The 57,671-nt window shown below is 59.0% G+C and carries 46 protein-coding genes (2 of these 46 running past the window's edge); 19 read left to right on the forward strand and 27 right to left on the reverse strand.

Annotated elements, in window-relative coordinates; translation table 11 throughout:
* The 3 genes from TBK1r_RS32590 to TBK1r_RS32600 form a co-directional block, all read left to right on the forward strand.
* Nucleotides 1-822, forward strand: partial view of a M56 family metallopeptidase gene (locus tag TBK1r_RS32590; RefSeq protein WP_419581610.1) — the 3' portion only. It extends 288 nt beyond the left edge of the window; only the last 822 of its 1,110 coding nucleotides appear in the window; its start codon lies off the left edge, out of view; its stop codon occupies nt 820-822.
* A gap of 255 nt (nt 823-1,077) precedes the next feature.
* Nucleotides 1,078-2,283, forward strand: coding sequence for an FMN-binding protein (locus tag TBK1r_RS32595; RefSeq protein WP_419580620.1), 1,206 nt, complete (start codon nt 1,078-1,080; stop codon nt 2,281-2,283).
* A 441-nt stretch (nt 2,284-2,724) separates the two neighbouring features.
* A complete protein-coding gene (locus TBK1r_RS32600; RefSeq protein ID WP_419580621.1) occupies nt 2,725-4,797 on the forward strand; it encodes a 4Fe-4S binding protein in 2,073 nt (690 codons plus the stop codon).
* Between the two features lie 229 nt (nt 4,798-5,026).
* Here TBK1r_RS32600 and TBK1r_RS32605 read toward each other — a convergent pair whose 3' ends face one another.
* Nucleotides 5,027-6,127 carry a lactonase family protein gene (locus tag TBK1r_RS32605; RefSeq protein ID WP_419580622.1) on the reverse strand — a complete coding sequence of 367 codons (1,101 nt, stop codon included), beginning with the start codon at nt 6,125-6,127 and terminating at the stop codon, nt 5,027-5,029.
* A 269-nt stretch (nt 6,128-6,396) separates the two neighbouring features.
* Between TBK1r_RS32605 and TBK1r_RS32610 the strand changes: the two genes are divergently transcribed.
* Both TBK1r_RS32610 and TBK1r_RS32615 read left to right on the forward strand, forming a co-directional pair.
* Nucleotides 6,397-10,119 carry a DUF11 domain-containing protein gene (locus tag TBK1r_RS32610; RefSeq protein WP_145219704.1) on the forward strand — a complete coding sequence of 1,241 codons (3,723 nt, stop codon included), beginning with the start codon at nt 6,397-6,399 and terminating at the stop codon, nt 10,117-10,119.
* 276 nt (nt 10,120-10,395) lie between these two features.
* Complete coding sequence (locus tag TBK1r_RS32615) at nt 10,396-11,265, forward strand: esterase/lipase family protein (RefSeq protein ID WP_419580623.1); 870 nt, start codon at nt 10,396-10,398, stop codon at nt 11,263-11,265.
* Nucleotides 11,266-11,446: 181 nt separating this feature from the next.
* Here the strand turns inward: TBK1r_RS32615 and TBK1r_RS32620 are convergent, their stop codons facing one another.
* From TBK1r_RS32620 to cysC, 3 genes are all read right to left on the reverse strand, one after another.
* Complete coding sequence (locus tag TBK1r_RS32620) at nt 11,447-13,720, reverse strand: polyribonucleotide nucleotidyltransferase (protein WP_145219708.1); 2,274 nt, start codon at nt 13,718-13,720, stop codon at nt 11,447-11,449.
* A 393-nt stretch (nt 13,721-14,113) separates the two neighbouring features.
* The gene (rpsO, locus tag TBK1r_RS32625; protein ID WP_095740847.1) at nt 14,114-14,383 is read right to left on the reverse strand and encodes a 30S ribosomal protein S15; all 270 of its coding nucleotides are present in this window, start codon (nt 14,381-14,383) and stop codon (nt 14,114-14,116) included.
* A gap of 177 nt (nt 14,384-14,560) precedes the next feature.
* Entirely contained in the window at nt 14,561-15,226 is a 666-nt protein-coding gene (cysC, locus tag TBK1r_RS32630; protein WP_145219710.1) for an adenylyl-sulfate kinase, read from the reverse strand.
* Nucleotides 15,227-15,372: 146 nt separating this feature from the next.
* Between cysC and TBK1r_RS32635 the strand changes: the two genes are divergently transcribed.
* Complete coding sequence (locus TBK1r_RS32635) at nt 15,373-15,912, forward strand: Uma2 family endonuclease (RefSeq protein ID WP_145219712.1); 540 nt, start codon at nt 15,373-15,375, stop codon at nt 15,910-15,912.
* A gap of 64 nt (nt 15,913-15,976) precedes the next feature.
* On the opposite strand, the gene TBK1r_RS32640 is transcribed toward TBK1r_RS32635, so the two are convergent.
* From TBK1r_RS32640 to TBK1r_RS32670, 7 genes are all read right to left on the reverse strand, one after another.
* Nucleotides 15,977-16,834 carry an ABC transporter permease gene (locus TBK1r_RS32640; protein WP_145219714.1) on the reverse strand — a complete coding sequence of 286 codons (858 nt, stop codon included), beginning with the start codon at nt 16,832-16,834 and terminating at the stop codon, nt 15,977-15,979.
* Nucleotides 16,835-16,839: 5 nt separating this feature from the next.
* Nucleotides 16,840-17,649 carry an ABC transporter permease gene (locus tag TBK1r_RS32645; RefSeq protein ID WP_145223239.1) on the reverse strand — a complete coding sequence of 270 codons (810 nt, stop codon included), beginning with the start codon at nt 17,647-17,649 and terminating at the stop codon, nt 16,840-16,842.
* Between the two features lie 217 nt (nt 17,650-17,866).
* Nucleotides 17,867-19,294 (reverse strand): sodium/glutamate symporter, encoded by a 1,428-nt coding sequence (locus TBK1r_RS32650; RefSeq protein WP_145219716.1) that lies wholly within the window; start codon nt 19,292-19,294, stop codon nt 17,867-17,869.
* Nucleotides 19,291-19,986 carry a FliO/MopB family protein gene (locus TBK1r_RS32655; RefSeq protein WP_419580624.1) on the reverse strand — a complete coding sequence of 232 codons (696 nt, stop codon included), beginning with the start codon at nt 19,984-19,986 and terminating at the stop codon, nt 19,291-19,293. The genes TBK1r_RS32650 and TBK1r_RS32655 overlap by 4 nt, the downstream gene beginning before the upstream one ends.
* Before the next feature lie 116 nt (nt 19,987-20,102).
* Nucleotides 20,103-20,780 carry a Rossmann-fold NAD(P)-binding domain-containing protein gene (locus TBK1r_RS32660; protein ID WP_145219720.1) on the reverse strand — a complete coding sequence of 226 codons (678 nt, stop codon included), beginning with the start codon at nt 20,778-20,780 and terminating at the stop codon, nt 20,103-20,105.
* The gene (locus TBK1r_RS32665) at nt 20,777-21,979 is read right to left on the reverse strand and encodes an NAD(P)/FAD-dependent oxidoreductase (RefSeq protein WP_145219722.1); all 1,203 of its coding nucleotides are present in this window, start codon (nt 21,977-21,979) and stop codon (nt 20,777-20,779) included. Before TBK1r_RS32665 ends, TBK1r_RS32660 begins: the two co-directional genes overlap by 4 nt.
* On the reverse strand, nt 21,976-22,680 hold the full coding sequence (locus tag TBK1r_RS32670) for a TIGR04282 family arsenosugar biosynthesis glycosyltransferase (protein ID WP_145219724.1): 705 nt from the start codon (nt 22,678-22,680) through the stop codon (nt 21,976-21,978). The genes TBK1r_RS32665 and TBK1r_RS32670 overlap by 4 nt, the downstream gene beginning before the upstream one ends.
* A gap of 424 nt (nt 22,681-23,104) precedes the next feature.
* Between TBK1r_RS32670 and TBK1r_RS32675 the strand changes: the two genes are divergently transcribed.
* Both TBK1r_RS32675 and TBK1r_RS32680 read left to right on the forward strand, forming a co-directional pair.
* Nucleotides 23,105-24,673 (forward strand): serine/threonine protein kinase, encoded by a 1,569-nt coding sequence (locus TBK1r_RS32675; protein WP_145219726.1) that lies wholly within the window; start codon nt 23,105-23,107, stop codon nt 24,671-24,673.
* Nucleotides 24,674-24,801: 128 nt separating this feature from the next.
* Nucleotides 24,802-26,040: a lysophospholipid acyltransferase family protein gene (locus tag TBK1r_RS32680; RefSeq protein ID WP_145219728.1), complete on the forward strand. Its 1,239-nt coding sequence runs from the start codon at nt 24,802-24,804 to the stop codon at nt 26,038-26,040.
* Between the two features lie 273 nt (nt 26,041-26,313).
* On the opposite strand, the gene TBK1r_RS32685 is transcribed toward TBK1r_RS32680, so the two are convergent.
* A complete protein-coding gene (locus tag TBK1r_RS32685) occupies nt 26,314-27,207 on the reverse strand; it encodes a cysteine peptidase family C39 domain-containing protein (protein ID WP_145219730.1) in 894 nt (297 codons plus the stop codon).
* Nucleotides 27,208-27,446: 239 nt separating this feature from the next.
* Between TBK1r_RS32685 and TBK1r_RS32690 the strand changes: the two genes are divergently transcribed.
* The 3 genes from TBK1r_RS32690 to TBK1r_RS32700 all read left to right on the forward strand — a co-directional run bounded on the left by TBK1r_RS32690 (nt 27,447) and on the right by TBK1r_RS32700 (nt 32,854).
* Complete coding sequence (locus TBK1r_RS32690) at nt 27,447-29,540, forward strand: hypothetical protein (protein ID WP_145219732.1); 2,094 nt, start codon at nt 27,447-27,449, stop codon at nt 29,538-29,540.
* 71 nt (nt 29,541-29,611) lie between these two features.
* The gene (locus TBK1r_RS32695; protein ID WP_145219734.1) at nt 29,612-31,558 is read left to right on the forward strand and encodes an ABC transporter ATP-binding protein; all 1,947 of its coding nucleotides are present in this window, start codon (nt 29,612-29,614) and stop codon (nt 31,556-31,558) included.
* A 231-nt stretch (nt 31,559-31,789) separates the two neighbouring features.
* A complete protein-coding gene (locus TBK1r_RS32700) occupies nt 31,790-32,854 on the forward strand; it encodes a fatty acid desaturase family protein (protein ID WP_419580625.1) in 1,065 nt (354 codons plus the stop codon).
* Here the strand turns inward: TBK1r_RS32700 and TBK1r_RS32705 are convergent.
* The 3 genes from TBK1r_RS32705 to TBK1r_RS32715 all read right to left on the reverse strand — a co-directional run bounded on the left by TBK1r_RS32705 (nt 32,808) and on the right by TBK1r_RS32715 (nt 35,891).
* Nucleotides 32,808-33,869: a prenyltransferase/squalene oxidase repeat-containing protein gene (locus TBK1r_RS32705; RefSeq protein WP_372898440.1), complete on the reverse strand. Its 1,062-nt coding sequence runs from the start codon at nt 33,867-33,869 to the stop codon at nt 32,808-32,810. The two genes, TBK1r_RS32700 and TBK1r_RS32705, sit on opposite strands and share 47 nt — an antisense overlap.
* Nucleotides 33,870-33,947: 78 nt before the next feature.
* Entirely contained in the window at nt 33,948-34,847 is a 900-nt protein-coding gene (locus TBK1r_RS32710) for an Fpg/Nei family DNA glycosylase (RefSeq protein WP_145219738.1), read from the reverse strand.
* A 156-nt stretch (nt 34,848-35,003) separates the two neighbouring features.
* On the reverse strand, nt 35,004-35,891 hold the full coding sequence (locus tag TBK1r_RS32715) for a DUF429 domain-containing protein (RefSeq protein ID WP_145219740.1): 888 nt from the start codon (nt 35,889-35,891) through the stop codon (nt 35,004-35,006).
* Between the two features lie 90 nt (nt 35,892-35,981).
* Between TBK1r_RS32715 and trpB the strand changes: the two genes are divergently transcribed.
* Genes trpB through TBK1r_RS32730 form a run of 3 tightly spaced genes read left to right on the forward strand, consistent with a single transcriptional unit; the run spans nt 35,982 to nt 38,255 of the window.
* Nucleotides 35,982-37,205: a tryptophan synthase subunit beta gene (gene trpB, locus TBK1r_RS32720; RefSeq protein ID WP_145219742.1), complete on the forward strand. Its 1,224-nt coding sequence runs from the start codon at nt 35,982-35,984 to the stop codon at nt 37,203-37,205.
* Nucleotides 37,206-37,227: 22 nt separating this feature from the next.
* Nucleotides 37,228-37,557, forward strand: a complete 330-nt coding sequence (locus tag TBK1r_RS32725) for a hypothetical protein (RefSeq protein WP_145219744.1) — start codon at nt 37,228-37,230, stop codon at nt 37,555-37,557.
* Nucleotides 37,554-38,255: a metal-dependent hydrolase gene (locus TBK1r_RS32730; RefSeq protein WP_145219746.1), complete on the forward strand. Its 702-nt coding sequence runs from the start codon at nt 37,554-37,556 to the stop codon at nt 38,253-38,255. Before TBK1r_RS32725 ends, TBK1r_RS32730 begins: the two co-directional genes overlap by 4 nt.
* Before the next feature lie 127 nt (nt 38,256-38,382).
* Here TBK1r_RS32730 and TBK1r_RS32735 read toward each other — a convergent pair whose 3' ends face one another.
* A complete protein-coding gene (locus TBK1r_RS32735) occupies nt 38,383-38,703 on the reverse strand; it encodes a Rieske (2Fe-2S) protein (protein WP_145219748.1) in 321 nt (106 codons plus the stop codon).
* Between the two features lie 118 nt (nt 38,704-38,821).
* Between TBK1r_RS32735 and TBK1r_RS32740 the strand changes: the two genes are divergently transcribed.
* The gene (locus TBK1r_RS32740) at nt 38,822-40,657 is read left to right on the forward strand and encodes a TIGR03960 family B12-binding radical SAM protein (RefSeq protein ID WP_145219750.1); all 1,836 of its coding nucleotides are present in this window, start codon (nt 38,822-38,824) and stop codon (nt 40,655-40,657) included.
* A gap of 273 nt (nt 40,658-40,930) precedes the next feature.
* On the opposite strand, the gene TBK1r_RS32745 is transcribed toward TBK1r_RS32740, so the two are convergent.
* On the reverse strand, nt 40,931-42,325 hold the full coding sequence (locus TBK1r_RS32745) for an IS4 family transposase (protein WP_145207138.1): 1,395 nt from the start codon (nt 42,323-42,325) through the stop codon (nt 40,931-40,933).
* Nucleotides 42,326-42,578: 253 nt separating this feature from the next.
* Nucleotides 42,579-43,499, reverse strand: coding sequence for a cation diffusion facilitator family transporter (locus TBK1r_RS32750; RefSeq protein WP_419580626.1), 921 nt, complete (start codon nt 43,497-43,499; stop codon nt 42,579-42,581).
* A 234-nt stretch (nt 43,500-43,733) separates the two neighbouring features.
* Here TBK1r_RS32750 and TBK1r_RS32755 point away from each other — a divergent pair, with 234 nt between their 5' ends.
* A complete protein-coding gene (locus tag TBK1r_RS32755) occupies nt 43,734-45,878 on the forward strand; it encodes a fused MFS/spermidine synthase (protein ID WP_145219755.1) in 2,145 nt (714 codons plus the stop codon).
* A gap of 33 nt (nt 45,879-45,911) precedes the next feature.
* On the opposite strand, the gene TBK1r_RS32760 is transcribed toward TBK1r_RS32755, so the two are convergent.
* The 3 genes from TBK1r_RS32760 to TBK1r_RS32770 form a co-directional block, all read right to left on the reverse strand.
* Nucleotides 45,912-46,295 carry a hypothetical protein gene (locus TBK1r_RS32760; RefSeq protein ID WP_145219757.1) on the reverse strand — a complete coding sequence of 128 codons (384 nt, stop codon included), beginning with the start codon at nt 46,293-46,295 and terminating at the stop codon, nt 45,912-45,914.
* A 13-nt stretch (nt 46,296-46,308) separates the two neighbouring features.
* Complete coding sequence (locus tag TBK1r_RS32765) at nt 46,309-46,815, reverse strand: lactoylglutathione lyase family protein (RefSeq protein ID WP_145219759.1); 507 nt, start codon at nt 46,813-46,815, stop codon at nt 46,309-46,311.
* Nucleotides 46,816-46,977: 162 nt separating this feature from the next.
* A complete protein-coding gene (locus TBK1r_RS32770; RefSeq protein WP_145219760.1) occupies nt 46,978-47,283 on the reverse strand; it encodes a hypothetical protein in 306 nt (101 codons plus the stop codon).
* Between the two features lie 1,151 nt (nt 47,284-48,434).
* Between TBK1r_RS32770 and TBK1r_RS32780 the strand changes: the two genes are divergently transcribed.
* The gene (locus tag TBK1r_RS32780) at nt 48,435-48,692 is read left to right on the forward strand and encodes a hypothetical protein (RefSeq protein WP_419580627.1); all 258 of its coding nucleotides are present in this window, start codon (nt 48,435-48,437) and stop codon (nt 48,690-48,692) included.
* A 1,775-nt stretch (nt 48,693-50,467) separates the two neighbouring features.
* On the opposite strand, the gene TBK1r_RS32785 is transcribed toward TBK1r_RS32780, so the two are convergent.
* Together TBK1r_RS32785 and TBK1r_RS32790 are read right to left on the reverse strand one after the other, a co-directional pair.
* Nucleotides 50,468-50,716, reverse strand: coding sequence for a hypothetical protein (locus TBK1r_RS32785; protein WP_145219764.1), 249 nt, complete (start codon nt 50,714-50,716; stop codon nt 50,468-50,470).
* A gap of 74 nt (nt 50,717-50,790) precedes the next feature.
* A complete protein-coding gene (locus tag TBK1r_RS32790; RefSeq protein ID WP_145219766.1) occupies nt 50,791-51,417 on the reverse strand; it encodes an SGNH/GDSL hydrolase family protein in 627 nt (208 codons plus the stop codon).
* A gap of 1,409 nt (nt 51,418-52,826) precedes the next feature.
* Between TBK1r_RS32790 and TBK1r_RS32795 the strand changes: the two genes are divergently transcribed.
* Complete coding sequence (locus tag TBK1r_RS32795; protein ID WP_145219768.1) at nt 52,827-53,819, forward strand: site-specific integrase; 993 nt, start codon at nt 52,827-52,829, stop codon at nt 53,817-53,819.
* 15 nt (nt 53,820-53,834) lie between these two features.
* Nucleotides 53,835-54,992 carry an IS91 family transposase gene (locus TBK1r_RS32800; RefSeq protein WP_145207619.1) on the forward strand — a complete coding sequence of 386 codons (1,158 nt, stop codon included), beginning with the start codon at nt 53,835-53,837 and terminating at the stop codon, nt 54,990-54,992.
* 940 nt (nt 54,993-55,932) lie between these two features.
* Here TBK1r_RS32800 and TBK1r_RS32805 read toward each other — a convergent pair.
* The 4 genes from TBK1r_RS32805 to TBK1r_RS32820 form a co-directional block, all read right to left on the reverse strand.
* Nucleotides 55,933-56,337, reverse strand: a complete 405-nt coding sequence (locus tag TBK1r_RS32805) for a hypothetical protein (RefSeq protein WP_145219770.1) — start codon at nt 56,335-56,337, stop codon at nt 55,933-55,935.
* A gap of 54 nt (nt 56,338-56,391) precedes the next feature.
* On the reverse strand, nt 56,392-56,985 hold the full coding sequence (locus TBK1r_RS32810; protein ID WP_145219772.1) for a hypothetical protein: 594 nt from the start codon (nt 56,983-56,985) through the stop codon (nt 56,392-56,394).
* Between the two features lie 156 nt (nt 56,986-57,141).
* The gene (locus TBK1r_RS32815; RefSeq protein ID WP_145219774.1) at nt 57,142-57,468 is read right to left on the reverse strand and encodes a hypothetical protein; all 327 of its coding nucleotides are present in this window, start codon (nt 57,466-57,468) and stop codon (nt 57,142-57,144) included.
* A 167-nt stretch (nt 57,469-57,635) separates the two neighbouring features.
* On the reverse strand, nt 57,636-57,671 hold the 3' end of the coding sequence (locus TBK1r_RS32820; RefSeq protein ID WP_145219776.1) for a hypothetical protein. It continues 288 nt past the right edge of the window; 36 of the gene's 324 nt are visible here — the last part of the coding sequence; its start codon lies beyond the right edge, outside the window; its stop codon occupies nt 57,636-57,638.

The following is a 57,671-nucleotide window of genomic DNA, read 5'->3' on the forward strand; positions in this document are numbered from 1 at the left end:
GGGCAGATTCGAGCGCTTCTGGCGCACGAACAATCGCATGTTCGGCGCCTCGATCCCTGCTGGAATCTGCTCTTGGAGGTCGCCAGGGGAGTATTCAGTTTTCAACCGCTTAATCACTGGGCGGCCCGCGAAATTCGAGTCCAAGCTGAGTTTGCCGCAGACCGGTCAGCCAGGAGCGTCCAAGATGCCCTCGATCTTGCACGCTGTTTGCAAAACTTCGCGCAGCAACGTGGAAAATCTGAATGGATGTTGGCGATTGGTATGGCCGGTCCGCGATCGAATTTCGCACACCGAGTGGTTCGGCTGCTTGACGCAGATGGCGCGAGCGCGCCCGATCGGCGAATTGGTTGGGCGATTCGGATCGCTGGTGCATGCTTTGCACTCGGACTCGTCCTAACAGGGCCAGGGCTCCATGCCGACAGTACCTCCACAGCTCAGCAGTCAGCGAAGGTCGCAACAAAGGTTTCGAAGCATACCAACGATGGTTTCCCCGCCGACGCAGTAGGATTTGTTGGCGTCGTTGAGGGCGTGCTGCTTGAGAAGATTGACCGCGACAATTTATTGTTCGAGGTTCGCAGCGTTGAGGAGCTGGCGCGTGACAAGAATATGGCGATCATCCCATCGTCGATCGTCGGACAGCAGATCCGCGTTCGACTGATTCCGTCCCAGCGAGTTCGCCGCTTCAGACGTCATGTCGGCGACACGCCCAACGGCGGCTCAATGCGAATGACCATTCAGCACACCGACCAGAGCAAGTTTGATTTGCACTTCGTGACGTCGCCCAAGCGGTACAAATCGCGACTCCCCGAAAACTTGAAATGATCATCGCGGATTGAACTCCAGTCCAGTACCGATCCCTTTCACTTAACTTTTCACCGCAGTAGTCAAGAACCGCCGATGAAGACCCAGCTTGTCGAGGCCCAGAACAATCGCTCACGACAAACGGACCCGCGGATTGCGAGGTGTTTCCCTGTGGAAGCAGCAAAGTATTTTCACGCTTCCGCGATAGGCTCAATAGTGTTCTTGGCCTTTGCGCTATGCGTTGGAACTGCGTTCTGCCAGGATTCCATCGAGTTGATGGACGGTACCAAACTGACCGGCCAGATCATCCAGATTCGCAAGGCCGACAAAGAAGTTGATTTCAATGCATCCGTCAATGGCCAGCCGACGGAAAGCACCTACAGATACGAACAGATCCATGCCGCAACTTATCGCGGCAAGCGGTTTGTGATCACGGCGAAGGATTCGTCGGGAAGTTCGCCGGAAAAAAAATCGACGACGGACGGTCGAAACACCCGCACCAAGGCCGAGGTCAACGAGTTGATACAAACGGTCGGAAAAACGCCGCCCGCCTGGTACGAATCGACACCTCTTTCCCATCCCAAAACATTGGATTTGGACTGGCCGCTCAAGGCGAGTGGAAGATGGAACGAGTCAAAGAATGTCGGCCAATACATTTGGGGACGCGTCAATCCAAATCCTTCGCGTTGGCGATCCGGACTCAAACTCGTGCATGAATGCACGAAACTCCATCAAGGTAATCGGACGTTGCTGGAGCGGGACATGGAAATGCTTGGCAAGCTCTATTTCACGCTGCTTCAGGACTACGAGCGGGCCGCATATTGGCTGGAAAGAAGTCAGGCTGGCCTGAACACCGAAGCCGGAATCTATCTGGCAAGTTGTTACTGGCGACTCGGAAACCGTGACATGGCACTCAGCTTGATGCGAGGCAAATCGTTGCACATTGATGCCATCAAGCTGCTCGGAGATATGGGCGAGCTCGATGGCGCCTTGATTGTGGCGCGCGTCTACGAAAAGACGAGCCTCGCAAACGAGGCGTGGCTGAACACCGGAGATGCGCTGCGGGGAGCCGGACGGTTCGATGATGCAATCAGGTCCTATCAAAAGGTGATCACGCGGAACAAGGCACGCAATGAAGAGTACCGAAAGCGATATGTCGGTCGCGCTCGCGATGCCATTACCGCGATCAACCTGTTCGATAAAGCCGATGTCTCCAAGGTGGCTGACGGAACGTACATCGATTCCAGCACAGGTTACAACGGCGTGATCCAAGTCCGAGTCGTGGTGAACGATTCCAAGATCGAGGACGTCAAGGTTGTGAAGCATCGTGAGAAACAATTTTATGCGGCGCTGACCGACACCCCCCAGCAGATCATTGATTCTCAAGGTGTTCAAGAGATCGATGGGACCAGCGGAGCAACGATCACGTCGCAGGCGATTATCAGCGCGGCTGCGAAAGCCTTGGCACAGGGAGCTCGATAGATGGCGTTTCGACGAAAAAGAACTCTCGCGCGGCGCTTGCGGGGCTAATTGATGCGACCGATCCAACAACGCGGGCTGGCACTGGCAAGTCTACTTTTCTCACTGGCGTTGGCTGCTTTGACTAATCAGCCCATCGACCAAAAGGTATTCGGTCAGTTGCCGGGATCTGCTTGGGTCGTCGCAGGTTTCTTTGCCGCGGTCGCTGCACTTCTCTTATTCACCAGTTTTGATCGTCGATCACAGAAGGCATGGTTGCGGTTGGATTGGTTTATGCCCGCACTGCGACGAAGAAAAACTGGTGAAGCGGTCTCGCACTCGCTATTTGGACGGATTGTCCGGAAGTTGATTCCGGCCGGCTTTCAATCCAATTACTCGACGAAGAAGCGCGGACCCATCAGACGTTTATTGCGACGCTTTGGGCTGTCTTGGCTCGCGTCGCCAGTGCGACGCATCGTTCAAGCAATCTGTTTGTTTACGTTCCTCGCTCTGTTCTTCTACACCTGTTGGCCCTATGACGCGCGGCCCGCTTCGCAAGGGAGCACATCGGATCGCTGGGTGCTCGTCAACATGGATGAGCCTTCCGGCGAGTTCCGGTTTGAACGATCGTCCGACACCGCAACTCGATCCGTCGCATTCGAAATTGCGATTGGGCAAACGGTCTACTTAACGGACAAAATCAGTCTGGATTCTGGAGTCCAATTGGACCAAATTCCGATTGGGTCTTTCCAAGTCTCATCAAATCAATCCGGTCAGATTGCAGGAACATTTGTCAATGCGCTCGATCCAGTCCTGCAGGATTCCATTATTCATTCGGAATCCGGCGGCGGCAGCATCACGATCTTCCAGCGTGATCCAACAGCGCGGCCTTCACACTACGCGGACAACCTGGCCCGCAAGGAACGGATCCCTGCCGAGACGTTTCTGATCATTGATCCGCTAGTCAGCCTTTCCACGGCGATCGCCTCACGCAGTTGGGTTTGGTCGCTCGCCTGTGCGGCAATCATCCTGTTCGTTTGCGTGCTGATTCCGCGAGGATTCTGCGGTTACCTTTGCCCCCTGGGAACAACGATCGATCTCTTTGACTGGGCGATTGGGCGTCGAACGAAACGGTTTCGAGTACCCGACGATGGTTGGTGGGTTCATATCAAATACTACTTACTCGCTGGCACGCTGGTCGCCGCGGGCTGTGGCGTGTTGGTTTCGGGTTTCATCTCTGCAGTCCCGGTGATCACGCGAGGCATGTTGTTTCTCTTCGCCCCGCTGCAAACGGGAACGCTGCGTGGCTGGCACCTGATCCCATCGTTCCATCTCGGGCACGTCTTATCGATCGCTCTTTTTCTATGCGTTCTCGGGCTTGGGTTCCTGCGGCCAAGATTCTGGTGCAAATATGTCTGTCCGAGTGGCGCCGTTTTTTCGCTCGGCAATCTCTTTCGCGTCACCGAACGCAAAGTGGAATCGTCGTGTATCAATTGCAACAAGTGTGTAGAGATTTGCCCGTTTGATGCAATCAAGCCTGACTTTACGACGCGGACAACCGATTGCACGATGTGCCAGTCGTGCGGTGGCGTTTGCCCGACGCACGCAATCAAGTTCGTTGAACGCTGGAACGTTGTCGAACTGAAAGTCGAAGACGAGCCTCCGACACAGGAAACTTCGTTAGGTCGACGGGGATTCTTGTCGCTGGCAGCTGGAAGTACCGCGGCTGCGGTCGGCGGTTTGACCGTGGCTGCGGCAACTAAGTCGTGGGGGGCGGACCTGTCGAACCCGAACGCCATTCGTCCGGTGCGTCCTCCCGGAAGCGTTCCGGAAAAGGAATTCCTGGAGATGTGCATTCGCTGCGGAGAGTGCTTCAAGGCCTGTCCCAACGACGTGTTGCAGCCTGAGGGATTCCAACAGGGGCTAGAGGGATTATGGTCACCCATCGTTGTGGCCGATTGGGCGGGCTGTGAGTCCAGTTGCAACGCGTGTGGTCAGGTCTGTCCGACCGGCGCCATCCGCGCACTGCCGATCGAAGAAAAACGCGTGGCTCGAATGGGGCTTGCGATCGTCAACGAAGCAACATGCCTACCCGCGGCGGGGCGTGAAGAATGCGACTTGTGTGTGCAGGAGTGCAACGCCGCCGGTTATCACGCAATCGAATACACACAAGTCGGGGTCGAATTGAACGAAGCGGGCCAGCCAATCGAAGGCACTGGACTCGCGGCACCGCTCGTAATGGCGGACAAATGTGTCGGATGCGGCCTCTGCCAAACAAGATGCCATGCCATCAACGTCAAGGAAAAGAAATTGATCGCGGAATCCGCCATCATTGTCGCGGCGGGCCAAGACCGCGAAGACCGATTGCTTACCGGATCTTACCTTGAGTTGCGACAGGAAGAGCAAGCCGCCGCCTCTGACAATGCTTCGACGAGCGATGGCGGATTTTTTATCCCCGAAACTCCACCGTCCCAACCTGAAACGACTCAGGAACCGGATGACGATCCCTTCGGCGTGAACGATGCCAGCCCGTTTTAGCATTCGCAACTTCCGTGAGTAAACAACGCGGCAAACTTGGAAACGACCATGACGCGGGAAGCAAACCTTGCATTTCAGACGGTGCAGACGCACTGCATGCCACCGCGAGCGGGCGGCCCAATCAATCCGAACCGCGCAAGCCCCTTCGCCGATCTTCCCGCCCCATCGTTTTGCCCCCATCGTTTTGCCCCATCGTTTTGCCACGCCGTTACGAACGACATCACGCCCCCTAGAACAGCACACATATCGAACTGGGGACATAGACCGCATCCCGGGTGAACTGCAACTCACCGGTGTCTTGGTTGATCTTGAAAATCGCGACCGTGTTGGAAGCTTGGCCGGCCGCCAGCAACCACTTGCCCGTCGGATCCAAGTTGAAATTCCGTGGCCACGCGCCGCGGATCGGTTCGACTTCGACCAGGCTCAGTTTGCCCGTCGATGAATCAACGGCATAAACCGTGATCGTGTCATTGCCGCGATTGGCCGCGTAGACAAACTTGCCATTGGGGTGAACGCGAATTTCAGAGGAACTGTTAAAGACCTCCTTCGCCTTGACTGCTTCGGGCAGCGTTTCAATCGTTTGGATGGGCGTCATCGTGCCGGCCTGGGCGTCGTAATCGAACACCGTGACCGAGAGCGCCAACTCGTTGAGCACATAGATCGTCTTTTCATTCGGATGGAACTTCATGTGCCGCGGTCCGCTGCCGGGAGGACAGATACCGTAACCGTGCGGCTGCAAGCTGGCGTTGTTCGTCTCCAGCTTGTAGATGACGACCTTGTCCAACCCCAGATCGGGAACAAAGGCGAAGCGATCGTCCGGAGAGGTTCCCGTCCAGTGGGCGTGCGCGGTGTCTTGACGGTTCGGGATCACGCCGGAGCCGACCGGGTGTTTTTGCAGATCGGTTCGTTTGACCAGGCTGCCCGAATCGTCCAGCGAAAAGCAAGCGGTCGAGCCCGCCCCGTACTGTGCCGACAAGACGACTTTGCCGTCCCGGCTGACCGATACATGGGCCGCGCCGCCGTCTCCGATCGGCACACTGCTGTCCTTGACCAGCGTGGCCTCACCGCCACCGCCTTCAATTCGATAGGCGACGATCGATGGCGTCCCGCCATCGCTGGCGGCGGCGTAAAGCATCTTGCCGCTGGGGTGTTTCACCAAGAATCCCGGGCTGCCGATTTCAGCCGCCAGTTCTACGTCGGTCAGCTTACCGCTGTCGGTATCGAATCGCCCATGATAAATCCCCTTGCTGAGTCCCTGTCGCGACGTCGAGGTCCCGAACCAAACATCGATGGTCTCGGCGACGGCTGGGCCAGAGAGAACGGTCGTCATGAGGAAACCTGTACAGAGCGTGAGCGATCGAATCGAGAGAGACCGAGGGCGAAGTTTCATGGGAGTGTGTTTGACGTGGGACAACGGGCAGGGGAAGACGCGAAGTGCGGTCGCGGTGTGAAACAGCAGCGGCGTGAAACCGCAGCGGCGTGAAACCGCAGCGGCCGCCAGACATTCCGCACAACCGTCAAATTCTACTCAATTGTTTCAGCGGCGATTCCGATACCGTGAATGACAAGCTCTCTTTACGCACTTCACGAGATGGACGCATGCTGCGCGGACACATCAAATCATTCGCTCTCTACTCGCTCGCCACGCTACTGGTTGCCAGTCCCGTCATGGCGGCGACTCCCGGTGACGCGTCCCGTCGAGCGGCCGCGCGAGCCACTTCCGCGCGGGAGTCGGCTCCGGAAACCACGTCGCCAAACGCGAACTCGCCGATTCGAAACGCGCTGGGTCTGCGTCCCATCGGCCAACAAGAACCGATCCGGCAAGTCGTCGGCAAGCAGCCGACGGCTCCGAAAGTCGACCCGAATCGCGGCCTGTCGCTGATTCCCAGCCTGTTCGGCGTCAACCAACGAACCGCCGCGAACAATACGAGCACTCAAGCGCGGCCTGCCCCCCGAACCTCGAATCATCAAGCGGTTCAGTCCAAGGGCATCCTGAGCGACATCTTTGGTACACGCCCCGGCGGCACCGACAACGCAGCGCGTCCGGTCGAAACTTCAGCCCCGACGGTCGATTGGCAAGGCATTCCCTACCATCAAGCGCGATCGAAATCGCCGGCCAAAGGCCCGACGCCGATTCGCGATCCGCGCCCGAATGAAACGCGATTCGGCGGCCCATCGAAACTGTCGACGCGTCCCTCGACGCCTTCACCGACCAATGCCACTCCGCGGATCAGCCCGGCGATTCCTCAGCCCCCGGCGTTGGCAGCTGCCCCGACAAGCCGTCGAACAGCTCCAGCCCAGACCGCATCCAGCCGAGTCCAACGCGACGACAACGCCGCGCTGTCGATCCTTTCGAGCAGCCGACGGTCCGGTCGCCGTGACGTGCCGACCCTCGATGCCTCCGAAATCGCCGCAGCCCAAAAAACGAGCGCTGCAAACAAGACCTTGGTGCCGAAAGTGGCCAAACGTGACGTCCCAACAGAGACCACGCCCAAACCCCAACCCAAACTGCAACCTGCAACGACGAAGCCCGCGCTGGCCAAGACCGAAACCAAACCGGTCACGCCGGCACCGGCGCCCGTCGAGCCCACGCGTCAGCCCATCGCGCCCCAAAAGACTCCGGCTGCCGACGTCGCGTTGAATCCGCAGCCCAAATCGCAACCGGCGCTCCAGCCAGCACCGCAGCCGACGCCCATTGCGACATTGCCTGAAGCGACATTGCCTGCATCCGCCAAGACCGAAACTGGCACGGGCATCACCCCCGCCGCACCGTCACAAGACAACGAGGCGAGGATCGCCGCGGCCCCGCAGCAATCTGCTCCCAAAACGGCGCCGACCGCCCCGGCGGAAGTCGCTGCCCCGGCGGATGTCGCTGCCGCAACGCAGCCCGAGCCCAGCGTTCCCACCCCATTTGCCGACGCGCCGATGCCGACGCAGCCCACACCGGTTGACATCGCGTCCACCCCGGCAACCGAAGCCGCCCCAGCGCTGACCGCGCCGGCTGCCAAACCCACAGCTGCCAAACCCGAGACGTCGACGTTGACGACGCCGGACCGGCCGACACCAGCGGCGGAACTGGCGGTGACGCCCCAACCACAGCCTGTGCCACTGTCGCCGACCCAATCGGCGCCGACCCAACCAGCAACGCCGCAACCGGCCGCGCCAACCCTGCCGGTTCCCGCCGCACCCCAGTTCGGGCCGACGGGATCCGTTGCCGGACATCGCATCGGGCCACCGGCCTCGTCGTTCCGCCCCCGTCCCCAACCGCAACCCCACGCGGCCTTGAACCCGGCACACCTGCCGTTCGGCCCCGCGGCCGCCCCGATCGGCTCGGGCGTGACCGCCAATGCCCAGACTGCAGCCGCACCGACGACGATCCCAACCGCACCGACGACGATCCCGACCGCGCCGATGACGGTTCAGCCGTATGCCCCGACGCAACCGATCTCACAAAACCCTTATATCTACGGGCACTATCCCTACCCGACGCCTCCGCAGCAGAACACTGCACCTTATGGCACGGCACAGCATAACGCGGCACCGCACGGCACAGCACAGCGTAGCGCTGCACCGATTGCCGCCCCGCAGCCCACCCCTGTCCCGCAGCGCACCGCGGTACCGCAGCTCGCGCAGCAACCGGCCATCTCCGTCGGGCCCGATCGGCACGACGCCCCAACGTTCGCACCGTCACAGACTCGTCCCGGCGGCAGCCACCTGGGCGCTCCCATGGCATCCATGCCTGCACCGTACGCCAAACCTGTCGCGGCACCGCCGCAGCCCGCGCCGCAGCAATCTGCGCCGCAGCAGCCCGCTCCGCCGGCCGCATCGGCCGTGGCGACCGATCAACCATTCCAAGCCCCGACGCAGCCCCGACCGACCGCCAGCGATGCCGCAGCGAACCAGCTTCTCGCCGGACAAACCGCTGTCGCCTCGGAACTGCCGGGACTGCGCGTGGTCACCCACGGCCCGTCCAGCGTGATCATCCGGCAAACGCATGAGTTTGAAATTCGTGTGGAGAACCGCGGTTCGATCGACGCCGAAGGATTGATGATCCGCGCCGTCGTCCCCGATTGGGCCGACATCAAGGGTCAAAGCACGACCCGCGGCGACATCGACAGCCAAGGCCTGGAAGCGGGCGACCGCTTGGTCTGGACCCTCGACACGCTGCCCGCCGGCAAGACCGAAAAACTGTTCCTGCGACTGCAAGCCCGGCAAAGCGGCACCCATCGATTGGATGTCGACTGGACCCTGACGCCCCAGTCCAGCGTCGCAAAAGTCCACGTCCGCGAGCCACTGCTGGACCTGTTGATCGAAGGCCCCGAGGAAGTTGTCTACGGCGAATCGCAAACCTACAAGGTCCGCGTACTCAACCCCGGCGACGGCCTGGCGCCCAACGTAGTGTTTACCTTGTCGCCCAATTCATCGACGCCACAAACACAGCGAATCGGTGACATCCCCAGCGGCAAAGAGGCCCAGTTCGAAGTCGAACTGACGGCCCAAGACCTCGGCGACTTGAAAATTCACGGCCTCGCTGCCGGAGACCTGGGACTGAAGGCACAAGCCGAAAAGACCATTCAGGTGTCGGCCGCCGAACTGGAAGCCGTCCTGGCCGGCCCCGAAGCGAAGTACCAAAACACCGAAGCGATCTACCACCTGCAGATCAGCAACAAGGGCAAGGCGACGTGCAAGAACGTCACCGCCAGTCTGGGGCTGCCGCCGGGAATCCACTATCAAGGCGGAATCGACGTCGCGCGAAAACAGGGCACCAAGCTGACCTGGGAAATCGACTCGCTGCCGCCGGGCGCGTCACGTGATTACGAATTCTCCTGCACGATGGTTTCGCCCGGAAAACAGACCTTCGATTTCACCGCCAACGGAAGCGCCGCAGGCAAAACGGCCGTCGCCCTGGACACCCAAGTCGAATCGATCGCCGACCTGGTGATGACCCTGCAAGACCCCGCCGCTCCGGCACCGGTCGGTTCAGAAGTCGTCTACGAAATCGTGATCAAAAATCGCGGCAGCCGCCAAGCCAACGGTGTCCGTGCGATCGCACAGTTCAGCAACGGCATCGAACCGCGTCGCATCGAAGGCCACTCGGGGCAAGTCCTGACCGGCCAAGTGCTGCTGGACCCGATCGAAACGATCCGCCCCGGCGAAGAGATTCGCATCCGTGTGATTGCCGAAGCCGAAAGCGAAGGACACCACCGTTTCCGAACCGAAATCCGCTCGGGCGAAACCGTCCTGGTGGCCGAGGAAGCGACGCAGTTCCTGAGCAAACGCGGCGAACGCGTCAGCCGACGAAGCTCCAGCAGCAGCCGCTAAGAGCAGAGGTGTTAGCGGAACGACGCGAGCGGCCTGTCGAGCACAGCCCGCACGCGTTAGCAAGGGGCGCGATCGAGCACGAGGCACCTTTTTCCAACGTCGGGCCAATTTCTCCGAAGCGATCTCCCCGGCACAGGCTCTTGCTCCCTAACACCCCAGCACGCCGCCTCTCAAACTTCCCCGACCTGTCGCATGCGAACTCTGCTCACCATCGCCCTGGCCACTTCGCTATGCTTTGAATTTCATCAGCATGTGGGCCATTCCGAGGACCCGATCATGGCGGAAACCTCCAATTTCAACGTGCCGCTGAAAACCACCCATTTCAGCCAAATCTGGACGGACCATTTGTGGCGTGATGGGTACCGCGTGCAACAAAACGCGCTGACGGGGCACTGGCGATTGATCGACGCCGACAACTACCGTCGTGCCTGGGGCAACAAGCAACAATGCGTCGATTCGCTCAATCAGAAATGCCCCAAGACCGCCCCGTCGACCGCTAAACACCACGTGATCCTGCTTCACGGATTGATGCGGACCTGTGGCAGCATGAAAGCGTTGGAAACACAACTCGCCGAAAACGAGCTCCCCCACACGATCCGATTCTCCTACGCCAGCACCCGCGGTTCGATCGGAGACCACGCCGCCGCACTGCGTGAATTGCTCGAAGACCTGCCCAGCGACGACACGTTCAGCTTTGTCGGTCACAGCATGGGAAACATTGTGGTGCGTCACCTGATCGGGGACCTGCAAGCCGATGGCGACCCGAATCAGATCCTGCCACGCTGCGAATCGATGGTCATGCTGGGGCCGCCCAACCAGGGCGCCATGATCGCCCAGCGACTGGCGCCGACCAAAGTGTTTGGCTGGGTAACCGGTCAAGGCGGCATGGAACTCGGAGCGAACTGGAAACAGCTGGCGCCCAAACTGGCCGTTCCGCCGTTCCCGTTTCACATCATCGCCGGCGATGTCACCACGCCGGTGGCCAATCCGCTCGTTGATGGCGAAGGCGACTTTGTGGTCGGGATCGAAGAAGCCAAACTCGACGGCGCCAAGAGCTTCACGACCGTCCCCGTGCTGCACAGCTTCCTGATGGACAACGCCGACGTGATGGAAAAGACGATCCAACTGCTCAAGCACGAAGCCTAGTCGTCCGTCTCAGCTCAATCTTCGGGTAGTGGACGAGGCGACGAGTCCTCTGCAGTCGGGCTATCGGCACGGACTCGTCGCCTCGTCCACTACCGCGAACCCGAAAGAGCCCCGGTTGTGACAACCGAGGCTCTTGTGGCGGGTTCATTGTTTACGTGCGTCCGTGGACGCGGTGCGGGTCTCAGTCGCGAGGCCGACGGCTGCCGCCGCCACCACCGCTTCCGCCACGCCGGCGTCCGCTGCCGCCACGACGTCGCGGGCGATCACCGTTGTCGCCATCACCACGGTCGCCGCGGTCACGATCGCCACCGCGGTCGTCGCCTTGCTCGGCAACCATCGCGGCGATCTCGTCCTCTTCGCCCAACTCTTCGAGCGCTTGACGACGACTCAGCTTGACGCGGTCGTGTTCGTCCACATCGATGACCAAGACCTTCATCGCGTCTCCGACGCGAACCACCTTGTCGATGCTGCTGATGTAGCCGCTGCTCAACTCGCTGATGTGACACAGTCCATCGCGTCCGGGCAGGATCTCGACGAACGCGCCAAAGTCTTTGATGCTGCTGACGATGCCGTCATAGATCTTGCCGATTTGGACCGTCGCGGTGCAGGCTTCGACCTGACGCATCGCTTCGGCGGCAGACTCTTTGTCGTTGCCGGCGACCAAAACCGTGCCGTCATCATCCACTTCGATCACGCACCCGGTCGTCTCTTGGATGCCACGAATGTTCTTACCGCCCGGACCGATCAAGGCACCGATCTTGTCCGACGCAATACGGGTACGCAACAGTCGTGGGGCCGTTGGAGCCGTTTCGCGGCGCGGACGCGGGATCGTCGTCAGCATCTTTCGCAAGATTTCGATGCGAGCTTCACGCGACTGTTTCAGTGTCGCGCGAATGATCTCTTCGCTAATCCCGGTGACCTTCAAGTCCAACTGGATCCCGGTGATGCCGTTTTGCGTGCCGGCGATCTTGAAGTCCATGTCGCCGAAGTGGTCTTCGCTGCCCAGGATGTCGGTCAGCAAGACGTACTCGTCTTCTGAATTACGCACCAGACCGACCGAGATTCCGGCGACCGGGTTGCTGATCGGGACACCCGAGGCCATCAGGGCCAAGGTGGCACCGCAAACCGACGCCATCGAGCTACTGCCGTTGGACTCGGTGATGTCACTGATCACGCGGACGGTGTAGGGGAATTCATCGGCGGCCGGAAGCACCGGCGCGACGCTGCGTTCGGCCAGGCAACCGTGCCCGATCTCACGACGGCCCGGTCCACGGATCGGTCGACATTCGCCGACAGAAAAGGAGGGGAAGTTGTAGTCGAGCATGAACTTCTTGCTGAACTCGTCGTGCAATCCGTCGACTCGCTGTTCGTCACGCGCCGTCCCCAGCGCCACCGTGATCAACGCTTGCGTTTCACCACGCTGGAACACGGCCGAGCCATGGACACGGGGCAGAACGTCGGTTTCGCAGTGGATCTGACGCAAGCTGGTGTTGTCGCGGCCGTCCGGTCGGGTTCCGGCGACAATCAGGTCACGAGCCACCTTGCCCTCCAGATCGTGCCAAACCGACTTGAATCGCTTGGTGCAAATCGCGCCTTCGGCGTTCGGATCGGGAATCATTTCGGCCATCGCTTTGTCACGCAGTGCACTGACGGCGGCGGCGCGTTCTTGCTTGCCCGAGGTTTGCATCGCGGCTTTGAATTCGTCGTAATAACGCGACGAAATTTGGTCCATCAAGCCGTCATCTTCCGGCGGCGTGTATTCGACCTTTTGCGGGTTGACCTTCTGGTACAGCTCGTCTTGAAGATCAATCACGTCGCGGATCGCGGCGTGGGCGAACTGAATCGCCTCCATCATTTCTTCTTCCGGCATCTCGTTGGCGAAACCTTCGATCATCGCCACCTGCTCGCGCGAGCCGCTGACGATCATGTCCAGTTCGCTTTCTTCCAGATCCGAATTGCTCGGGAAAGCGACCAGTTGTCCGTCGACCTTGCCGACGCGGACCGAAGCGATCGGCCCCAGGAAGGGCAACGGGCTGATGTGCAGCGCCGCACCGGCTCCATTCATCGCCAACACGTCGCCGTCGTTTTCCTGGTCACTGGCGACGACAAATGCCTGGACCTGAACCTCGTCCATGAAACCTTCCGGCCACAGCGGACGAATCGGTCGGTCCATCAATCGCGAACTCAAAATCTCTTTCGTCGACGGGCGGCCTTCACGCTTCAAAAACCCGCCGGGGAATTTCCCGGCCGCCGCGAATCGTTCGCGGTAATCACACATCAAGGGGAAAAAATCGATTCCCTGTCGCGGGGTACCGCTGGCCGCAGCGACCAGAACGACGGTCTCACCGTACTGAACCAACACTGCACCGGCGGCTTGCTTCGCCAATTGACCGGTTTCGAACGACAACACATGGCGTCCGATTTTCTTTTCGACGCGAACTTTATTCACAGTCACTTTACTTTCCTTCCTGCAACTACAACTACAACAAAATTACTCCGGTGACCGACCGGCCCGATTGCCCGCGGGTGCCCGAAGTCATGAACGATGATTGAACCGTTTTCGACCAACAGATCGAAATTAGAACACCCCCGATGCGAATTGACACTCGCCGGCACGGTCCGACGCCAGCGAGCACGATCAGGCGCGATAGAGAAAAGGTCCTGTCCTGGTGGGGAATAGGTCGCAATCACCCACGACAGCGGCAAGCACAGCGCTTGCCGGAACCCGCCCGGCGATTGGCATCGAGGCCTTCCGGGCGTGAAGAAGAAAGCGAGAAATCAATCTCAGGTCGCCGCGATGGCGACTCTTGGCCGAAGCCTTCGTCACGCCAGAGCGGCCGAACCCGGGCTACTTACGGATGCCCAGCTTTCCGATGATATCGAGGTACCTCTGCGGGTCTTCCCCGCGGACGTAATCAAGCAAGCGACGTCGACGGCTGACCAAACCGAGCAATCCGCGACGCGACGCGTAATCTTTGTTGTGCGTCCGCATGTGCTCGGTCAGACCGTTGATTCGCTCGGTCAAAATCGCGATCTGAACCTCGGGAGACCCAGAATCGCCGTCATTTGCACCGTGTTCTTTGATGACTTCAGCTTTTCGCTGCTTCGAAATCGTCATTTCGTACTTACTTTCAAACCAATTTATTGTTTCGTGTCTGATTTACGGTCCGGTAGTTTACCGACACCGCCCAATACCGCAACGGCAAATTTTGTGGGCATCAAGTTCAAGTTTCGAGTTTCAGGTTTCACAGCACACTTGAAACTTGAAACCTGAAACTCCCCCTTGAAATGCCCCCTAAAACACCCCTTTCCCGACCAACCACTCCCGCACTTGACCGGCCATCGCCTCGACACTCTCGCCTGCCCCCCCGTCCAGGCGAATCTCCGGTGACTCGGGGGATTCGTAGGGATCGCTGATTCCGGTGAAATGCTTGATCTCGCCCGCCCGAGCCTTCTTGTACAAACCTTTTGGATCCCGCGCCTCGCACACCTCCAACGGCGTGTCGACAAACACCTCCACGAAATCACTCGCCCGCCCCGCCTGGGCGACGATCTTTCGCACCCGGTCGCGGTCTCGACGATAAGGGCTGACGAACGCCGTCAAGGTGATCAACCCCGCCGAAGCCATCAGCGCCGCCACGTTGCCGATCCGCCGGATGTTTTCCTCTCGATCCACGGCGCCAAACCCCAAACCGAACCGCTCCGCAAATTCCGCCCCATGCTCGGGCTCCAACACCGCCGGCGGCGCACACAACCCGTGACGCACGTTGTCGCCATCGAGTAACGTCGTCGCCCGTCCCTCGGACACCAACATCGCGTCCAACGCGTTGGCAATCGTGCTCTTGCCACACCCGCTCAGCCCCGTGAACCAAATCACACAGCCCTGCTGCCCGAGCTGACGCTCACGCTGCTCGCGATCCACACTGTGCTGGTGCCAAACGATGTCTTTCGAAACGTCCATCTGTTTTTCCTTGTCGCTGTCTCTCGTACCGCACCGGTCAGCGTACTCGACGCCGCCCAACTCCTCCACCATCTCGCACGCTAACGAGCCCTGGATGGCGTCGCTACAATGGAGCTGCTTCAACACCTGCCCCCCAGGATTCACTGATGTCCGCCGCAGCAAAGTACCTTCCCTCGTACACCCTGGAAGATTACCAGCGATGGGAAGGGGACTGGGAACTCTGGAACGGGATTCCGATCTCGATGAGCCCCAGCCCGTTCGGAAAACACCAAATGGTGCTTGTCAATTTGGTCTCAGAATTACGACTCGCACTACGCTCGGTCAACTGCGATGCGACGGCGTTGTGTGAAATCGACTGGATCATCGCAGACGATACCGTCGTCCGCCCTGATGCATTAGTCGTCTGCGGCCCGCCCCCAAACGGCCATGTCAGAACGACGCCGGCGATCGTTGCAGAAATCCTTTCACCCGCCACGGCCGATCGTGACCGGACTCATAAAAAATCCCTCTATCAACAAGCCGGCGTGGGCATTTATTTGATCCTCGACCCTGAAGCAGAATCCGTCGAAGCCTTTCGACTCACGGCCAAAGAGTTTGAAAACCTGGACGCATCGATCGAATGGTCGTTTTCCCTTTGCGACTGTTGCAGCATCACACTGGATCCAACCACCTTCTTCAAACGCTAGAGACGAATAGGCCTGTCGATTGAAGCCCGCACGCGTGAGCAAGGGGCCACGCGTCGTCCCGCGCTCAGGAACTGGCGCTGCGGTAACTCAGCAAACTCTTGCGAAACATCCAGCGACTGGCCCACAGACTGAACACGGTCATCACCGCCGCCCAAACGATGTACCACCCCGAGCCCTCTTCGCGGGCGACCAACGGATCAGCCAAAATTCGGGCCGGAACGTTCACCACCAACAGGATCGGGATCACAAACGTGAATAGACCGAACAGGGGCTTGCCCAAGTAGCCGCGGTTGTAAATCTCCATCGGATAGCGGCTGAAATTGGTGATGTAAAACCAAAAATTATACAGCGACTGATTGCGCCCCAACCAAACACTCGTCGCACTCAACGCGATCATCACGCTGTACATGATGAAGATCCCACAGAGCAGAAACACGACGTACAGCAACACGGACAACAGCGACGGCACCATCGGATCGACCTCGCGATGGGCCAGATTCCAGAGCGAGACCGCGGCGATCACCCCGCCGGCAAAAAAGTTCGACAATTGACTCCAATCGACCCGCCGAAACGAAATCAGAAACTGTGTATCGATCGGCTTCAATAACGCAAAATCCAATCCGCCGGTTCGAATCATCTCGCTGAATTCCTGGGCATTGGGCATAAAAAACGCCTGCACCAACGAATTGATGAACCAGGTCGTCGCGATGAACAAAAAGAATCGATCGCGGTCCCACCCCGTGCCCTCTCCGATCGAACCGGTGTGTTCGAAGATGATCAAGTAGAAACCGACGTTCATCGCCGTCCAGCCCAGGCTGCTGACGCACTGCAAGAAAAAGTTCAAACGAAACGTCATGTCACGCACCAGACTGTTCCGCGCGAAGGTCGCAAACACGCGGCCATACCGGCGTAGCTCTTCCATCGAACTCAACCTCCAAAACCGCTGTAGCGTTTGACCCCACGCGCATAGGCGACGCGGCACAAGATGATGAAGAACACCAGCCACCCGGCCTCAATCCACATTTCCATAGCAAGCTCGTCCTCGGGAATCTTCTCCAGGAAGATCGCCGCCGGGAAATAGGCCAGGTACTTGAACGGCAACCAATTCACCACCGTCAACACGCTCTCAGGCAACATCGTCAACGGGAACATGTGACCGGACAGAAAGAAGCTGAACAACATGATCACGAACAGCAACGAACTGACTTCTAAGAACCAGAACCCGATCATCCCGATCGTCGCTTCCAGGAAAAAACCGATCAGAAACCCCATCACCAACGAACCGCAAAACGCCAAGAAAACCGGCAGGCTCGGCCAACCGCCGACGAAGTAATCTCGCGCCAGAAAAAACACCAACGCGAACGGGGCGACCGCGATCGCATAATAGGCCAACTTGTGAGCCACGCGGGTGATCAGCAGAAACGCGATCAAATCGATCGGCTGGATCAGAAATCGCTTCACTTCACCTTCGCGGATTTGCTGGGCAATGCCCGACGCCAATCCCGGCATACTGGAAAACGCGCGGGCGATCATCGTCAGCAAGTAATACGCCACCATGTCGCGGAAACCAAATCCTCCGATCTCCGCCGCCGAATCCCCCTCGGGATCCCCGATCGAATCAAACACGGCGTACCACAAAAAGATCTGAGTGATGATCGGCAGGAAACGCATCAGCGTGCCGAGCGCGAAATCGCCGCGATACACCAAACGTTCACCTAACGATGTCTTCAAGATCATCCACCAAACCGCGACCCGGTGCCCAAACGTGGGGGCCGGCAGCGGCGGAAAGTCGTCGGCGGTCACAGAAGCGGCAGACAAAACAAACTCCGAAGAACAAGGGAAACGATCGACATGTTCTAACCATCCGGCTCCCCTTCGCGAAGGACCGTTGGTCAGCCAAGGTCCTCCCCACCCGGTGGCCCAAGCTTCCAGCTTGCGACTCCTCCCCAATGCCTTAACGCTTCGCACGCCCCAAATGCCGCCCCACCAAAACGAGCACCAAGACGACCGCACCGACTCCCAACGCCGGCCAAGCGATGGACACGCGTTCCAACATCACCAGCGGTAACGCGATCGTCAAAATCCCGCCGCCGATGAACGGTGCCGACAGCGGTGCCGCGAGCGCATAGTCGCTCGCCGCGCCCGTTTTCAGTTCCGGATCGACGACACGCAGCAACACAAACCCCGTCGCCGTCGTGCCGGTCGACATGCCGTAGTTGATCAACGCGAGTGGAAACCAGTGCTCTCCAGGCAATACCCAGCGAGACAGGACCATCAAACAGATCGCCGTCCAAATTGCCCCACAAACAAACAAAATCGAAAACGGCCCGATCAATGCCGCCACGGCACTGAGCTTCAACGACGTGATCGCGGCGACCACCAACACCTCCATCGCCGTCGAACTGAGCCGCTCGATGGTCGCCGAATCGACGCGATGGGATTGCCCCAGAGCGCGCAGGACGCGGCGAACCAGCCAGCCGCCGAACATCGTGTAGATGAACAGGGGAAAATCCATCACGTTGCTCGCCGCCATCCGCTTGGACAACTCTGCGTCGGCGCCCTTGGCCCCCGAAGCCGCCCCGGCACCGAGCGCCACGTCGATTTGCCCGGCCAGCGCCAGCACGGCCGTCTGCATCAGCATTCCCACACCGACGGCCAAGGCGACCCAGACGATCTGCAACAGCAGCGGGTCGATCGCGTCCGATGACGTGGTCTGAAACCCGATCGGCTGCTTTTCTTGCGTTGCGCTCGGCGAGGAAGATTCCGCCGAATCACCGCGCAACCATCCCAGCCGCGCGGCCACGTTGATCCAGAAAATACCGCTGACGACGCCATACACCAGCCCGCACGTCGCCATCAGCAACCCCAGATCCAATCCGGCCTCCAAGCCAACTTGTGGGCTGCTGAACACCTGCCCCATCGCCGCCGCCGTGCCGTGACCTCCGGCGAAACCCGTTTCGATCAACATGCCAAACGAGTTGGGCACGTCATAGAGCGGCTGGATCAACAACCACGTCGCCCACAATCCGACCATCGTTTCGCCGAGCACGATGATCCAGACCATCAATCCCTGGCGGCCCACGCGTCGCGCGGTGGAATCATCGTGCGGTCGTGGGCTGCCGCCGGATTGCTGCAACATCATCGCCGCAAACACCACGGCGATCAGCGGTCCCGGCCAACTGGCCAACGTCGCATTGACCTCCGCCGTCTCCGCCGCGATGACGTCGCCACCCCATCGCCCCAGCAACGTGACCGTCGTTAACCCCACAAACCCGGCAACGACTGACCCTGGAATGAACAGCACCCGCAAGGCAGCGATCGATTGCCGCAAGACGACACCGACCAACAACAGAATCGCAACGGCCAGAATCGCCCAACTCATCCGGCGGCCAAATCGCGACGCGACGATTCCACGCCGCCCCGATCCATCCCACCGGGATAAGCGGTCCGTCGTCCAACGATCTCCGGTCGTCCCAAACACCGATTGGTCAATCGAGCGACCTCGTCCGGTTCCGTGATCTCCGAAAGAGTCTGGGGGTCACCGCTCGGGGTCTGCCCGATCACCAGAATGCGAGCCCCCACCTTCAGAAACGTCACACGTGTTTTGGCGTCGATCGCCGCACTGCCGAGATTTCGCAGCACATCCTCGGGCAACGCGCCGGCCAGTGTTCCAGACGAACCATAACGACGTGAAATCCAAACCAGCCCGCCGAAAACCGCCAGCACCACCAACAGCGAACTGACCGTCGTCACGACCGGCCCGGCCAACGTGCCTCCCGCCGCCTGCCCATCGTCCGCCGCGGCGTCTCCAGAAACCACCAAGGCGGGGAACGCATCGGCCGCATCACGATCGGCAGACGTCTGATCGCCCGATGTATGATCGCCCGATGTATGATCGCCAAACGCGACAGTCGACGCACGCTCAGGAACCGTCGCGACGGGGTTGCGATAGACCGAATGACCCTGCGGCCGCTCTTGTGCGTGGGCGATGGTTGTGCCCAACGACAGCACAAAGCAATGCGACAGCACCAACGCGGCGAAACAAACTGAAACGCGAAACAGGGGATTTACCATTGGATCCATTCGTCGGTTGAACTCAGCCGTAGGATGCGACGCGATCGAACGGTCCTGGACGCCGGTCCGGCTACCGCTTTATCTCGCCTAAATCGCCCGATAAATCAAGTGCAGTCTCATCCGCGTCGGGGCTGGTACAGGTCCAGATCCGCCCGTCCGCCCAGCGCGGCGTAGACGGCCACGATTTCTTTCAGCCCGCCCCAAAAGTCCACTTCGGCATCGCCCGTTTGCTGCCGGCCGACTGCAAACAGGTAATCCGCGGGCAGAGCAAACGACCGGCTGATCTCCTCGCTTTCGGCGCCGGTTGCCACGATAACGGCTTCAAAGTCGGCCGACGTCCCGTCATCGAGCGTCAGCTGAAAATCTGGTGGCACGTCGTCGTCGTCATCCCCCGTTTCTTCGGCCGCTTCGTCCTCCGCACCGGCAGACACCAGCCCCATCGCCGTCACACGGACGGGACAGCGGAGGCGACCGCGGAGCAAATCGGTTTCCGTCAACGGCAACCAGACCCGGTCGATCCATTCGCCGATCGACAACGGCAACGGCTGAGGGTCGGCATCGCCGGCCTGAGCTTCCAACGCCCCCCTGGCCAACGGTGAAACACATCGATCGGGCATCATCGGGATCGGCTCGTCACGCTTTCCGGCGACCGAATGGGCCACCGCCACCGCCTCAAACAGCGTCACGTCATAACCCAGAAAGCGACCATAGAGCGCCGCTTCGATGCCCAGCGGCCCGGCACCGATCACGGCGATCGATCCAGGCGGTTCCAATGTAGCGGTTACGTCAGTCATTTTGTCTCCATGAAAAAGGGGTCCGATTGCTGTTTGCCGACGGAAAACGGTTGCAGGTCGATCGTCGGCTGGTCACCGGCCATCGCGTCGGCCAGGCACGTGGCGGTCCCGGGCGAAAGATGAATGCCGCTGCGGAAATGTCCCGTCGCAACAAAGATCGAATCGCTGTCGGGCAATTTGCCACAGATCGGGAATCCGTCAAACGTCAACGGCCGCAGACCAGACCAGGCCCCCAGCTCTCGTGCTCGTTTTAGCTGCGGACAAACACGGTGAGCAAACTCGCGAAACTCCGCAAGCATCGCCGGCGTCGTCCCGCGTTGAAACCCCACCTCTTCTTCGCACGAACCGACCAGCACGGCTCCGTCGCGCCGGGGAACAAAATAGCGTTGCCCCAGATTGATCACACTCGACAGAACCGGCGTCTCGGTTTTCAGCAGCAACACCTGACCGCGGACCGGCACCAAACTGGTCGCCAGCTTCAACCGCTCGGCCATCAAACCGCTCCACGTGCCGCCACAAACCACCACCTGCCCGGCGTGCACCTGACGCCGCGGCTGACGCCGACCTTCCACCGAAATCGTCACGTCCGCCCCGACTTCGCTGAGATCAACCACACTCGACTGATCCAGGAACGTCACCCCCAATCGATCACAGGCGCCGATCAAGGCTTGCAAGAACAGCGGCGGACAAATCTGGTATTCATCGGGCACCCACCAGGCCCTGGCACGCGGCGTGTTTTCGGCCCAACTCGCCAGCGCCGGCTCGGCCGCACTCAACTCTTCGAGCGGCCTCTCCTGGCACTCGATCGACAACTCACGCCAGAACGAAACCATGCCCACCATCGATGCGGTCTCACCGGCCGTGTCCGACAGATACCATCCGCCGCAGCGCGCCAGTTGTGAATCCACACCGGACTCCGCCTTCAACCGTTCCACCAGCTCGGGAAACAGCCGGTGACTGAGCCCGCGCAGTCGATCCATCGGGTCGGTCGCACTGTCGAAATTGGCCGGCGGAAGAATGCCCGCCGCAGCCCACGACGTGGCGGATCGAAACGGCGTTTGGATCGAACAGGCATCGGTTTCCACGGCGACCAATCGGTCCCGATCGATGACCGTCACCGTCCGGCCGCGACGGGCCAATTCATAAGCGACTGTTAATCCGATGGCCCCGGCGCCGATCACCACCACGTCCGTCTTCATGCCATCCCCCGCTGCGACACGGCTTGTTCGACGGTCCGATACAGTGACGGGTAACGCGTCTCGCCTGCGCACTGGTTCAATTGATTCGCCAAGTGCTGCAACTCCTTGATCGTGTCGACATCTTCCATCGGGGGTAACGTTGCCAGACGTAAGCCAGCCTGCTCGGCGCGGTGACACGTCAGATCGAACACCGAATCACTGCTCCAAGGCATCTCGTCCATCAACCCCTGATACACATCCCGCCACGGGCCTTTCAAACCGATCAAGTAATAACCGCCATCGATCGCCGGCCCCAGAACCACGTCGTGCTCCCCGAGCAACGCTCCGGCCCGGTCGACAACCGCAGCATCCAACAGGGGGCAATCGGCACCGACCAGGACCCGATCGACATCCGATTCGGTGGCTTGCATGAACCACGCTTTCATCCGAGCCCCCAGATCACCTTCGGCCTGGAACGCGATCCCCCAGCCGTCGGGCAACAGCGCCGCAAAATCGGCTTGCCGCTCGCGGGGCGTGATCACAAACGAACGCTCTTCCGCGACGGCGGCCAGCTGCCTGGCCAGATGCTGACAGAACGCCCGATGCACGTCGGCCGCTTGGCGCATCCCGATGGCGGCACCCAGCCGGGTTTTCACCTGTCCCGACGCCCAGTACTTGGCCATCACGCCGAGAATCAGTTTTCGGCCAGAACTTCGATGCATCCAAACCAACGGCTTCGAGAGGGGTGGTGAAGGGTCACGCAGACGGAAAGACAACGTGCATTATCCGCCCCCAGGCGTTCTTGAGCACCCCAGGGAAACGTGACCGGACGAATTCTCAAGCCGACGAGACATCCGTCCCCGGCCCATCTCAACCGCTAAAACCAAACCTCGCGTGACATTAACCGCGTCAGATTCCCTCTGTTTGGTGTGATTGTTGCTGTCAATGCGGTTACCATACGAGTTGGGCGTGACTGGACGTCGCAGCAACTTAATTTGTGAAAATCATTTTCCGATTTTCCGCGTTCCTCTCCAATGAGGCCCGCAAGTTGCGTAGACTTCTCGTCTCGCCAAAATTGATACCCTGGAAAATCTGGCACGCTGAACCACGAATCCTGGTGTCGCCAGACCACCAACACGGTCACTTATGTCGGAACCGTCGCCCCACAAGTTTCTTGAGCTGGTCGAGAAAAGCCGCCTGGTTGACCCAGTCAAAATGAAGCGGTTGCTGGAGAAGGTTCGCGAACACTACGACGGCGGGTTGCCGGCAGACGCAAAGACGCTGGCCCGACTGTTCGTCAAGAACGGCTTGCTGACCGAGTGGCACAACGAAAAGCTACTCAACGGAAAATACAAGGGCTTCTTCTTAGGCAAGTACAAACTGCTCGGCCACATCGGCACCGGCGGGATGAGCAGCGTCTATCTGGCCGAACACACCAAGCTACATGATCGTCGCGCGATCAAGGTGTTGCCCAAGAAACGAGTCTCGGATTCGTCGTATCTGGCCAGGTTTCAACTCGAAGCCAAAGCGATCGCATCGCTGAACCATCCGAACATCGTGCTGGCCTACGACATCGACAACGAAGGCGATGTGCACTACATCGTGATGGAATACGTCGACGGTCTGGATCTGCAAGCGCTGGTCAAACGCGACGGCGCCCTGGATCCGTCAACGGCAGCCGAAGTGATCGGGCAAGCCGCCCGCGGTTTGGCCCACGCCCATTCCAAAGGCGTGATCCACCGCGATGTCAAACCGGCCAACCTGCTGCTCGATTCCTCCCACACCGTTCGCCTGCTCGACATGGGGCTTGCGCTGATGGGGGCTGAGGAAGACGAATCGCTGACGGTGGCCAACAACGAAAACGTCCTCGGCACCGCGGATTACCTCGCCCCCGAACAAGCCCTCAACAGCCATACCGTCGATCATCGTGCGGACATCTACGGACTCGGATGCACGATGTACTTTCTGTTGACCGGTCAACCGCCGTTCAACCAAGGCACGTTGGCCCAGCGGATCGCGATGCATCAAAAAGAGATGCCCAAACCGATCCGGGAAATCCAACGCAATGTCCCCGGCGAACTGGAGGGCATTTGCGTGAAGATGATCCAAAAGGATCCCAAGTATCGCTACCAATCAGCGACCGACGTGGCCGAAGTCCTGGAACGATTCGTCGCCAAAGTTCCCCGCGGCCAAAAAGTCACCATCGGTCTGGGCGAACTGCCGGACCTCGACGGAGACGGGTCGTCATCGATCTCGCTGGACGACAACGACGTTCGCCCCAACCAGGGCGGCGACACGCTGTCCAACAAAAACGACGACACGCTGGCCAGCAGCCGCAGTCGCCTGATCCGCGGCGAAGGATTAAGCGCCAACGACAGCGGAAAGATGGTCAACGTGAAACGCTCCAAGATCGACTTCAATGACAACAGCTTCTTAGACCTGCAAGTCGAATCGGGCTACGGCGGGGCGACCGCTCGGCCAACCCCGGCCGCGAAACCGAAATCGGCGATCGGCAAGCGACCGCACTACCCCGAACGCAGCGAAGGGCGTTCCAGCGTTCATGTCGGAAGTGAATCCGATGTGCATCGAGCCGATAGCCGAAAGCCGGCCAAAGAAAAAGGCGTCGATAAAGTGCTGATCGCCGCCCTCTTGGTCGCCTTCTTTATCGTGGCGGTCGGGCTGGGGGTTTTCCTCGGCCGCGTCACGGGACCGTAATGGCCAGCGGCGGACGGGCTCTCTAAACTTTCGATCACAAGCATCGAACCGTTCGCAGCACGCCCGCGCCGACGCTTCGAACCTGCGTCCGCCAAACTTCCGCCTCCGCCCCAGATTCCCCAGCGCCGATGACCGTCGTTTTCGAGCGTCCGTACGAATTCGTCCCTCCCTTCCGAGGCACGCTGTGGCCCTGGCTGATCCAGCGGCTGCGTTTGTACGATCGCTATTTGAAACGCAAAGAAGGCGTGGTCGACTACGAATTGCGTGGCACCGAGCACCTCAAGCAGTCCCTGGATGCCGAACACGGCGTGCTGCTGGCGCCGAATCACTGCCGTTACGCCGATCCGCTGGTCATGGGTTGGCCGGCACGACAACTGGGCATCCATGTGCACGCGATGGCGTCCTGGCACCTGTTCAACGAAGGCCGTTTCGACCGCTTTGCGCTGCGACGCATGGGAGCGTTCAGCATTTTTCGCGAAGGCAACGATCGGCAATCACTCGAAACCGCAATCGACATCCTGGTCGAAGGCCGACGGCCGTTGATCATCTTCCCCGAAGGCACCACCAACCGCACCAACGACCAGCTAAAACCATTGCTCGACGGCGTCGCCTTCATCGCCCGGACCGCCGCCAAACGCCGCGCCAAGCGTCACGCCGACCCGGCCCAACCCGCCGCAGCGGGCAGCGGACAAGTCGTCGTCCATCCGGTCGCCATCAAGTACCTGTGCCTGGAAAAAATCGACCGCTGGGCGACGCAGCAATTGGACCAATTCGAACTGCGTCTCGGTTGGAAACTGATGCCCCGCCGCAGCATTCGCGAACGCACCGTTCAACTCGCTGAAGCCCTGTTGGCGCTCAAAGAAGTCCAGTACTTCGGCCATTCCAACGGCGGCGACTTATCCACACGACGAGACAACTTGATCGCACACGTCCTGTCGTCCACCGAAGCCCAGATGAAACTGGACCAACCGTCCAAGGAAACCCGCGAACGCGTCCGGCTGATTCGCTCCACCGCGTCCTCGCGTTATTTCGATAACGGTGCTGATCCCTCCACCGCGACCGAATTGAAACGCTGTGTCCTCGCGGCCGATTTTGCCCAAGACCTCTCGTCCTATCCCGATAGCTACCTGATGCCCGATCAGGTGACCGACACCCGCATCGTCGAAACCATCCAGCGGATGCAAGAAACCGTCAACGGAAACGCCGATCACACGATTCCATTGAAGGCGGTCATCGAATTCGCACCGGCCATCGAAGTCGACACGCGACGGGCCCCCAAAGGCCAGCGTGACCCGCTGATGCAATCACTCGAAGACGAACTCACCACGCGACTAGCGAAACTCGCCACCGAAGCGAGAAAGCTCTAATCCGCGCACGTTGGTGTCCAGGCTTCAGCCCAACTCAGCCAAGTCAAGCGTCGTACTTTCTAGCATGGGCCCCGTCGGCTTCTCTAGCGTGGGCCCGTAGGCTCGCGCCAAACGGCTGATCATCGTTTGATATCAGCCGGTTCGCGCCAGCGCCCGGGCGCCACCATTGAAGTTAGCTCAGCGGTATTGGGCTTCTCCCGCCCCGACTCGCAGCGCCGCGGGGGCGATGTCCTCAACCCCGCGAAAACATCTTCGAAACGATCACGCCGAAGACTAGGATTCGCGACGCACCAAACGCACCGCTTCTCCACGCCACAAGATCTCAAGATCCTGCTTCGCCCAACGCTCGCGGCCGATCGACGGATCACCGACTTCGACCCCGCCATCCTCGGCCGGTCCGTACAAGACGACACTGTGCCGAAACCCTCGCGGCCAACCATAGTCCTTGATGTAGCGTGATTCGACTTCGGGTGAGGCAACGGTTCCGAACCGCGGAAACCCGACCAGGATCAAGCAGGGGAAAAGGTCGTCGCGATGTTCACGGCTGAGCAGATCCTCCAGCGTCACGTCCATCACTTCCGGCTCCAGATCCGTCTTGGCCGTCGCCAGCCGCAGCCCGCGCCACAGCCCCAACGAAGTCGTCCCGAGCGCGTCGGTCAAACACCATTGCACGAGTTGATGTTCTTCGGCATCGATCCCATTGGCTTTCAACAACGTTGCCGCCGCCGCAGGGCTGCACGTCACGCTGCCGGATTGTTGACACACGTCGTGCCCCAGCCAAACCGTGTTCATGCTGTGCCGCACCGGGCGAATCACCGGCTGGACGATCGGCTGCAACAGCATCGCGGTGGCGAACACACCCAGCACCAACGATAACCCACCGCGCCGCCACAGCGGACGATTGGGGATCGCCAGCGCTGCCGCCGACGCCACGCACAAGAAGATCGGCGCAAAATTGGTCCACACGATCGCGGCGGTCAACGGAACGAAACGGGCCCACGTCAACATGCCATTGAAAAAGTACACGTAGCCGGCGGCCGAAAGCACTGAAACACACAACACCACGCTGGACAGACGGGATTCGCGCTTCATCCGTAACGCAACCAACCATCCGATCACCAGACACAGACAGATCATGACCGAAGTCGCGATGACGAGATCCAGCATGGACACCCTCCGAAAGAAAAGACATGCGGAGACCAACGAGGAGACGGTCCAGTGTAACATCCCAGGGATGCTCAAGGCCATGAAAATTCCGCCGCACCGACTCCGCCCCGGATGTCCTGCCGGATTCCACCTCACCCTGGTGAGGCGGGGCGGACGCGCCGAGTGACCGAGCGTGCATCTCCACGCCGCATTGTTGCGTCCAGTCCTCCGCCGCCCCCATTTAACGTCGTTCGCCCTCCATGCCGCTACTTCGCGATCTGTTGCCGCTTCTTGCAATCCAGTCGACACTGCTGATCGCAACACTGGTCCTTGGCCCGGGAAATTTGGCAGATGTCCGTGTTCAGCTGACCTGGACGGGATTCGTGGCCCTGGGCTGGCTGATCGCTCCGTCCTGGGTCGGCAGCCACAGCTCGCTGATTCGGCGTCATCTCGCCGCGATGATCTCCGCCGTCGCATTGCACGGATTGCTAGCGTTCGCCGCCTCGTTGCTCGGATTCGGGATGAATACGTACTTGGCGATCTGGGCGGTGGGATTGCTGAGCGCGGGAATCTGCCGGCGCGAGCACCTCGGGCGTGCACTGCCCACCGCGATCGGCCTGCCGGGCGGACACGGCGTGTTGATCCTTACGTTGATCGTGTTCTCGGTTTGTGTTTACCGCACACCGCGATCCAATGACATCCACCAGTTTCTGCTGCAGCAACAAGACATGCTCGAGCACGCATCGTTGCGTGTTTCATCGATCGGCATGTCGGCGATGGAAGTCGACCAACCGATGCCCCGCTGGAGATCGCACTACTGGCATTCGTTGCCCGGCATGATCGCCTACACCAGTGGCATCGCGGTCGATCAAGTCTTGCTTCGCTATGCAACCATCCCGGTTGCGTTCTCGGTGCTGCTGTGCCTGGCGGAAGTATTGCGGTCGCTGGCGGGCAAACGTGTTTCGTACCCGTTCGTGTTGATCGCGATGCTGGGTCCGATCTTGCTCTGGTATCGAAACTTCAACGCGTTCAATTATTCGTTTCGCATCACCAATAATCTGTTGCTCGACAAAGACATTGCGTTGTTCTTTCTGATCCCCTCGACCCTTTGGCTTGCGCAAGGCTGGATCCATGGCAAGTCACGATATTGCATTCCGCTGCTCGGCCTGCTTCCCGCCCTGGTGCGTTTCCATCCACTGACTGCGATTTATCTGCTGTTGCTCATCGCGCCGCTTGGCATCCTCGTCACCCCCGCTGATCGAACGGGCATTCGCCGCACCGCCACGTTGGCCCTGGCGACGTTGCTGTTGTGCGTAGCTGTCGTTCTGATCGGCGACGCCCAAAGCAACCACGAGCAGATTCGCCAAATCATTCAAATCGATTACGAAGCATCGCTGGACCGCAGGCCCATTCATTACTGGGTCGGTTTCTACAACACGATTCCCGGCACGGCGTTGCCGTGCGATACGACCGAGTGGGTCGGTGACCGATTTCATCTAAAGCACTCATTGATCACCGGATGCGGGTTATTGGCAACGATGCATCTCGGCGTGTTGGTGCTCGGCGTGCGGGTGTTGCTCGGCAAGTGCACCGGTCGCACACGACGCCTGCTCGGATCTGGCCTGAGCACGATCGGCGTGCTTTGGGGCATGTGGCTGGTCTCGGGCATCTTCCTGACACGGTATCCACATTATGCAGCCGGCTACGAACGGCTGCATTGGTTTGCTTACCCGATCGCGTCAACCGTGGTGGCTCCGGCCATCGCCAGTTGCATGCCGCGCCGCGGACGGCGCAAAATCGGCACGGCTCTACTCGTCTTCATCACCGTCTCTGCGGTGGCGTTCCGTTTTGAAATTGCGACGCCGCTAAAAAACATACGTGGATTGAACAGTTTGCTCGATGTCGAGATCGCCGGCATGAGCCAGCGTCGGGCGAACTGGCAAACGATTCCTTCGACCCGCACGCTGGACGATTTGCGTCCCCATTATCTGCAACCGTCCGACCGCGCCTTGCTGTTGGCCAAGGAATCCACTCAGCACTACTGGTTGATGCGCCAAGGCGTGTTTTGGTCGGACCCCTACGTCGAAGCGTTCGCGTGGTTTCATCGCGGTGACAATTTCAGGACCGATCGCCGCTACTTCTACGACTTGCTGGACCGTCAAAACGTTTCCGGGCTGGCCGAGTGGATTGCAAAGAAAGACATCACGCTGATCATCGACCTGCGGGAGGGCGGTGATCGATTCCTCGACCAGTTATCCAGACAACACAACCTGCCGATGCATCGCGTGGAACCGGGGGTCTGGCGGATTGATCGTCCCCGGGCTCCAACCTCGTTTGACAACGCTGTGAAATAAATACTTCACCGCGTTACCCAATTTAGCGACCGCACCTTGTCATCGGCTGGCTTCGGCGCTACCAATAGTGCATGCCTACACTGCCTAGCCGCCACCGATTTGACGACTATCGCCAGACCGTTCGCCAGCGAAATGCCGAGAAAGTCCGCCCCACAGGCCATCATGGCACCGCCCGCAGCGCGATCAAATTGGGAACGCGCGAGCGTGGTTTCTGGGAACTGATCCGCGAATTCTGGAAACTGATCGGGCCGCACCGTCGACAAATCGTCGTTGCCCTGTTCTTCCTCAGCATCGCGATCGGATTACGTCTGGTCCCGCCGGTCGGAACCAAACTGGCGATCGATTGCGTCCTGACCGATCCGCCCAAACCGCTGCCATCCTGGCTGGCCGAGTTCGATTGGCCGACCGACAAGATGCAGCGTCTGTTGTGGATCGCCGCCGCCGTCGTCGTGATGACGATTCTGGCGACGATCGTCCATCTGTTCAGCCGTTGGACCGCCACCAAAGCAGTCAATCAATCGCAGATCACGATTCGCCGCAAAGTCTTCGACCATGCGATCCGGCTGCCCCTGGGACGCGTGTACGACTTGAAATCCGGCGGCGTCGCCAGCCTGATCCGCGAAGACGCCGGGGGCGTTGCCGATCTGATTTTTTCGATGCTGTACAACCCCTGGCGGGCGATCATCCAGTTCGTCGGCAGCCTGATCATCCTGATCTTCGTCGACTGGAAACTGATGGTCGGCGGACTGCTGTTGCTGCCGATCGTCTGGGTCACGCACCGAACCTGGATCAATCGCATCCGGCCGCTGTACCGCGACATCCGCAAACAACGGCAAAAGATCGACGCCAATGCGACCGAAACGTTCGGCGGGATCCGTGTCGTGCGGACCTTTTCGCGGTCGCGTCGTGAATCGGCAAAATTTGTTCGCGAAGGCGGCTTCCTGGTCCGTCAACAACTCTTCACCTGGTGGTGGACCCGAATCATCGAAACGATCTGGGAAGTCATCATCCCACTCGCTTCGACCGGGCTGTTGCTCTATGGCGGCTATCAAATCATCCACGGCGGGCTGACGCTCGGTGACCTGATGATGTTTCTCGTCTACCTGACCATGCTGCTCGATCCGCTGGCCACCATCGCCGGCAGCGCCGTCGGGTTTCAAAACAATCTCGCCGGTCTGGATCGCATCCTGGACGTGATGGAAGTCGACAGCGAACTGCCGACCAACCCCGACGCCGTCCATGTCAACAAAGCCTCGACCGCCGGCAGCATCACGATCAACGATCTGTCCTTTCGCTATCCCGGTACCGACACCAACGTGCTGCAAAACATCTCGCTCGAAATCGCAGCGGGCGAAACCGTCGCGCTGGTCGGTCGCAGCGGTGCGGGAAAGACGACGCTGACCAATTTGATCGCACGGTTCTATGATCCCGCCAAAGGCAGCATCCGACTCGATGGCAAAGACCTGCGCGAAATCAACCTGGACTCCTACCGCAGCTTGCTGGGAATTGTCGAACAAGAGGTGTTCTTGTTTGACGGGACGATCGCCGACAACATCGCCTATGCCCGACGTGATTGCGAGGATGCGGAAATCATCGCCGCGGCGCAGGCAGCTGCGGCGCACGAGTTCATCGAAAAACTTCCCAAAGGTTACGACAGCGTGATCGGCGAACGCGGCGTCAAACTCTCCGGCGGACAACGTCAACGCCTGGCGATCGCCCGCGCCATTCTGGCCGACCCCAAGATCCTGATCCTCGATGAAGCGACCAGCAATCTGGACAGCGAGAGCGAACAGATGATCCAACGTTCACTCGAAGAACTGCTCCAAAGCCGGACCTCCCTGGTGATCGCCCATCGTTTGAGCACGATCCGCAACGCCGACAAGATCGTCGTTCTGGAAGACGGCCGCATCGCCGAAGTCGGCACGCACGAGCAACTCGTCGCCGGGGGAGGCCGCTACCGTGACATGGTGCAATTGCAAACCACCGAACCAGACCGAACGCCCCACCGTCCGCTGTAGTGGTTTCCACCCACGGTCGGTGGTCAAGACGATCACATCAAAGCAATCCGCACAAAGTAAACCATCACTTCGACGACACGGCATCGCCCAGTTTGACAGTGCGAAAAACATTCGGCGCTGAACGCCCAAGTTCGGCTCTACAATCGTGCGACGATCACCTAGGCTACCTGCTTCACCTGGACGCGGGCCTGTTCCGAACGCTGCGACCAGACCGACCAGCTGGAGATGTTGATGGATGCTTGTTCAGAGCACTGGGTGCATGATTCCAAAGTGGCATTGCGCGACGCCGATGTCGATTACTTTCGCGTTTCATCATGGATCTACTGGCGTGATTTTTTGGTCAGCATCGCGTTGGCGTACACCGCGGCGGCTGTTTATCTGACCGCGGAAGCCTGGTCGGCGTACCAAATCATCGCGTTTCCGATCGCCGTGTTTTGGCTTTACCGCGCCGGTTCACTGGTTCATGAAGTCGCCCATTTGGGCGAGCATGAAATGCGGGCGTACAAGGTCGCTTGGAATCTGATCGCCGGCGTCATGATGTTGGCCCCCTCGCCGTTCTTTTCGGCACACCATCGTGATCATCATACGCATCGCCTGTACGGCACGAAGCAAGACCCCGAATACATCGTCAATTGCTTCCGACGCGGCAACTGGACCAGCATGTTTGGTTACGCGCTGTTGGTGTTGGCGTTTCCCATCATCGTGACGGTACGGTTCATCATCACTCCGCTAACGTTTTTGCATCCCAGGCTGCGGACGTTTGTGTTGACCCGTTGCTCCTCGCTGATGATGAATCCGTACTACGTGCGACGCGTTTCCAAGGCCGATCGTCGCCGCATCACGGCGGTCGAACTACTGACTTGCATCCGTGCCACATTGATTCCTGCGCTCGTCTTGCTGGGCATCAATCAATGGTCGCGAATTCCGATGCTCTACTCGCTCGGCATCAGCGTTTTGTTGCTCAATCAATTACGATTGTTGGCTGATCATCATTTCGAAAGCGACGGGACAAAGATGACACCGTCGGATCACATGCACGATTCTTGCAATTTCACCGGCCGCGATTTCTTCACGTGGCTGCTCTATCCGTTCTCGATTCGCTTTCACGCGCTGCATCACCTCTTTCCGTCGCTGCCGTATCACAATTTGCGAGCGGCGGATCAGTATCTGATGCAAATCTTGCCAGCCGACTCGCCCTACCGCGATTTGCAACAACCCAGCTGGTTCGCGGTCGCTCGCAAGACCCTTGCTACCGTTGATAGATCGGCAGGTAGCCGTAATCCAACTGCAACATGATCAGATTGCAGGCGGTCACATAGACCGGATGGATCTGGCCTTCCCAATTTCCGTCGGGACGTTGCTGGCTGGTGATGCGTTCGTACAACTTGGTGCGGAACGGTTGCCACAATTCGTCGCCCTGACGGTAGACCACTTGGCTGTAATACAGATACGTGTAATGCCAGTGGCCGAACGCGCGAGCACCGTCGCTGATGCCGTGCAGTTCCTTCTTGGTGTACTCGAGCATTTCGGGAACATGCTCGCTGTCGTAATCGCCGGCGTTGTAGAGTGCCGCCAGGGCGGCGGCGGTGATCGCCGGTCGACTGTTGCCGCGCTGACGACTGCTGTAACTGATCCCGCCGTCCTTGTTCTTGCAGCCGTAAATGTATTCCTTGGCACGCTCGATCACGTCACCACTGACGGGGATGCCGGCGTTGCGGCAACCGCGCAGCCCTTGGACCTGAGTGATCGTCGTGGAGCCTTCATCAAAATCGTTTCCCTCGGCCGCCGACACGTAGCCCCAACCGCCGGCCGCCGTCTGGGCATTGCCGCTGAACTCGACCGCCCGAGTTAACACGTCCACGATTTCGCGGCGACGATCCAACAAGCCCTCCTCGCCGAGCACCTGGGACAAGAACAACATCGCGAACCCGTGCCCATAGGTGTAGCGTTGGTCGGTGGTGGGGTCGCCGATCAGACCGTTGTCGCGGCTCTTGCTGATCAAGTAATCCGACGTCCTGGCGATCTCCTTGGCATAGGGTCCCTGGGTGGTCGTCGATCCGCTGCCGATCATCGCCGTTCCGGCAAGCGCGGCCATCGCGGTCGGATAGACCTGGGTGTTCCAATGTCCCCGCGAGGATTGAGTCCGCGCGAGCCACGCCAACGCCTTTTGCGTCGCCGTTTCCCACGACGGGTTCCGAGCCGCCGCGTCACACACCCGCTGCCCCAGCAGCGACCCGGCGAGCGAACCGCCGGCGGCGAGAAGGGCGGTCTTGCGAAACCAGTCGCGGCGGTTGGATGAAATCGGCATCATGAATCCGAAAGGGAAGGGTGGTGGCCCGATGGTCGCTCAGCCAGGCCGACTCTGCAGCCGCTCAAGCGAGGGTTCAGTCTACGATTGTACCGCGTCCGCCACCGATCGCGAAACTTCGATTTCGCCGACCGAGCCGTGTCGCCCGGTTTTCCGTTGGCAAATCGGGCAAAAAAATGTACTCCGTTGGCCCTGGACGATTCGGCGAATCACACCGACGGAGCAGCGTCCGCATCCCAAACCGGCCCGATCGTAGACGCGATGGTAGTTTTGATAGCTGCCTTCGTTGTTCAGCGCATTGCGGTACGTCCCGTCGGAGAGCGTGCTGCCCTCGTGCTCGATCGCCTCCCCCAACACCGCTCCAATCCCGGCGTGAATACGCTCCCACTGCGGCCGGCTCAACTTGTCACAACGGGTGCGTGGATCGACCCCGGCGACGAACAGAATCTCGGCCGCGTACAGGTTTCCGATCCCCGCCACGGCCGCTTGGTCCAGCAGAGCGACTTTGATCACACGGCGACTGTGACGCAGATTTTCACGCAGCTGTTCGGCGCTGATCCGGGTGGCGTCCGGGCCGAGCCGATCGCGGACGTCACGCTGCAATTGGTCCGCGGTCAGCAATCGCACGGTGCCCAGCCCCCGCCGATCCCAAAACAGCATCTCCTGAATCGCGTCACCATCGAGGATCAGCCGCAAACGCAGATGCTCCGGCCCCGGCGGATCGCTCAACAACACCAATCCTGTCATCCGCGGTTCGATCACGATCGCTTGCGCGTCTTCCAATTCGATGATCACCCGTTTGCCCAGACGATCGATGCCGGTGATCAGCCGGCCGCGGACACGTCGATCGAACCGGCCGATCGACGGCTCAAACAAGATCGGCCGCCGCGCGCAGGGCGGACGCTCGGCGGCGCGAATCCGATGCCCCACCATCGGCAGCACCCCGCGACACATCGTTTCGACTTCAGGCAACTCCGGCATCTCAATTCCATCAGTGGCGTAAGCTTCCAGCTTGCGAAATGTGGCGTAAGCTTCCAGCTTGCGAAAGTGGCGTAAGCTTCCAGCTTGCGATCCCTGGCTGCATCGCAGACAGAGTGCCAACGCACCCCAACAGCAAGCAAGATACCTACCCCACCCCTAACAATACACGAACCCTTCGCGAGCATAACGCGGGTGTTTCTGAATCGCGGCATGATCGGCGCGCGAGAACCCCAACCAGGCTCCCAGGCCGGCCAGCACCGCGTCGAGCGCATCACCACCGGGGTCCTGCAGGATCACCCGGCGTCGATGCGACGAAATGTCGACGTAGTTCGAAATCGTTTGCAAAATCGTCCGCCGCGTCCGGCGGTGGATTGTTTCGGGCGGCTTCCCGCCGGACTGTTTGTAGCGTTGATGCGGCAGCCCCAACCGTTTCAGCGTCGACGACGGGCACGCTTCAACCAAGATCGAAGACGCCGGGCCGCGTCCGGCGCGGTGATACTGAAACGGCAACACCAACACATTCCGATCGTCGGCAAGCTCCGCCAGCACCTCGCGCATGCCGTGGTACGTCTGGTAGATGATCCGGTAGTGGTAACAATCAAACGGCGTCTGGGTTTCCCGATCCGTGGTCCGGCGAACGTGTTTGGTCCCCAGCACTCGCTCGGTCGTCTCGACCAGCGACAACCCGAACTCCTTGGCCGATCCGACAAACGCGCTGACATGCGACAATTGGTCCGGCCAGTCGCCCAGCGCTAACTCGATCGGCAATCCGAAGGGAAAATCACAGCCCCAAAACGTTTCCGATTGTGAGGCAATGCGGTCGACCAGGTAGCGATTGACTCGGTCGCGGTCGTCGCCGCCGGCGGGCCGGCCCAGGGGTTGCAGTGACACCAGTTGAAAACGGGGGGAGCGATCGGCCAGACGCAGCGGCGCGGGGGCAGAAAGTTCGGCGATCCAAGCCGTTTTGCCGGACTGGGCGGCACCGCTAAAATCCACACCGATCACGGTCCGAATCGCCGCATCGGCAATTCGGCGGAATCGCATCGGGCTGGGTTTCGTCGCGTTGACCAACTTGGACGGCCGGGTGAAGATGATGAAGTGACTACGGAAGCATACCTTTTTGGCAAAACTACGATGAGCAGTGCTCCTTCCCAAGAGCCCGCGACGGCGGCGGTCCCCGATGCGAAAGGCCGATTCGGCGAATTCGGCGGCCGCTTCGTCCCCGAAACACTGACCCGCGCACTCGATCAATTGGCCGAAGAATACGACTTGGCCAAGAAAGATCCGGAGTTCCAGCGCGAACTCGACGGATTGTTGAAAACGTTCGTCGGCCGCCCCAGCCCGTTCTACCACGCCCGGCGCCTCTCCGAAGCCGCCGGCGGGGCCCAGATTTGGCTCAAGCGTGAAGACCTCAATCACACCGGGGCGCACAAGATCAACAACACCCTCGGCCAGGCCTTGCTGACGCTGCGAATGGGAAAAACGCGAGTGATCGCGGAAACCGGCGCCGGCCAACACGGCGTCGCCAGCGCGACCGCCTGTGCACACTTCGGGTTGCCCTGCACGGTCTACATGGGTGCCGAAGACATTCGCCGGCAAAAACCCAACGTGTTCAGCATGCGGCTGATGGGTGCGACGATCAGCCCCGTCGAATCCGGCTCGCGAACCCTTCGCGATGCCGTCAACGAAGCGATGCGTGACTGGATGTCCTCGGTCGAACACACGCACTACATCATCGGCAGCGTGATCGGCCCCCACCCGTTCCCGATGATGGTCCGCGATTTCCAAGCCGTGATCGGACGCGAAACGCGCGACCAGTCGCTGGAAGTGTTTGGCAAGCTGCCCGACTGCGTGGTCGCCTGTGTCGGCGGCGGCAGCAACGCGGCCGGGATGTTTTCCCCCTTCATCGAAGACGAGGGCGTGCGATTGGTCGGCGTCGAAGCCGGCGGGCGGGGCAGCAACCCCGGCGATCATGCCGCCCCCATGACGTTCGGCTCCCCCGGCGTCCTGCACGGCAGTTACAGCTACGTGATGCAAGACGAAGACGGTCAAACCTGTGACGTGCACAGCATGAGTGCCGGGTTGGACTACCCCGGCGTCGGACCCGAACACAGTTACTGGAAAGACACCGGCCGCGTCGACTACATCCAGTGCGGTGACGCCGACGCCATGGACGCGTTTGACAAACTCGCACGCAGCGAAGGCATCATCGCCGCCCTGGAAACCAGTCACGCGTTGGCCAAGGCGATGAAGCTGGCCGCCGAGATGCCCAAATCCGAAAATCTGGTCGTCTGCCTGTCCGGACGAGGCGACAAGGATGCCATGGAAATCGCGCGACTACGCGGCGAAGACTTCTAGGCCGACATCGCAACCGCCGAAGATGTTATTCTTTCTAAACTCCGCTGGGACGCCCAACCGCATCTTGGGAACCAAACTCGAAGACCGCATCGCGATGGAAACCGAAGCCGGCCGCGAATCACTGCGAGTGTGGCGCGACATTTGGCGAAACATGACCGGCGAGCAACGGATCGCGAAAGCATTCCAGCTGACCGAAGAAGTGAGACAAGTCATGCGAGCCGGGATTCGCAGCCGGAATCCCGAGGCGAGCGAAGAACACATTCAGTATCTGTACGTCAACCAGCTGCTGGCCGCTCACGGTACCTCCCTGGAACAAATCAAACATCAACAAAAGGAAGATCGAACTCGATGATCAAACTCACTTGGCTCTCACACGCAAGCTGGCTGATCGAAACCGCGGGCGCCCGGATTTTGCTGGATCCATTTTTCGCCGATAACCCCAAAGCTCAAGTCTCGGCCGATCAGTTCGCCGACGCCACCCATGTGCTTGTCTCCCACGGACACGCCGATCACGTCGGCGACGTCGCCGCGGTGCTCAAACACTCCGGCGCCCAATTGATCGCAACCTGGGAGATCGCCGAATGGTTCAAAAAGAACCACGGATTTGAAAACGTCGTCGCCATGAATGTCGGCGGCAACGTCGCGCTCGGGGATGGAACCGCGAAAATGGTCCCGGCGCTGCACAGCAGCAGCTTGCCGGACGGCTCCTACGGCGGATCCGCTGCGGGATTCCTGCTGAAATTCGAAACCTTCCGCGTCTATTTCGCCTGCGACACCGCCTATTACAGCGACATGAAATGGTACGCCGGCGGTGCCGATGTCGCCGTGATCCCGATCGGGGACGTGTTCACCATGGGGATCCACGACAGCATCGAAGCGATCAAATTGATCGAACCCAAAGTGGTGCTGCCGACCCACTACAACACCTGGCCGCCGATCGAGCAAGACGCCACCGCCTGGGCCAACCACGTCATCGCCGAAACCGATTCCAAACCGGTGGTTCTGAAAGTCGGCGAAACCCACACGCTCGAATTGGTCCGCGGCCTGTAACACCTGACCGCGACGTTCAATGAAGTAACCCTCCCGTGTGCGGGAGGGTTACTTCACATTCATACCGAACCGACGGCTTAACTTGGTGCCTATGGGGTCGAGCGGGAGGGTTCTCAGCGCCGAAACGTCACTCCGTCTCGATCTCGCGGACCCAGACCTCATCGTTTTCGACCTTGACCTCAAAACAATCCGTTTTGACCCGCGGATTGTCTTCCCAGGTGCCATCGACGATGCAGAATCGCCAGGCGTGCCAGGGGCACGTGACCGTGGTCCCCTCGACGTGCCCTTCGGCCAACGACGCCCCCATGTGGGGACACAGGTCGTCGATCGCGTGCCAGCTGCCGTCTTCCTGACGAAACACGGCGACCATTCGGCCGTCAACCGGGACCGCTTTTCCGCGGCCGATCTCGAAATCGTCCACTTTGCCAACAGATTCAAATTCGCTCACAGCTCGGATGCACCTTGTCTTTTTCGGTTTCTCTTGCGTTGGTAGCCTTGTACCGACCACACTTTAGGCATTCCACTGAAGACTCACCACACCCGCACACGCGAATCGGCATTTCTGAATGATCAACCATCAGCGACGCAAACTGCTTGAATCCCGCGTTTGGCCGCACGTTCAAACACCGGCCCAATACGTCGGCGGCGAACGAAATATCGTTGTCAAAGACCATCGCGGCGTCCGCGGAAAACTGGCCGTCGGGTTTCCCGATGCCTACACGATCGGCATGAGCCACCACGGATTGCAGGTGCTCTACTCGCTGATGAACCGCCGCGACGATTGGTGTGCCGAACGTGTCTTCACGCCCTGGCCGGACATGGAGCAGTTGCTGCGAAAACACGAGATCCCGCTGTACACCCTGGAAACCTTCACCGCGCTGTCAGAATTTGACGTCGTCGGGCTCAGCCTGCAGTACGAAATCAGCTCCCCAAACGTCTTGACGATGATCGACCTGGGCGGGATTCCCTTGGAATCGGTCGACCGGACGATGAACGACCCGCTGTTGGTCGCCGGCGGACCGTGCTGCCAAAACCCCGAGCCGATGGCGGATTACTTTGACGTGATGATCACCGGCGACGGCGAACCCGCCCTGCCGACGGTCTGCGACCTGTGGCTGGAAATCAAAGAAAGCTACCGCCGCGAGGATGGCACGTTGCCCGACGGCGAAGAAGGCAAACGCCAACGCAGCGACGCCCTGGCCAAAGTCGCCAACACGCTCGAGTACGCCTACGTGCCACGGTTTTACCAGCCGACCTACAAAGATGGACGCATCGCGTCACTCCAGCGCGTCCGGGACGACGTCCCCACCACCTTCGCCCCCAGTGTGATCAGCGACCTGGACGGAATCCCCCTGCCCACCGATCCGATCGTGCCCTACATCGAATGTGTGCACGACCGCATCGCCCTGGAAATCATGCGCGGCTGCCCCCACCTGTGCCGGTTCTGTCAAAGCACCGTGATCAAACGCCCGTTGCGAATCCGCGAAGTCGACACGATCGTCGATGCCGCCTGGGAAAGTTATCTGAACACCGGCCATAACGAAATCAGCATCCTCTCGCTCTCCAGCAGCGACTACCCGCATTTCGAACCGCTCGTCAAACGGCTGCACGAAGTCTTCAAGCCGCTCGGTGTGAACATCAGCGTGCCCAGCCTGCGCGTCAACGATCAATTGCGATCGCTGCCCCAATTGATCGGTACCGATCGACGCAGCTCGCTGACCCTGGCGCCCGAAGTCGCACGGGATGACATGCGTGAACAAATTCGCAAGAAGATCAAAAACAGCGACCTGATCGAAGGCTGCCGCAACGCGTTCCAAAACGGCTTCGACAGCGTCAAACTGTACTTCATGTGCGGTTTGCCCGGCGAACGACCGGTCGACCTGGACGGCATCGTCGACCTGGCCGAAACCATCGCCACGGTCGGCAAGGAAGTCAAGGGACGCTACGCACGCGTCACCGCCAGCGTGTCCAACTTTGTCCCCAAAGCCCACACGCCGTACCAATGGAACGGCATGCAAAGCCGTGAATACTTCCACTGGGCCCACAAGTACATGTGGAGCCGCCGCAAGATCCGCAGCGTCAACATCAAGTGCCACAACGTCGAAACCAGTCTGCTCGAAGGCGTCCTCAGCCGCGGCGATCGACGCACCGGCAACGCCATCCGTCTGGCCTGGGAACGCGGCGCGCGGATGGACGGCTGGACCGAACACCTGGATCCCGATCGATGGTGGTCAGCCATCGAAGACGCCGGCATCGACGTCCAACGACAAGTCCACGAAAAATACGAACTGCTGGACAAATTGCCCTGGGACCACGTCAACGTCAAATTCGGTCGCGCCTACCTGGAAAAAGAACAAGGCAGAGCCACTGTCCAGCTCGAAGCCCTCGCCAACGCGACGTAGGTTTCAGGTGTCCTGTTTCTAACGTTTTCTATGTAACGATATTTGCCGGATAGGCGAAGTCCGTCAGGCCCGGAGGGCCGACAGAGTGGATGCCGGTGGCATGAGCCACCGGGGATGATTTCAAGGAGTCTCTGAGGCCCAGCGGGCCGACACAATTACCCAGCTTTTGGCAATACCCGCAGCTCGCGAGACCGATTGTGCCGGCCTTTCAGGCCTCCGTGATCGAGGTCTCTCCAATCCGGTGGCTAACGCCCAATGCCACCTACTTTGTGGTCATTCGGGTGGTATATCATCGGGCTGCTGTTTTTTTCTTCGAAGTGACTTCTGGAATTTCGTTGTCTTTTGGCGCCGCGGGTGGGCTATGCGTGGGTAGCTGCGAGGCAATTTTCGATTGGGAAGTTTGCGGCCCGCTGCGCTCACCAAAGCGCCGTGATAAGCCAGCCTCCATTCCTCCAGGGTCGTAAGCTTTTCACGTAGCAGATGATGCTTGAACGTCGTCCAAACTCCCGTGAAGCTGAGCTCGCGAGGGTCAACTCGAATCAATTTCGCTGCTTGTTTGCGTAGCTGAGCGACAAGATTATAAGCGATGATCGATCCCATTAGCTCCTTCATCACCGTGTCGACACTCTTGGCGCGAATGTTTTCTGTGTCCATCGTCACTTTGACATCGCGGATATCGAACTCCACATCGTAGCGACGAACGTACAGGGCAGCGGCCGAGTGAGCGTCCGTCTCAAGGCTCGTCACGATCTCCAGCGTGTCTCCATTTTCAAGTTCAATTTGGTGGAGAAAGACTTCGATAGACGTGTCTTTACTAAGATCGAGATTGGTTCGGCGGTCCTTCGGTGTCGGCCGCCAAATCAAGTGAAACGTCTTGTACCCGTCCCCTTGGTCGACCAACGTAGCCGACTTGCGGTACGACCTGAATCGCTGTTTGGTCAGCCGCAGCACGAAGTCTTGATGATGTAATTGGCAGTGGTGGGCGACATTAAAAATCCCAAAACCGCTATCAGCCAGAACGATCGAGCGTTTCGGGAGTCGTTCAATAATCGGCTTGGCTTGCTCAAGTTCACTTTTGTTGTCCGCTCCGTACATCGGATCGACTTGCGGCAACAACGCGCACCCGGTCTGCATTTCATTTGCGACCAGCAATCTCGCAATAGGCCAAACCGTCTCTCCGTGTTGGTTGGACGCCGGCGGGAACGCTTTCTGAAGTGCTTCGGTCGGAGGAAGCGTGATCGTCGTCCCATCGATAATGAATACACGTCGATCGAGAAAGGCTTTGGGAGCGCGGGAAGCAAGGTGATCGCAGATTCGATGGGAAAACTCTTCCACGACAGCGAGCGGAATCCTTTTTCTGGCGGCGTTGTAGGCCGAATTGTTTTCGGAAAGGCGATTCTCTTGAACCCTTCGATTGTCAGGCAAAATATCCGTATGATTTTTGAGCAAATCTGCGACGGCATCGGTTAGTGAGATGCCTCCTTCGAGCCGTTGTAAAACGAGTAGCCAGAGGGTCGGGGCCTGCGTATAGACCATCCGCGCGTTGGCACAATCGTGATCTTCAAAGACCCGTTGTAGTTTGGGTAATTCAAGAAGCTCAGCCAGCAACGCTTTGGCTTTGCCAAAGCGAGACTCTTCATCGGCACCGAGTGTCGTCGGGTCGACCATGGCGATTCCCAGTCAGAAAGGCAGTAAGTGTAAACTTACCTGCCAGGCGCAAAAATCGTGCCAAAACCGGGTTTTTGGGACCGCGCCACCCGATAGGGTCCAGAATAGGTGGCATTGGGCTAACGCCACCGGCATGCACTGTGCCAGCCCTCCAGGCTTCATCGCGAACAAACATAGAAAACATTAGAACCAGCAACCCCAAGCCTCAGTGTCAGGAAACTTGAAACTTGAAACTTGAAACTTGAAACCGCCCCTACTCCCCCATCCACGGCTCGATGTGCAGATGCACGTCCCTGACTCTCGGCATGTTGGCCAACAGCCGATTCTTGACTTCGTGCCCGATGCGGTGGCCTTGATCGACGCTTAACTGGCCGTCGACTTGAACGTGGATCTCGATGAAATACTCCAGCCCGCTTTTGCGGACCCGCAGCTTTTCGATCTCTTTGACCTGATCGACATCCGCGGCGATGTCACGCACCTTGGCCACGGTGGCCGCGTCCGCCTGCTGGTCCATCAATTCTGCCGCGATCGCTAAAAACATCTTGGCGCTGGTCATCATCAACACGCCGCAAACGCACAAGGCCGCGACGGGATCCACGTACGGCCCGAACGCACCCAGGTACGGTGCGGCGAACAAACTGATCGCGATCGCGCCCGACCCCAACGCGTCGCTGCGGTGATCGAGCGCCGTGGCGCGAAGCGCTGCCGAACCGAGACGGGTGGCGACGTGCGACGTGTACCGAAACAGCGCTTCCTTGATCACGCTACAAACCGCCGCAATCACGCCGGCCGACCAGTGCGGGATCGCCTGCACCACAGAGAACTGCCGGATCGTCTCGATCGCCAAAATTCCGGCGCCGAACATCACCAGCAACGACACACCGAACCCCGCAATCGATTCAGCCTTGGTGTGCCCGTAGGGATGATCGTCGTCTTCTTCCTGCTCGGCGACGTGCAACGCCGCGCGAACGGCAACTGAACTGGTCACGTCCCCGATTGAATTGACCGCGTCGGCGATCAATGCGGAACTTCGCAAAACCAGCCCGCCAGTCATTTTCGCAACGACCAACACGATGTTCACGCTCAGCCCCCAGATCGCGGCGCGCTTGGCATCAATGTAAACGCGATCGCGGACCGCGATCGATGCTTCGTCTCGTGGGGGACTGAGCGACACGCGAATGCGGAACCAGGAACGGTGGCGGGGAAGGAGGTCAGAACGAAGCCTTATAAGTTACCCGACTTTTTGCCCGCACGTCGATCCTGCGGCTATCGGTGACCTAGGGTTTCGCGCCATTTCTATCGATTGCCACGCAATGGTGTGCAAAACGAGTGCTCGATCACTTCATTCCGACCGATTCCGCGGCAATCCCTGAAATCCGAACGACGCATGAGGGAAATTTATCAAGCCATGTCCAAATCCATTAGCGGCCAACCGTCATCACCCTCACAAACCGAAACTGCCGGCACCGATTCGGCGCACGGCCGGTCCATGATCTGGTTTGCCGCAACCATTCTGCTCGGCGCGTTCCTGGTCTTTCAAGTCCAACCGATCATCAGCAAGTGTGTGCTGCCCTGGTTCGGCGGCACCCCGGCGGTCTGGACGACGTGCATGCTGTTCTTCCAACTCTTGCTGTTCGGCGGCTACCTTTATGCCCACGTGCTCCGCACGTTCTGCAATCCGTTCGCCCAGGCCGTGATCCACTTGCTGTTGCTCAGCGCCGCGGCGCTGGTGTTGCCGATCGAACCCTCCGACGCGTGGAAGCCGACCGGCAGCGAGACGCCGACGCTGTACCTGTTGTGGATGCTGGCCAGTCACGTCGGGCTACCGTATTTCGTCCTCTCCAGCACCGGCCCACTCGTCCAAGCGTGGCTCAGCTTTCACGACAATAGCGAACGTGTCTACCGTTTGTACGCGCTGTCCAACGCGGGATCGCTGTTCGCGTTGCTCAGCTATCCATTCTTGTTTGAACCCGTGCTTTCGGTGTCGACACAATCCAGCATGTGGTCGCTGCTATTTTGCCTGTTCGCGCTCGTCCAAGGCTACGTCGCAATCAGTTTGTTCCGCATCACCGACGACTCCACCACTGCAACCCGATCAGGCCCCGCTGGCGATTCATCAGCACCGGCTATCGCTTCGACTTCGATTTCCGCCAACATCCAAGCGGCTTGGATCGCGTTGCCCGCGCTCGCCTCGGTGATGTTGTTGGTGGTCACCAATCACGTTTGCCAAGACATCGCCGTCGTGCCGTTTCTGTGGGTGCTTCCGCTCAGCCTGTATCTGGCCAGCTTCATCGTTTGCTTTGACTCGCCACAGTGGTACCGTCCCAAACCGATCGCCGCGGTCACGCTCGCCGCGTTGGCGCTGATCCAAGGCAAGACGCTGTTGCCGGGCAGCATCCAGTTGATCGCCGAAGCCTGCTGCTACATGGTGATGCTGTTCGGGGCGTGTCTGCTGTGCCACGGCGAAGTCGCCCGGCTGAAACCGGGAACCGACAAACTGACCCAGTACTACGCGATGCTGTCGGCCGGAGGCGCACTCGGTGGTGTGATCGTTGCCATCCTCTGCCCGCTGCTGTTGAACAACCACGCCGAGTTGCCGTTCTTTGTCGCCCTCGTCACCGCGTTGACGTTCCTGTTGTTCTTCGCCTGCAAGACCTGGAACCGCACCGAATACGACTGGGCCGCCGCGGCGCGTTTGAAGTACGGCGCGATCGTGTTGATGATCGCGCCCATCTTGACCATGGCGTTTGTGTCCAACAATCGAACCATCGCATCGCAGCGTAATTTCTTCGGCGTGCTCAAAGTCCGTGAAAAACCGCTCGGCACCTGCCTGGTACACGGCAGCACCTTACATGGGATGCAACGTTACGCACCGAACCAATCTCAACCGACCACTTACTACGGGCACGAGAGCGGCGTCGGCCACGTCATCAAAGCATTACAGCAACAACATCCTTCGCTGCGGATTGGCATCGTCGGACTCGGATGCGGCGTGCTGACCACCTACGGTCGCCCCGCGGATCACTTCGATCTGATCGAAATCAATCCGGCGGTCATCGACATCGCCGATCGATACTTCACCTTCATGAAAGACTGTCCGTCCCAGATGACACGGCACCTCGGAGACGGCCGCTTGGTGCTCGAGCGGATGCCCGACGCCAAGTTTGACCTGTTGGTTCTCGACGCGTTCAGCAGTGATGCGATTCCCGCCCACTTGCTGACGCGAGAGTCGATGGCGCTCTACAGAACCCGACTGGCCGAAGGCGGAGTGTTGACCGTGCACACGTCCAACAACCACTTGGAACTGTCACCGCTGGTGCACAACCTCAGCCGCGACGCCGGGTTGGAAAGCCGCATGCTCGAAGGCATCGGAGACGCCTCGATCGGGACGACCCACTCGACCTGGATGATCATCGCCGCGCCGGGACACGCAATCTTCCAAGCCCCCTCGCTGGCCGCCGCCACGACAGCGACCGCCGACGAACTGCGCGACGCGCCCCTGTGGACCGACCAGCATCACAATCTGGTCAGCGTGCTGCGACTCTGGCAATAACGGATCAGGTTACAGAAACAGCGTTCAGCCGCTTCAACCCGCGAAGTGATGGATCGCGTACTTGCCATCGATCTGCTTCTGAACGGCAAAGCGGAACGTCGACTTCTTGTGGCTCGCCGATTGACGATCACTCGGCTTGCTTCCGCCTCGCGACCAAACGTCGTACGCGGCCCGACTGACGTACGTGGAGTGTGGCCCTGCGTTGGCAAACTCTCTCTGACGCTGGTGGATTTCGCCGGCAAGCGACGTCAATTCGGCCCGCGTCAGGCAGATCACGGAGCTGATCTGCACGCTCCGTCGCTGAAAGACGATTTCGGCCTTCTTCTTGGCCAACTCGTTGCCAACGAAAACGTGGTCCTTCCAAAACTTCGATGTGAAATAGGTTTGTGCGTCGCTAGGATTGAATCGGTTGGTCATTGTTCCCTTGGCCTCATTCGGAATCGCCTTGGTAGGCGCCGGCGGAATAGGTCAGTTCATAGCTGTGAGAATAGATTTCGATCAAATTCCCAAACGGGTCTTCACAGTAAACCATCCGGTAAGGCTTTTCACCGGGATAGTACTCGCGGACGGGCATCCGTTGCTTGCCTCCGTTTTCAACGATCTTCTTCGCCAGTCCCTCCACGTCAGGGTCTTGGACGCAAAAGTGAAACACACCGGTCTTCCAGTACTCAAAGTTGTTTTCGGGCTGTTGGGCATTCTCAAACTCGAACAACTCGATGCCAACCCGGTCGCCGGTGGCCAGGTGGGCGATTCGAAACCGTCCCCACCCCTGCCCGAATACATCGTCACACATCACGCCGATCGCGGAATCATCGGAGACGATTTCGGTGGGAGGCATGATCACATACCAGCCCAACGTTTTCGTATAGAAGTCGACGGCTTGATCCAAGTCCGTGACCGAAATGCCGATGTGGGAAAAGGTGCGGGGATAGGTCATGCTGGCTCTCTCCAGTAAGTTTTCGTGAAGGATATCCAGTCGACTCGCTCGCCAAGTCGAATGATCTCTCGGGCGTTCTCAAGTATCAGTACTTGAACGGTCACTATGGTGGCAGAATGGTTTGGAATCTGACAGGCGACCTCCGTATGGGGGGAAAATATGTCAGGCCATCGGATCGTACAGCGATGCGTTGACGGCGGCGAGGATGATGCCCAGTAGCAGGAAGCAGAAGTTGCGCCCTGTTGCTGCTCGTTCTGGATTGCGATTGTGATAGAAATACCAGAAAACGAGAGACGTGGCAGCAGTCGGTAGAGCAGCGAGAAGCAGTGGAAGCGTGAAGCGTAACACCGTCGAACCGGGACCGAATAGCGGCAGCGAGCAATAGCCGTGACAGGAGAACCGCCAACCCGTGTTGCCGACCGAGGAAAACACTCCCCACAAGCAAAGTGCGGAAAACAGGTGAACCATGCAAACCATCCATCGCCAGTCGGGGTGTACCGTGCTGCGATGCCGATCTACAGACGATGTTGACGCTGGGGACTGGTACGGATTCGTAGTTTCCATTCTTGATTTCAGTCCGATGATCAATTGCGATTCAGCGGCGCATAGGGTGGAACGGGGATCGATCGGGCGTTGGACGTTGTCGGTCTCGGGAGGACCGGTCAACAGACTTGATTATGCCGGATGCCGGCAGATAGATCCAATGACTTCTCCCCCACAAATCGACAAGCAAGCTTGTTAACGATTTGTGGGGGAGAAGGGTGCCATATCTGTCAGAACCTAAATCGGCATCCCCCGGGCATCCCCCAGACGCCACGCTTGCTGCGATCGCTTCCGCCTTCTCCAAACCGTCCGCTTCTGAAGTCTCTTGCACGCAGTCCATCGGCGTCGTGCTGCCAACGGCGTCTTGATCTCACTGGCGAACTTCAAACATCCAAAGCCGCTCGACTCCCCAGGATCGGCGCGTCGTATGTTCGGTCGGATTCGTCGTTCAATAAAAGAGAAACACCGCGGACCACTCGACGCAAGTGACGGGGGAGTCATGCGATTGCGAATCACACGATGGGCCACGAGAGATCAAGACGACTGCCGCACCAAAACGCTGACGACCTGCGGCCAGAGGATTCAAGAAGCTGGCGTCAGCCTGACGTGCTGGACGTACGCGTTTGTCCAATCCTTCGACACCGCACGTCAACCGTCAAAGCGGAAAGCAATTCGATGAAGTTCAACGTCGGCGATCATCGGCGGCGGCGAGTGATTTGGAAACTAGAACCCAGGCCAAGCCGCCCCCGCCGCTCCGTATGAATCGCTTGGTTCCCCGCCCGTCTGGGCTTTCGCCCACATCCTATCGCAATCTAGGATACAAACGGGAGGCAAAGATGGCAAAACATCCGAACAAAGAGATTCGAGCGGCGCTATCGTTGGCCGAGGTCGCTGGGTGGACCGTTAAGAAAAGTGGGCCCAGAGCGCATGCTTGGGTCCAATTCGATGTGGGCATGGGCACAAGTCATGTTGGATGGCGATATATTCAACTCCAAGGAATCCGCAGAACCACGCAAAACAAATTGAACGGAAGGTAGCGTCCTGCCCTGGCGGGGACGATCAAAGTGAGGATTCAAATGACGGAATACAGATTTCGAGTGGTGATAAGTCACCAAGTGATGACGGACCAAGAGATTCTGGACCTCGCGGACAATCTGGCGGCGGCGGGATGTGATGATGGTCACGTCGGCGGACACGACGAAGGCATTGAAATCGTGTTCGATCGCGTCGCGGAGACGCGTGACGAGGCGATGCGTTCAGCAGTAGCGCAGATCGAACAATGCGGTCTCGTTGTGAAACGGTTGGAACTGGATCGCGCGGCAATTGCAGTCTGACACATTTCAGCCGCATACCGAATTGCGGTCAATCCGCGTATGCGGAGCAACGTGGATCGATCGTGCGCCAGAACTTTGTCGGCCTTCACGTCGGCCGGTCACTGGACACGATTAGAACGGATCCTGACTGTGGGTGCCAGCGTTTTAGTCCCAGGCGAACTCGAGTTGGATGCGGGAAAAGGGGCCGGCGCCGCCGCCAGTACCGTTGCGTTTTCTGATTCACCTCTCAGAGCAATCAAATCGACATCCCGACGGACGTCGATTGCATTACTGAGCGACTCTTGGGCAAGCACCGCTCTGCGGTGCACACCGCAGAGCGGTGCCACAACAAAGCCCGGAGTCGCGAAGCGCACTCCGGGTGGGGGCGCAGAGGACAGGGGAACCCCAGCGGGGTTCAACAAACGGCGCGGCACAATCCGAGGTGCGCAAACCGCGGCGTGAATCGGGCGAACCGTGTTGCTCTGTTCAACCCCGTTGGGGTTGGCGGCCGGTTGGCGACCGGAACTTGGGGTGCGCGGGCGCGACCCCAAGCTTTGATGTGGCACGCCGCTGGCGTGCGGGCCGCAGGAGCGGTTGCCGCTCGCGAGTCGTCCCCACAACGCGGTACGGCGAGTCATTCGTCAGTAATACAATCGACATCCCGAAGGGATCACAGCGAGTAGCCGGCGGTCAGCGCAGCGACACCTCCGGACGACGCCCCCAAACCTCCCCACGACCCCGGACGGGGTCGCAGCGCGTTTCAGCACCCCCATCGCATGGGTCAATGCCCGATCGAACGGACCGCCGCCCCAGGATCAGAAAGCCCAGCGGGCTGACAGAGTGCTTGCCGGGCCGGTCAGGGGCCGGACTGCGATGCACCTTTAACGCAGGCCTGGAAGGCCGACACAGTGCCCAGCGGGTCGAAACCGCCGCATGGACGGTGTCGCCCTTCCAAGGCTGTTGCGGCAGTGAGGACCTTCAACCGGCCGCTCATCGGCCTGTCGACTTGGTGAGCCGACGGCGCTAGCCGCGGGCGTACCGGTGACGACGTAGCCGTTGGAGGCCCTGGCTAGCGCCATCGGATCATGATTATTTCGGTAACAGTGCCATCAACTGGCCATTCCGTTCCACGCTTGCTGCGATCGCTTCCCCTTCTCCAAACCGTCCGCTTCCGAACTCTCTTGCACGCAGTTCATCCGCGTCGTGCTGGCAACCGCGTCTTGATCTCATGGGTGCACTTCCGATATCCAAAGCCGCCCGACTCCCCAGGATCGCCGCGTCGTGTGTTCGGTCGGATTCGTCTTTCAATAAAAGAAAAACACCACGGACCACACGATGCAAGTGACGGGGGAGTCATGCGCCCGCAGATCACACGATAGGCCACAAGAGATCAAGACGGCGACCGTATCAAAGCGCCGACGACCTGCGGCCAGAGGATTCAAGAAGCTGGCGTCAACCTAAGGCCCGGAATCCCAAGCAACGCCGCCCCACCTTGAACGCAGAGCAACCATCGAAACGGCAAGCAATTCGGTTAAGTTCAACGGCAGGGTTGATCGGGGCCGAGCGAAAGATCAACCATCTCAAGAAGACGCTTTCGAGGCGTCAGCGCCAACCCAATATTCGCCGCACTTTGCAGCAGATTACCGCCGACCACAGCAATCGATGCTGTCCAAGACATACCATTCCCATCAACCACCCGCAAATCGAATCGCCGTAGGACCAAACCACAGAGAACACTGAGTACCGAGACGCACATTGATCGCATCGACCGGGTTCCGTGTTGTTTGGCTACGGGGTCAGAAAAGCGAATTTGGCGAGATATGTCGCGAGCGTTCAGCCACAAGCTCCGCGATCTCGCGTTCCATTCGGCGTAGAAGGAACCAACGTTTCACGATCCCCGAAGCGGTCCATTCATCGGCGTAATTCTGTTCGATAATAGGCCGCACTTCGGCCTCAATGCCGTGGATTGCGCGCTCGTAGCCGCCAGCAACAAAGTCGTTGGTATCGGCATCTGGTTTTGCGGATCGAGTCAGCGTTCGTGCCATTTGCATGCGTGGTGTGCGGGCCGTTTGTGCAGCGTATAGGTCGGCACAAGTCTTCAGTCGGCGAAGGTGAATTGTTACCCAACGACGCGCCGAAAATCGTGGCCATCGGACAATGCATCAATGATAGCACGGGCTATCTTACCGCCCCCACTTGCCGAAGGCTCGATCGGCGAAACCGATGAGTAGTCTGATGATTCGATGCAAATCGTTCGCAAGTCAATCAAGGTAGTACCGAATTCGAAAGCTGTACGTGTGATTGTATCGTTAAACACACAGAGACCAGTCGCTTCCGCTGAATCAAGTCCGGGCACAGAGTCGTACACAGTGCACGTCACCAGCGGAAGCCGCAGCTCGCGCAAGTCGCGGATCAGCTGACGGTACTCGGCCGTGAATTCAGCTAGCAACTCCGCGATACGTTGCAATGATGTGCGTACGTCAGTCGTTTCTTGAGCGAAGATATTGCCCGCCATCCAGAGCGCATCATTTCCGCCCGCGCTCAGAACCAAGTGAGTGGCATCATCCGGAACCCGTTCGAGTTGTCGAAACACCGACGAAACGGTGGCTCCATCCAACGCAATCATCGTTGCACGATCACCAGCAGGGAGTATCCGGCGAAAATGTTCGATGACGGAGGGACCATCTGGCACGTACAGCGCGTTGTCAAAAATGGAATCGCCCAGAAGTACGATATGTCGTTTCAATTAAGCCTCATTCGGGTAACGAATTCCGATCGATCCGCGCATGCGGAGCAACGGGGATCGATCGGCGCCAGAACTTTGTCGGCCTTCACGTCGGCCGGTCACTGGACACGATTTCCCTTGCACGCAGTTCATCCGCGTCGCGCTGGCAACCGCGTCTTGATCTCATGGGTGCACTTCCAATACCCAAAGCCGCTCGACTCCAAAGGATCGGCGCGGCGTGTGTTCGCTCGGATTCTTCTTTCAATAAAAGGAAAACACCGCGGACCACACGACGCAAGTGACGGGGGAGTCATGCGCCCGCGGATCACTCGATGGACCACAAGAGACCAAGACGACGGCTGCACCAAAACGCTGACGACCTGCGGCCAGAGGATTCAAGAAGCTGGCGTCAGCCTAAGGCCCCAGAGTCCATCTAACCCCGACCTACCGTGAACGCACATCAACCGTCGAAACGGCAAGCAATTCGAGCAAGTTCAACGTCGGTGGTCACCGCGTCGGCGCGATCAACCTGAACTCAAATACAAACTCGACTCGCCGACTGCGGCCCACCACTTGGTTCACGCATCCGGCTACGACGACGGTTCGAGCCATCATCGCTGGTTGCCAATGCACTGAGTTGGAATCGCCGAGGGAAATTCGAAGTGTCTGGCTCAGACTTGTCTTCGCTGGACAGTCACGATGAAGCCCGTAGGACTGGCACAGTGTTTGCCGGTGGTGTCAGCCACCGGTATTCAGGGCAATGAAGCACAAAGGCCTGAAGGGCCGACACAATTGTTCTCTTGGCCGCCCGGGAGCGATCAAACCCCGAATACGGTGTCGGCCCTCTGGGCCTTGAGCGTTGCTTGGAATCCATCCCCGGTGGCTGACACCACCGGCAGACACTCTATCGGCCTTCCGGGCCTAAGACACAACGCCCAACCAGCCAAATACGATCCATCGATTCCGTTGCATTCAGCAATCACTTTACCGTCGTCATTAGTGACGCCGGTTCGTCTCACTCGGCCGAGTCGACCGCCCACCAATCGAACCTTGGCATCAGAAGCGAATACTAGGAAACAGAGGTCTGATGAAATCCAGAGGGCGCGCTTCGGTCGCACCAATCGCAGTCGGGATGTCAAGCGCTGGACGATACTGAGAACATTGCAGAAGAGGGAACCACGAAACACGCCAAACACACGAAAGTGGAAATTGGCGCTGTCGTCAGGCGTCGGTTAGCAGCGTGAACGGTAAGGATCACGCGGCGGCGACGAGAGATCATCCGCTTCAACCAACTTGACTTCGCCGCTCGTCGTGCATCCGTTGGTTCAAGTAAGCCGCTTCGCGGCGGGATTTTGGTGGGTATGAGACCTTGATGGAAGGAGCGGTTCACGGTGAACCGCTTCACACACTCCTTCCACAAGGAACTTTCGATGTCCAAGTCTAACAATCGTCGCCGCAATTCGCAAAAGTCTGCTGCTCTGGGGGCCTACTTTCCCGAGGATCTTCGTCAAAAACTCAGCGAAGACCTGCAACTCTCCGGGATGGCCAAGCGGACACACGACGGATACATCCGTGCCATCCGGCAACTCTCCGATTTCGCCAAGTGCTCCCCCGACCAAGTCACTGAGAACCATGTTCGCCAATTCTTCTTGCACCTCAAGAACGACCGAGGTTTCGCCTACGGTTCACTGCGTGTCGCCCTCTCGGGAGTGAAGTTCTTTTTTACCCGCACCTGCAAGCGAGACTGGGACATCTTTTCCATGCTCAAACTGCAAAACATCACCGCACTGCCGGAAGTCCTGACCATCAGCCAAACCCACGAGTTGATCGGTCAGGCGAACACCTTGCGGATTTACGCGTATTTCTGGACCGCTTATTCGATGGGCTTAAGGCTGAACGAAGCGCTTCATCTGCAGACGACGGATCTGCAAAGCCAACGCGGCTTTGCCCACATCCACCGCGGCAAAGGGGCAAAGGATCGTTACGTCCCGCTGCCAGAATCAACTCTGAAGTTGCTGCGTGCCTATTGGCTGACCCATCATCACGACACGTGGATCTTCCCCGCCGTTTCGCCCGGGTACTGCTTCGACATCCATGGCAAGAGCAAGGCCGAGCGTCCGATGTCGGAAACCACCGTCCAAGGTGCGATGAAGCAGATCGCCAAGAAGCTCAACTTCGGCAAGAAAAGCACGATCCACACGTTGCGACATTCTTACGCAACGCATCTGCTCGAAGCCGGAGTTGGGCTGAAGGTCATCCAGAAATACATGGGGCACTCCTCGCTGCAGACGACCCTCGTTTATCTACATCTGACCGAAGATGCGGAGGCCAATGCGCGGGGAGCGATCGACGGACTGTTCGGAAAGTTGCCGGGGGACGACGATGATCCCGATGCGCTCGGCTGTCCCGCACGACTGAAGTAAACCGGTCGCCGAAACGTGTCCACGCTGGCCGAAGCCATCGCCAAGCATGGACCGGCATACCTCGCCAAGCTTCCCGACCCGCTCCCCGAGTCACTGTATCAGGTTGCACGCGTGATCTCGTTGTTGCCGTTTTGCCGAACCGGTGCCCTTGGCGGAGTCCTGTATCGATGCGACGGCTGCGGCCAAACGCATTGGACGGGACGGAGCTGCGGAAATCGTCACTGCGCCACCTGTGGTCACGAGAAGTCGCAACGTTGGATCGAGAAGCATCAGAAGCGGTTGCTACCGGTTCATCACTTCTTCGTCACCTTCACGGTTCCCCGTGAAGTCGGCTTGGTGCTGCGCGCGAACCAACGTGAAGGCTATCGTTCGCTCTTTGATGCTTCGGCACAGAGCATTCGGGACGTCGGTGCCGCAACCAAAGCACTGAAAGGATGCAAGCTCGGTTACTTCGGCGTTCTGCACACTTGGGGGCGAGATCCGCTCGTCTATCATCCGCACATTCACTACATCATCCCCGGCGGTGGAGTGAAGGTCGATGAGGAGGGCGCGGCGATCGGCTGGCAGAGCACACCGCAAGGCTTCCTGTTTCGCCACGGCACCCTGGTTCGGGTCTACAAAGCGAAGTTGGCTGACGAGCTTCGCCGCTGTGGACTTTACGATTCGGTGCCGCGCGAAGCGTGGAAGAAGAACTTCGTGGTGGACATCGAAGCGGTCGGAAATGCGTGGGGCTCATTGCGTTACCTCGCGCCCTACATCCATCGAGTCGCGATCAGCGACAAACGGATCGTCTCGGTCACCGACAGTTCGGTCTCGTACACCGTCACGCCCACAAAGGCCAAGCGGACGATCGAGCGGAACGTTAAAGGTGTCAAGTTCGTCGAGGGATTCGCGCAGCACATTCTCCCCAGCGGATTCCAGAAAGTGCGGCACTATGGCTGGATGAGCAGCAATTCGGCGATCCGCCTGGATGAACTGCAACTCCTTGTGTGGATGCATCTGGGCTGGGTGTACTGGTTGGCCAGCGGGCATGCTCCACAACCGGAACGTCTCGTCAGCGAGCCTCGCTGTGCCCACTGTGGTGGTGACCTGCGTGTGGTGACGGTCAGCTTCGACCCGATGCCACTTCCTCGTGGACCTCCACCGGCGGCGTTTCAAAGGAGAGCCAATTGAACGTTCAACGGAAATCGGAGACACAAAATCAAACGTCATCGGGGAGGCGAACAGAGACGCTCTGCGCTGATCGCGTTCAAATTCGCGCAGACGTGGTGCCGAAGCGCACCTTGGCAGGCAAAACGCACATCCGCTGCCGCCGGCTCACCGTATCGAGACCAGCATGGCAACCGCCGAAGAGCATCGCACCTGGCAGATACGTCTTGAACGAGCCCGGGCCATCGAAGCAAAATCCAAGAGAGATTTAGGCGGCCGAGCGAGCGTTATCGGGCTTCTTGAACAGAGGACTTGAACTTCGGCTCGCAAGCTCGCGAAGTCAAATCCTTACTGGTTATCCCGCGTTTTTTGCTTCGCACGATACCAATACTCAACCGATACTGAAATCTAGCGTTCGTTGACAACCATCTCAGACCGCTCGGTCTCGTGAAGCCTCTTAAAGAGGCTCACATTGTAGTTGATAAAATGTCGAACGGTTCGTCCAGACGCTGTAGATGGAATAGGGTCTGTGGTGAATTGAACCTCAATTGGATGCTGTAACCGTAAGTAATCTTCTAGAGTCGGAGTTCTGACCGTAGTTTTGAATCCAAAAGCGTGCGGCGGTATTGGTGAACCTCCGTCTTCGATTCGCACGTTGAATTGGCTCAGCGTATCCTGGAGATTTCGATCCCCACCAATCACCCTGGTGTCAGCGATCAAGTCACACAGTGCAGCGGCATTCCGCGATGGTGTTGTCACTAGAGCATTTGCAACGGCTGCCACACAAACAGTCGCGAGTAAGGTGCGCACTCTGAATGTCTTGGGAAGCCGTTTGCGCATTGCCTTTCCCTTTCGGATAACGGTACAAATCACCGAGCCGCCGCGAACGACTCGACCTCAAAACGAACTCAACTCGGCGGCTTCGGTGCATTTGATTGTTCCGCCACTTACGCAGGACCGTGTCTCAGTCTCCGTCCAGCGATTGTACATCGTAACCCAGTGCTTTCGCTGCCCGAACAGCAATCGGTTTCTGCCGACGTCCATTCACCGAGTGGCCGAAATCAAGCCGCAATCGATCGCGGTTGCATGCTACGGTTTGGAATGATTCATCGCCATCCTCATCAGTCATAACGCGAATTGCCAATGCACCGCGCCACCGATCCTCAAGCTCGTCGATCGAAAGAGAGTCTGCGTTTCCAAATCCGGCATCAAGCAATGCTCTGTATTTGCGCAAAACCATCGCTCCTTGTTCGCGTGCAGCGTTAGCATCGACTGCGATCTGAGGAAACTCGGCGCGGAAGCGAGTGACCACTTCTTCTGGGACCAACCACGATTCATCGTCTAAAGGATGTAGGTAATGGATCTTCATGCTTCATTGGCGGAACGCTACGGATCACACGGTCGCCACGATCGACCAACCACTTCATTGAACCTGACTCGGCGACTCGTGTGCATCCGATTGTTCCCCGCCGTCGTTGTCCATGTCGCTGCCAGGGGAAGCTTCCATTGTCCCCATTCCCATTCCCATACCCATGCCCATTGGCGGGCCAGAAGCTCGGAAAGCGGCCATTCGTTGAAACTCTTGCAAGGCGTAACCGATCAGTTTTATTGCAACGTCCGGATTAGTGAAGAACTCAGAGATCTGCTCGTGAACGTATGGTCGCTGTTTAACAGCGATCGCATTTTCTCCCATCGGGCGTATCGTTCCCTCACCTCCCAATGCCTCCCAAGTGTCCGGTTCAATCGTTGTCTCAATCGCCATGACTACCAAATCGAGCCGTCCGACTCCGGCGTCATTTAGCTGAGATTGCGTAAGCTGAGACTCGCTAAAGATCTTGTCGAATTCATAAATCGTCACCATGGGCAGCTCTGATCGTCGTTCCTCGATCCCGCTGGAGTAACCGGTGCTGAATCCGGCCCGGTAGCCGGCAAGCATCCCCGCAACGCATGCAGCCAAGAACAAGATCGTCGCAATTGAGTATCGGAATGCGCGTGTTCGGGATTTGGAATCATCCATAGAGCGAATCACGAATCGTAGGGTGGGGAACGGTAGAAATCACGGGGAACGGGCGAAAGACTTGCAAGCAGACGAGAAGACGGACCTCCCGTTCTCCCGTGCATTTCATGGTTCCCCGCTTCACCACACAGCCACGTCCAGACGAGCAAGCAATTCCTACTCTGCAGTATAGCGATCACAGACCATCTTGGATTGTGGGCTATCCTCATCCAGCATGTGTACCTCGTAGCGCCCAAAATTCAGCGATGCGCCGGTCTCGTTCAAGTCGTATATCCTAATCCAGTAGCAATCATCAAACAAAAAGGCAAGCGACTCGAGTGGAGTTGGGCGGTCAAGTAAGAGCGTGCCGGGTAAATTTGAGTGCAAATAATCAATACGAACCTGAGGTGGGGAGGCGTTGATCGTAACAGACGTGATCTGTAAACCGTATTCGGTCTTGTAGCATGCTGAAGGCAGTTCGGATTGATCGCGAAATTCAGTCAAGGCCAACCACGCAATTCGGAGAGGACATGTCAGTCGGGGAACGGTAACGATCACGTGGTCGCCGCGAACGACTCACCACTTCAAAAAACCTGACTCGGCGACTCACGTGCATCGTCTGGTTCTGCGATTCTTTGACCCGCCGCACGAATTAAAGTACACGAGCAGCTCTACTCGACCGCGCCACGTCCAGTCCATCCTACACG

Origin of the sequence: Stieleria magnilauensis, assembly GCA_007753675.1 — a bacterium.
Classification (GTDB): Bacteria; Planctomycetota; Planctomycetia; order Pirellulales; family Pirellulaceae; genus Stieleria; species Stieleria magnilauensis.

Bases quoted from the DNA above. Each gene is read 5' to 3' on its own strand.
- TBK1r_RS32595 (WP_419580620.1), top strand. From the start codon at position 1,078: ATGGACGGTACCAAACTGACCGGCCAGATCATCCAGATTCGCAAGGCC.
- TBK1r_RS32605 (WP_419580622.1), bottom strand. From the start codon at position 6,127: ATGACGACCGTTCTCTCTGGCCCAGCCGTCGCCGAGACCATCGATGTT.
- TBK1r_RS32610 (WP_145219704.1), top strand. From the start codon at position 6,397: ATGCTGCGCGGACACATCAAATCATTCGCTCTCTACTCGCTCGCCACG.
- TBK1r_RS32615 (WP_419580623.1), top strand. From the start codon at position 10,396: ATGGCGGAAACCTCCAATTTCAACGTGCCGCTGAAAACCACCCATTTC.
- rpsO (WP_095740847.1), bottom strand. From the start codon at position 14,383: ATGACGATTTCGAAGCAGCGAAAAGCTGAAGTCATCAAAGAACACGGT.
- cysC (WP_145219710.1), bottom strand. From the start codon at position 15,226: ATGGACGTTTCGAAAGACATCGTTTGGCACCAGCACAGTGTGGATCGC.
- TBK1r_RS32635 (WP_145219712.1), top strand. From the start codon at position 15,373: ATGTCCGCCGCAGCAAAGTACCTTCCCTCGTACACCCTGGAAGATTAC.
- TBK1r_RS32640 (WP_145219714.1), bottom strand. From the start codon at position 16,834: ATGGAAGAGCTACGCCGGTATGGCCGCGTGTTTGCGACCTTCGCGCGG.
- TBK1r_RS32645 (WP_145223239.1), bottom strand. From the start codon at position 17,649: ATGATCTTGAAGACATCGTTAGGTGAACGTTTGGTGTATCGCGGCGAT.
- TBK1r_RS32650 (WP_145219716.1), bottom strand. From the start codon at position 19,294: ATGAGTTGGGCGATTCTGGCCGTTGCGATTCTGTTGTTGGTCGGTGTC.
- TBK1r_RS32655 (WP_419580624.1), bottom strand. From the start codon at position 19,986: ATGGTAAATCCCCTGTTTCGCGTTTCAGTTTGTTTCGCCGCGTTGGTG.
- TBK1r_RS32660 (WP_145219720.1), bottom strand. From the start codon at position 20,780: ATGACTGACGTAACCGCTACATTGGAACCGCCTGGATCGATCGCCGTG.
- TBK1r_RS32665 (WP_145219722.1), bottom strand. From the start codon at position 21,979: ATGAAGACGGACGTGGTGGTGATCGGCGCCGGGGCCATCGGATTAACA.
- TBK1r_RS32670 (WP_145219724.1), bottom strand. From the start codon at position 22,680: ATGCATCGAAGTTCTGGCCGAAAACTGATTCTCGGCGTGATGGCCAAG.
- TBK1r_RS32675 (WP_145219726.1), top strand. From the start codon at position 23,105: ATGTCGGAACCGTCGCCCCACAAGTTTCTTGAGCTGGTCGAGAAAAGC.
- TBK1r_RS32680 (WP_145219728.1), top strand. From the start codon at position 24,802: ATGACCGTCGTTTTCGAGCGTCCGTACGAATTCGTCCCTCCCTTCCGA.
- TBK1r_RS32685 (WP_145219730.1), bottom strand. From the start codon at position 27,207: ATGCTGGATCTCGTCATCGCGACTTCGGTCATGATCTGTCTGTGTCTG.
- TBK1r_RS32690 (WP_145219732.1), top strand. From the start codon at position 27,447: ATGCCGCTACTTCGCGATCTGTTGCCGCTTCTTGCAATCCAGTCGACA.
- TBK1r_RS32695 (WP_145219734.1), top strand. From the start codon at position 29,612: ATGCCTACACTGCCTAGCCGCCACCGATTTGACGACTATCGCCAGACC.
- TBK1r_RS32700 (WP_419580625.1), top strand. From the start codon at position 31,790: ATGGATGCTTGTTCAGAGCACTGGGTGCATGATTCCAAAGTGGCATTG.
- TBK1r_RS32705 (WP_372898440.1), bottom strand. From the start codon at position 33,869: ATGATGCCGATTTCATCCAACCGCCGCGACTGGTTTCGCAAGACCGCC.
- TBK1r_RS32710 (WP_145219738.1), bottom strand. From the start codon at position 34,847: ATGCCGGAGTTGCCTGAAGTCGAAACGATGTGTCGCGGGGTGCTGCCG.
- TBK1r_RS32715 (WP_145219740.1), bottom strand. From the start codon at position 35,891: ATGCGATTCCGCCGAATTGCCGATGCGGCGATTCGGACCGTGATCGGT.
- trpB (WP_145219742.1), top strand. From the start codon at position 35,982: ATGAGCAGTGCTCCTTCCCAAGAGCCCGCGACGGCGGCGGTCCCCGAT.
- TBK1r_RS32725 (WP_145219744.1), top strand. From the start codon at position 37,228: ATGTTATTCTTTCTAAACTCCGCTGGGACGCCCAACCGCATCTTGGGA.
- TBK1r_RS32730 (WP_145219746.1), top strand. From the start codon at position 37,554: ATGATCAAACTCACTTGGCTCTCACACGCAAGCTGGCTGATCGAAACC.
- TBK1r_RS32740 (WP_145219750.1), top strand. From the start codon at position 38,822: ATGATCAACCATCAGCGACGCAAACTGCTTGAATCCCGCGTTTGGCCG.
- TBK1r_RS32745 (WP_145207138.1), bottom strand. From the start codon at position 42,325: ATGGTCGACCCGACGACACTCGGTGCCGATGAAGAGTCTCGCTTTGGC.
- TBK1r_RS32755 (WP_145219755.1), top strand. From the start codon at position 43,734: ATGTCCAAATCCATTAGCGGCCAACCGTCATCACCCTCACAAACCGAA.
- TBK1r_RS32760 (WP_145219757.1), bottom strand. From the start codon at position 46,295: ATGACCAACCGATTCAATCCTAGCGACGCACAAACCTATTTCACATCG.
- TBK1r_RS32765 (WP_145219759.1), bottom strand. From the start codon at position 46,815: ATGACCTATCCCCGCACCTTTTCCCACATCGGCATTTCGGTCACGGAC.
- TBK1r_RS32770 (WP_145219760.1), bottom strand. From the start codon at position 47,283: ATGGTTCACCTGTTTTCCGCACTTTGCTTGTGGGGAGTGTTTTCCTCG.
- TBK1r_RS32780 (WP_419580627.1), top strand. From the start codon at position 48,435: ATGACGGAATACAGATTTCGAGTGGTGATAAGTCACCAAGTGATGACG.
- TBK1r_RS32785 (WP_145219764.1), bottom strand. From the start codon at position 50,716: ATGGCACGAACGCTGACTCGATCCGCAAAACCAGATGCCGATACCAAC.
- TBK1r_RS32795 (WP_145219768.1), top strand. From the start codon at position 52,827: ATGTCCAAGTCTAACAATCGTCGCCGCAATTCGCAAAAGTCTGCTGCT.
- TBK1r_RS32805 (WP_145219770.1), bottom strand. From the start codon at position 56,337: ATGAAGATCCATTACCTACATCCTTTAGACGATGAATCGTGGTTGGTC.
- TBK1r_RS32810 (WP_145219772.1), bottom strand. From the start codon at position 56,985: ATGGATGATTCCAAATCCCGAACACGCGCATTCCGATACTCAATTGCG.